This window comes from Nocardia sp. BSTN01 (assembly GCF_015354405.1).
GTDB lineage: Bacteria > Actinomycetota > Actinomycetes > Mycobacteriales > Mycobacteriaceae > Nocardia.
In genome coordinates this window covers 346,029-402,458 of record NZ_JADKYP010000001.1, presented here as the reverse complement: position 1 = coordinate 402,458, position 56,430 = coordinate 346,029, and the positions used below count along the sequence as shown (strand labels likewise).

Below are 56,430 nucleotides of genomic sequence, written 5' to 3'. Positions count from 1 at the left end.
TTTCGCAGCAGTTTTGCGGAGGTTTGCACGAAAAGTTCACGGTGACGGCTACCTGTCCCCCTCGGACGGATAGAAACCGGTCTCACCCGTACCGATTGCCGGGGCCGGGGTGTAGCGCCTGCGTTCACCTCCGCCGGCGACACCGCACAGCTCTTCGTCCTCTTCCAACGGCATCGCGTAGTACCGCATCCCGAAGTGAGCTTCGGTCTGATCGGCACCGACGGTCACCACCCGGCGAGTCGTCTCGATCTCGATCCCAGAAAATTCGGCAGGGAACCGGACCCCGACGAAGGTCGGAAAACCGTCGTCTTTGCCGACCCAGAAGCGAACACCCTCGTTCGGCTCTCTTCGGCCCCCGATGCCTCCAGAGAACACCCGGCCGGCCTCGCTGCGAGCTTCCACATAGGTCCAGTCCGGCTGGTCAGGGTGGCACCACACACGCCACGTGTAGCCACCGTCGGTCCGCTCTGCGGTTACCGGCGTCCAGCCTTCGTCTGCGAGCGATGTCACGAATTAATCCTCACACACGGATACCCCGGAATAGTGAGGTGTCCCAGCGGATCCCACCAACCCGCACACAGCTGGGTACCGTCCAGGAACCCGCCCGTCGGACCGTAGGAATCTCGGGCTACACCCGGCCGCAACGGACCCCCGAACACATGCTCGCTGTACTTCTTCTCAGCCTTCGCAGCGTTGCCACCCGGAGGCACGATCAGGTAGTACGCCTGAAGGTTCCCGCTGTAGCCGTGCGCCACGGCCAGCGTCGTAACCACTTTGTAGACAGTCAGCCCCTCCCCCGACACGTACAGCGTCACCGGGCCGTCCTGCCGTTCAGCGTCGGCATGAGCGGGGCCGGCGCCGACCGTGAGCGCCGGAATTATGCCGATGAGCGCCGCAGCGAGAGCGAGACTCCATCGCGTATTCATCTATCCCCCTGGGTATTTCGATTGTCACTTGCGGATTCGAGGGCGTCACGGAACCGCATGATCACCTCCACCGGCAACAGCTCCGCCTTCGTGCCGGTAACCAGTTCGCGGGCCATGTAGGTTCCCGGCTCGCGGCGTCGGCCGAGCTCCTCTCTCTTCACTGCTTTCGGGGCCAGAAGAGCACCGCCAAGAACGCCACCAACGGCACCGCGAACGCTACGAACAGCCCCATCAGGCGCCCTCCGCTTCGACGTCCGCCGAACCGAGCCGTTCGGCTTCGCATGGGCCGAACGTCCGAGCGCTGTTGCACGACTGCCGGTACTCCAGATACACACCGACACCCGGTTGGTCTCCGGGGTACGCCTGCACCTCCAACACTCCACCCGGAAAGGTGTAAAGCCTTGTGCACCGGTCTGGTTGGTCTCCGTGTCCACTCATCTCGACCCCTTTACGCGGTGGTGTCTCCGGCGCGGACCGATCGTCCGCTTGGTCAAGCACCCAGCACCGGAGAAGTCGGTTTCGATCCGGTGCCGGGGCTCGGTCGGAACGGTACGAACGCACTATCAGGCGGGTCCATGAGTTTGATAAAACTTGCTCATATTTAGCGACCAGCTATCTAATCGAGACGACTCGAGGGATCATGGAACTCGGTGCGGAAAGTCCGTGCATACAAGCAGATACGGAGCTGGACTATGCTCTTGCGTTTCCTTGGTAAGGGTGGTTCGGGAACCAACGATTGCCCGACCCTCTATGCCACTGACCAGGCCAGTTACGCGATTATCGGTTGGGTGACCGACCGGCCGGAGACGGTGGAGATTCCTCACCTGCTGCTCGGCTTCCTGGAACCCGACACCTTCGTCGGTACCACCTTGACCGACACCGGCCGAGGCACGTTCCTCGTGTCGGGTCACCCGATCACCGACCGTGAGACGCTGGACCAGATGATGATCGAGACCGACGAGACGGCTATCGAAGTCCCGAAGGCAGAAAGGACGTTCTACGGTGCAACTGCTTCACGGCGATCCGTGGCCTGATCTGTTCGGGCAGTGCCAGCGGGAAGCGTTCCACCTCGAGGTCAGGGACACCTATGCGGTACCCAACGAATCGGAACCGCTGCGGCGGTTCCTGAACGGTGAGCCGGACGACAACGCCTGGTTCGAATCGTGGGGGCAACTCGTCCGTGAGACGACCGGCAGGGGTGTGCGCGTGACCCGCGTCCGCGTCGTCACCGTTCCGCACGTAGATTACCAACGGTGGTCGCTCACGCTTACTGCGCTGAATACCGAAGCGGGTGAAGATATTCGGTACTTGCCCCGGCATCTCGCAGGAGCGGTGCCCGCAGATGACTTCTGGCTGCTGGATGACGAACGGGTGGTGTTCAACCTCGTCGACGAGAACGGCCGCGCGGCCGGGGCTTCGGCTCTAACCACCGACCCGTGGATTGTCGACCGATGCCGACAGGTGAAAACGCGCCTGTGGCAGCTCGCTACGCCGTACACCGAGTATGCGGTAGACCTTCGAAGGTGAGCAACGGCGTGCATGAGGCCCGGCAGGCGCTCGGGCAGCGGCTTCGTGAGATTCGGCGCAGATCGGGAATCTCGGGCCGTGAGCTTGCGCGCCTGTCCGGCTGGCACGAAACGAAGGTCTCCAAGCTCGAGTACGGCAGAGTCACGCCGTCCGACGCCGACATCCGCGCCTACTGCGCTCACACGGGCGCAGGTGATCAACTCGAAGACCTGCTGGCGACGGTCCACAACATAGATGCCGCGTATATGGAGTACCGGCGTCAGCACGCGGCGGGGCTGAAGCGGGGACAGCAGAAGTCGGCCAGGCTCGCTGAGCGCTCGAAGCTGATGAGGATCTATCAGCCGGTCGTTGTTCCCGGCATTCTTCAGACTGCCGAGTACGCCGAAGCCATCCTGAGGCATTCAGTCGCTTTCTATCGCCTTCCTGACGACGTGGACGAGGCGGTCTCCAAGCGGCTGGAACGTCAGCAGTACCTGTACAAAGGTGAACGGCGCTTTCACATCCTCATCGCTGAGCAAACTTTATATACCTCGGTTGGCACCGACGCCGTAATGGTTGGGCAGCTGGACCGGCTGATGGCGGTGATCGGCCTCTCCCGGGTTCGGCTCGGAATCGTTCCGGCGCAAGCAGGCCCGCCGATGCAGACAACGAACTTCGTCATGTTCGACTCACATATGGTCACGGTAGAAGGCATCACGGCGGAGCTGACGATTACGCAACCGCGAGAAATCGCGATCTACGCCCGCGCGTTCGATGTGCTGGCCGCTCAGTCCGCGACCGGTGAAGCCGCACGAGATTTAATCCGCAAGGCGCTCGACGCCCGTACGCCTTAATCGTGCCCTGAGCCGCGGAGTTGTTCGCTGTACAGACGATCCCCAGGCCGAATCGGCGGCGAACTCCCTCCGATGCGGACACGACATCAGCACCGCAGTTGATCAGGTTCAGCGGTACTGCACCGTGACCGGAGCGTGGTCCGACCAGCGCAGCGCGTACTCGGGGGCGCGTTCCACCACGGCCTGCTTCGCGCGACCGGCGATCGCGCCGCGCGCGAGGTGGTAGTCGATCCTCCACCCGGCGTCGTTGTCGTAGGCGCGGCCGCGATAGGACCACCAGCTGTAGGGGCCGGGCACGCCCGGGTGGAGTTGGCGGACCACGTCGACGTAGCCCGCTGCCAGCATCTCGTCGATCCAGGCTCGCTCGCCGGGCAGGAAGCCGGAGTTCTTGACGTTGCCCTTCCAGTTCTTGATGTCGAGTTCGGTGTGGGCGACGTTCCAGTCGCCGCAGATCACGAAGTCGCGGGTCTGCGCCTTCATATGCGCGCCCAGTTCGCCGAGGAAACGGTATTTCTCGTCCTGCATGGGAGTGTCGGCCTCGCCGGTGTGCACGTAGACGCTCGCGACGGTCACCTCATCGAAGTCGGCTTCCACGTAGCGGCCGACGCCGTCGAATTCGGTGCTGCCGAAGCCGATTCGCACGCGGGTGGGTTCGCGGCGCGACAGAATGCCGACCCCGGCGCGGCCCTTGGCTCCCGGCTCGGCGTGGGCGAGGAACCACCCGGCGTCGAGGACCGGCGCCAGCGCCTTGCGGGTCTGCTCATCGGTTGCCCGGGTCTCCTGCAGGCAGATGATGTCGGCCTCGGTCACTGCGAGCCATTCGAGCATTCCCTTCCCGGTCTTGCCGGTAGCTGCGCGTATGCCATTGACGTTGACGGAACTGATGATGCTGGCCACGTATCGACCGTACAATGCGGGAATCAACCCGTCCTCGCGGACATCGCGGCCACGCCGAGCAGGCCGCCGCCGATCCGGAAGGGGTGACGACGATGACGTCCGGCACCACCCAACCCGCCACCTCCCTTGCGCCGATGACAGCCCTGCACACCGGATCGGGTGATCCGCTGCTGCTGTTGCACGGTTTTTTGATGTCGCCGCACTGCTGGGAGGACGTCGCGTCCCGATTGTCCGCTACTTGCGAGGTGTTCGCTCCGGCCTTCGCCGGGCATTGGGGCGGCCCCGACCTCAGCGGCTGGTACATCGACGTGAATCTGCTCGCCGACCGGGTCGAGGAACAGCTCGACGAATTGGGCTGGCGCACCTGCCATATCGCGGGCAACTCGCTCGGCGGCTGGGTCGGCTTCGAATTGGCCCGCCGCGGCCGGGCGCGCACACTCACCGCCATCGCCCCCGCAGGTGGCTGGCACAATCCGTCGCTGGCCCAGTTGCGGGTGGGGCTCGAGTTCCTGTCGCTGGTGCCGATCGTGGAAATCGGCAAGCGCCTGCCCGCCTCGATCCGGTTCAGCGCGCCGGTCCGGCGTGCCACCGCCATGCTGCTGAGCAAGAATGTCGCCGCGGCGCCCCGGCGCGGCGTGGAGGCGGCGATCATGTCGGCAACCCACTGCGCGGCCATGCTGCCGTTGATCGCCAGTGGTTTGCGGATGGCCGTCCTCGACGATCTGTCCACGGTGCGGACGCCGGTTCGGCTGCTGATGTGCGAATACGACCGGATCATCCCGAATCGCATGTATGCCAAGCGTTTTCTGCGGGAACTGCCCGAGACGGCGGACCGCATCCTGGTGCACGGCGTGGGGCACGTCCCGATGCTGGAGGCTCCCGACCGCATCGCGACCCTCATCGCCGAGCACGTCTATGCCAGCCGCACGCGTCTGCGGGCGGTGTGAGAAAGGCCGGCGGATCGGTTCGAACCCCTCGGCGCCGATCCGCCGGCCGCCATCACGTGGCGATCACCGGCCCAGGAGCCCCTTCGCGATATGGGTCACCTGGATCTCGTTGCTGCCGGCGTAGATCATCAGCGACTTGGCATCGCGGGCGAGTTGTTCGACGCGATATTCCTGCATGTAGCCGTTGCCGCCGAACAACTGCACGGCCTCCATCGCGACCTCGGTGGCCGTCTCCGAGCAGTACAGTTTGATCGCCGAGGCCTCGGCCAGCGTGGGCGGTTTCCCCGCGCGGCCGCGTTCGAGGGTGTTGAAGACCATGTTCTGCACGTTGATGCGGGCGATCTCCATCTTCGCGAGCTTGAGCTGCACCAGCTGGAAGCGGCCGATCTCCTGACCCCACAGCGTGCGGGTCTTGGCGTATTCCACACAGAGCCGGTGACATTCGTTGATGATGCCCAGCGCCATGAAACCCACGCCGACCCGTTCGGCGACGAAACTCGTTCGCGCGCTTTCGCGTCCGTCGCCGCCCTGGTGGTCCTCGGTTTCGCCGAGCAACCGGTCCCTGCCCAATCGCACGTTGTCGAAGAACAATTCGCCGGTGGGCGAGGAGTGCAATCCCATCTTCTTGAACGGTTTACCCTGGGTGAAACCCTCCATGCCCTTGTCGAGGACGAAGGTGAGCACCTTGCGATCGCGCCTGTCGGTGCCGTCGCCCTCGTCGAGTTTGGCGTAGACGACCACCACATCGGCGTAGGGACCGTTGGTGATGAAGGTCTTCTGGCCGTTGAGGATGTAATCCTCGCCGTCGCGTTTGACCGAGGTCTTCATACCGCCGAAGGCATCGGAGCCCGAATCCGGTTCCGTGATGGCCCAGGCCGCCACCTTCTTCAAGGTCACGATATCGGCGAGCCAGCGTTCCTTCTGCGCGAGCGTGCCGCGCGACATGATCGTGGCCGCGCCGAGGCCGATCGAGACACCCATCGCCGCGACCAAACCCATACTCACTCCGGACAATTCACTGATCAGCACCGCCATCAACGACTGCTGCTCACCGAACGGGTCACCACCGGACCTGGGCTTCGTGTCACGCTGCCCGGCCTCCTCCGGCGCGGCCTCGGCGGCACGCTGCTTGGCGAGCATCTTCTCGATCGCCTCGCCCCCCATGACGTCGATGCCGAACTCGCCGAACAGTTTTCGCAGGATCGGATACGGCGGCATCTCACCGCTGTCGAGAGCGTCCAGATGCGGCCGGATCTCCTTGTCGATGAAGGCGCGCACGGCCCCGCGGATCATCTCGTCGGTCTCGGACCATTCGAACATCGTCTTTCTCCTCCCGCGTCAGGGCAGCCGGGCTGCGATGTCGTCGATCAGCCAGGGGCCGTCGGTTTCGATGGTCTTCACGTCATGCCAGCCGCCGAGCTCGGAGATGGCGCCGCCCTGGACGGCGAAGACCTTGCCGGTGACCGGGCATTTGTCGGTGGCCAGGTACGCGACCAGCGGCGAGATGTTGGCCGGGCTGAAGGCGTCGAATTCACCCTCGCCCACCTCGGCGGCGAAGATCGCCCCCATCCCGGGCGTGGCCAGGGTCAAGCGGGTGCGCGCCATCGGGGCGATGGCGTTGACCCGCACGCCGTAGCGTTCCAGTTCCTCCGCCGCGACCAGGGTCAACGCGGCGATACCGGCCTTGGCCGCGCCGTAGTTGGCCTGACCGGCGTTGGGCAGGGTGACGCCGGAGGCCGAGGCGGTGTTGACGACGGCGGCATTGGGCTGCTTACCGGCCTTCGACTGGTCCTTCCAATACGCCGCGGCGTGGCGCAGCACGTTGAAATGGCCCTTCAGGTGCACTGCGATGACGGCGTCCCACTGCGCTTCCTCCAGGCCGGCGATGAACCCGTCGCGCAGAATGCCGGCGTTGTTGATCACCACGTCCAGCGTGCCGAATTCCGAGATCGCCTGGTCCACCAGGTTTTTCGCACCGTCCCACTGCGCCACGTTGTCGGTGTTGGCCACCGCCTTCCCGCCCGCGGCGCGGATCTCGTCCACCACCTCCTGCGCCGGTCCGGCATCGGCGCCTTCCCCGGCGTTACTGCCGCCCAGGTCGTTCACCACGACCGAGGCGCCCTCCCGCGCGAACAACAGCGCGTGTTCGCGTCCGATGCCGCGGCCCGCGCCGGTGATGACGGCGACCCGCCCATCCAGAACACCCATGACAGTCTCCTCGACTACGAGTTGTCGGCGACGACCGCCAGGCCGTCGGTGAGAACGAGATCGGTTCCGCGTGCGGTGCGGAAGGCGTAGGTGGTGTCGGCGCCGGTCGAACCGGTCTTCCAGATCTGGGTCTCCAGATCGTCGCCGGGGAACACCATCTTCGAGAAGCGCACCGCGAACCGCTTCAACCGCCGCGCGTCGGAACCGGCGACCTCGGTGAGAACGGCCCACGACGACATCGCCATCGTGCACAGACCGTGCGCGATGATGCCGGGCAGCCCGGCGTCCTTGGCCACCTGCTCGTCCAGGTGCAGCGGCACCGGATCGCCGGAGGCGGGGGCATAACGGTAGGTCTGATCGTCGTCCACGTGCGCGGCGACCCGGGCCAGGGGCGGCCGCGCCTCCAGTCCGGGACCGAATTTGTGCGGCGGGGCGCTCTCACCGACCTGCTTGCCGACATCGATGTTGCGGAAGAAGGCGGTCAGGTACTGCTCGTTGACGAGCTCACCGTCGGAGTCCCGGCATTCGATGAGAATGGTGATGGTGGTGCCGTTCTCGCGGCCCTCGTAGCCGACCGCCTTGGCCCGCGAAACCAGCCGATCACCGGGCCGGATCGGGCGGTGAAAGTGAAAGTCCTGCTCGCCGTGCACGACTCGACCGAAGATGTCCATCGGGACGACGTCGATCACCGGCATCATCATCGCCTCGAAGACGGGGACGATGGCGAAGACGGGTGAGGCGATATCGCCGGACAGGTGAGCCGGAATGGGGTCGTTGGTGGCGGCGGCGTATTCGGCGATCCGCTCCCGGGTGACCTCGAACCGCTCCTCGCCGGACCAGACGTTCAGGCCCGCGTCGTCGAATTCCACGGGCCGGGGCCCTGTTTCGGTGGCCATATCGCTAGGCCGTCGCCAGGGCGTCGAGCTGTTCGAGGGTGGTGTCCAGCTGCTTGGCGCCGTCCTTCTCGACCGCCTTGCCCAGCGCGCCCTTGATGAGCGCACCCTCGAAATCACCGGAGACCGAGAATTTGCTGCCTGCCCCCTCGGGCGTGATGTCGAAGGAGAACTTCACCTTCACACCGGCCATCCCGGCGCCGCTGAGGACCAGATTGTTCGGCGAATTCACCTCTTCGACAACCCATTCCATCTTGTTCGCCATGCCGAGCATCATGATCTTGGCGACCAGCTTCGAACCCGTGGTCAGCGTGGCCGGTGGCTCCTCCATCCAGCGCTCGTGAATGGTGAACCATTTGTCCCAGGTCTGCGGATCCGAGACGACCGCCCACAGCGCGTCCGGGGTGGCGTTGAGGTTCTTGGTGGCTTCGATGTGACCCATGTTCGTACTCCTTTTCAGCGCTCAGCGCGCTGGTAAGCGGTGACGACCGCGGCTCCGCCGAGGCCGATGTTGTGCTGCAGTGCGGCGGTGACGCCCTCGACCTGACGTTTGTCGGCGTCACCGCGCAGCTGCCAGGTGAGCTCGCTGCACTGAGCCAGACCCGTCGCCCCCAGGGGGTGGCCTTTGGAGATGAGGCCGCCCGACGGGTTGACCACCCACGTGCCGCCGTAGGTCGTCTGATCGCCGTCGATGAGGCTGCCGGCCTCGCCCTCGCCGCACAGGCCCAGCGCCTCGTAGAGCAGCAGTTCGTTGGCGGAGAAGCAGTCGTGCAGTTCGATCACCTGGAAGTCCTGCGGGCCGAGCCCCGACTGCCGGTACACCTGCTGCGCGGCTTGCACGTTCATGTCGTAGCCGATGAGGTTCTTCGCGGTGCCGTCGAAGGTGGAGGCGAAATCGGTGGTCATCGCCTGGCCCACGATCTCCACCGCCCGCCCGGCCAGTCCGTGCCGGTCGACGAAATCCTCGGAGGCGAGGATCACCGCGCCCGAACCGTCCGAGGTCGGCGAGCACTGGAGTTTGGTGAGCGGGTCGTAGATCATCCGCGCGCCCAGAATGTCGTCGAGCGAATACTCGTCCTGGAACTGCGAATACGGGTTGTTCACCGAATGCTTGTGGTTCTTGTACCCGATCTTCGCGAAATGCTCCGCGGTGGTGCCGTACTGCTTCATATGTTCACGGCCCGCGGCGCCGAACATCCACGGCGCCGGCGGGAACAGCACCTCGGAGATCTCGGCCAGCGCCATCATGTGCTTGGCCATCGGCTGCTCGCGGTCGTCCCAGGTGGAACCGAGGGAACCGGGCTGCATCTTCTCGAAGCCCAGCGCCAGCGTGCAATCCGCCAGCCCGCCCCGAACCGCCTGCGCCGCGAGATAAAGCGCGGTGGAGCCGGTGGAACAGTTGTTGTTCACGTTGATCACCGGGATACCGGTCATCCCCAGTTCGTAGACCGCGCGCTGGCCGGAGGTGGACTCGCCGTAGACATAGCCGACGTAGGCCTGCCGCACCTCCCGGTAGTCGATCCCGGCGTCGGCCAGCGCCTTGGTGCCGGATTCCCGGGCCATATCCGGGTAGTCCCACGCGCGGGTCGTGCCGTCGGCCTCCTCGACCTGCCGCCGACCCGGTTTCTCGAACTTCGTCATTCCGATGCCGACGACGTAGACCTTGTTCGTCATCGAACCACCCTTCTCCCAGTCGGCCGCCCCTCGAGCGGCAGTGGTCGATCCGTTCCGATCGACTGGAAACAAACATACGGAGCTGTATGTAAGGGCGCAATAGGGTGTGCGCTTTCGCCGTCAGGTCGGGAGATATGCCCAGCTAGAACGTTTGTGTTGATACGTACAGATACATCTGTAGCTCGCTACAGCTCACGCGTCGACGACGGTGCACCGGCATGGCGGTACGGGGCGTCAGCCGCCGATTCCGAGGCCCGGGAGGGCGGATTCGGCGGCCCGGCGCAGATGCGCGGAAGCGCGCCGCCAGCGGCGGTGGGCACGCTCCGGATCCGGAGAGACGAAGTTGGAGACCAGAATTCCGCGCAGGGTATCCATCGCGGTATAGGCGAAGTCGCGGACTTCCTTGCGCCGCAACTCATCCGGGACCAGCTGCGATACCGCCATCAGGACGGCGTTGTTGACGAACGGTTCGACCTTCTCGGCCTCGGCGGCCAGCACCGGATCGGTGCGGCCGGCCACCCACAGCTCCATGGCCGCGATGAACAGCGGCCCTTGGTGCAGTTCCCACATCGCGTCCAGGGTGGCGCCGATCGGATCGTCACCGGCGCGCAACCGGCCCAACTCCTTCATCGCGGCCTCGGTGCGCCGCTGCGCCAGGTGGGAAATGGCGGCCACGACCAGATCGGTTTTGGAACCGAAGTGGTGCACCTGCGCGCCGCGGGTGACCCCGGCCCGCTCCGCGACGCGCGGCGTCGTGGTGCCCGCGTAGCCGTATTCGACCAGGCAATCGATGGTCGCGTCGAGCAATCGCACCCGCATCTCGCTGCTGCGCTGCTCCTGGGTACGACGCGGCGGCTTACCGACGACAGATCTGGCCATCCGGAAATCCTACACTTACATACACACGTGCATGAAACTCACTCGGGCTCGCGCGCCGCACGTCCGCGTCGTATCGCGGCCAGCAGCACCCGCACCCCGGCGCCGATGAGCGCCAGATCGGCCAGAATCTGCACGGTCACGATGACGCGCGCCACCTGCGAGGTCGCCGCGATATCGCCGAAACCGACCGTCCCCAGCACGGTCACCGTGAAATAGAGCGCGTCGATCCGGGTCAGCAGCACCGTGAAACTATCCGGCTCGGCCGCCGACATCAGGACGTACGTGGTGGCGAACAAGAGAATGAAGGCCACCGCGATCATGGTCAGCGCCTCGGCCCCACGCAGCCCGGGATAGGGCGCGGCCACGATGCGCGTGGCCTGCCGCACGATGAGTACGACCACCACCACCAGACCACCGCACAGCCCCAGAATCGGACCGAGCTCGTTCAAATGATGAAAGGGCAGGACGAAATACAGCACCACCAGCACGATCGTCGTCAGCGCGGTCCGCGCGGCGGCATACAGCACCGCCCGCCGCCGCGCATCGCCACCGCCGCTCCCCTGTATTTGCGGATCCATCCTGACCTCCCGGTCGAGTGCTGCCGCCTGCTCGGGATCACTCAACCACGCCGGAGAAGGGAACGAGCGGAGGTTGGGGCTGTATCCGAACCGGTCAGCTGCGGCCGAGGACGACCGCCTGGTGGTGCCGCACCGTGCGGCGGGCCGACCAGACGGTCACGGTGAACAGCACCACCCCCGCGACAGCCAGACCCGCACCCACGACGGCCGGCGCGGTGTATCCCAGCCCCGCCGCGATGACGAGGCCGCCCAGCCACGCTCCCGCCGCGTTCGCGATGTTCAAGGCGGCGTGGTTGAGGGCCGCGGCGAGGGTTTGGGCGTCGTGGGCGACGTCCATCAGGCGGGTCTGCAGGCCGGGGGCCAGGGCGGCTCCGGAGGCGCCGACCAGGAATGCGCCCGCGGCGGCGGTGAACGGGTTGTGGGCTGCCGCAACGAAACCCGCGAGAATGACGACCATCGCGAGGAGTGCGACGAACACCGAGCGGTCCACACCGCGGTCGGCGAGGACGCCGCCGCCGATATTGCCCGCGACCATGCCCAGGCCGAACAGCGCCAGCACGATCGGTACGAGGCCCTGTCCCATGCCGGCGACGTCGGTGAGGGTCGAGGTGATGTAGGTGTAGACCGCGAACATGCCGCCGAAGCCGACCGCGCCGACCAGCAGCGTCAGCAGCACCTGCGGACGGCGGAGGGCGGTGAGCTCGGTGCGGGGATCGGTCACTCGCACCCCGTGCAGATCGGGTACGAAGCGGCTGATCGCGAACACCGTGGCGAGCCCGATGACGGCCACGACCACATAGGCGTCGCGCCAGCCGAGGCCCTGCCCCAGCCAGGTGGCGGCGGGAACGCCCACCACATTGGCGGCGCTCAGGCCCAGCATCACCGCGGCGACCGCCTTGGCTCGCTGCCCCCCGGGAGCCAATGAGGCGGCCGCGAGCGAGGCCACGCCGAAATAGGCGCCGTGTGGCAGGCCCGCGACGAACCGGGCCGCGATCAGAGCGGGGAATGCCGGGGCCAGCACCGAGGCGATATTTCCGATGGTGAACGCGACCATCAAAGCGATCAGCAGGCGCTTGCGCGGCATCCGGGCGCACAGCGCCGCGATCACGGGCGCGCCGACCACCACACCCAGCGCGTACGCCGAGACGGCATGTCCGCCGGTGGGCTCCGAAACATGCAGGTCCGCGGCGATGTCGGGCAGCAGTCCCATGGTGACGAATTCGGTGGTGCCGATCCCGAAACCGCCGAGCGCCAGCGCGAGCATCGCCGGGATATGCCAACCGGTGCGAGTCTCCGGCGCCACCCCGGAGCCGAGCGCACGGGACGACGCGTCACTCGCGGGTGACTCCTGTGGGAAGTCGACGGGAGGTGCGGTGCGCACGGGAGCTGAGTCGGCCATGGGTGTGGCCAACACGCGCGGCCGCCACGGCGATACCGGCGGCCGGGGTGATTCGACTCACGCATCCGGCTCCCGCCGTCGACGCGCAAAGCAATTCGGGCACCCGCGGCCACCGGGATCGGTGGGGGCGGGTGCCCGGATATGTCTACCGGCCGCGCCGGATTCCGGCCGGTCGTGAGCGTTCAGCTCAGTTCGCGCGCCAGGTTCGCATCGAGCACGCCGAGGAACTCCTCGGTGGTCAGATAGCCCTGGTTGCCGCCGACCAGCAGCGCCAGATCCTTGGTCATCTGGCCGCTTTCGACGGTCTTGATGACGACGTCCTCGAGGGTCTGCGCGAAGCCGATGACCTCGGGAGTGTCGTCCAGTTTGCCGCGATGCGCCAGACCGCGCGTCCACGCGAAGATCGAGGCGATCGGGTTCGTGGAGGTGGGCTTGCCCTGCTGGTGCTGCCGGAAGTGGCGGGTCACCGTGCCGTGCGCCGCCTCGGCCTCACAGGTGCGGCCGTCCGGGGTGAGCAGCACCGAGGTCATCAGGCCCAGCGAGCCGAAGCCCTGCGCCACGGTGTCGGACTGCACGTCGCCGTCGTAGTTCTTGCAGGCCCAGACGTAGCCGCCCTCCCACTTCAGCGCGGAGGCGACCATATCGTCGATCAGCCGGTGCTCGTAGGTCAGTCCCGCGGCCGCGAACTCGTCCTTGAACTCGGTCTCGAAGATCTCCTGGAAGGTGTCCTTGAACATGCCGTCGTAGGCCTTCAGGATGGTGTTCTTCGTCGACATGTAGACGGGGTAGTTCTGCTGCAGACCGTAGTTCAGCGACGCCCGCGCGAAGTCCTCGATCGACTTCTTGAAGTTGTACATACCCATGACGACGCCGCCGTCCTCGGGCATCTTCACCACTTCGTGGACGATCGGCTCGGAGCCGTCCTCCGGGGTGAACTGAATCGTGACGGTGCCGGCCTGATGCACCTTGAAATCGGTGGCGCGGTACTGGTCACCGAAGGCGTGACGGCCGATGATGATCGGCTTGGTCCAGCCGGGCACCAGACGCGGAACATTGGAAATGATGATCGGCGCGCGGAAAATGGTGCCGCCGAGGATGTTACGAATCGTGCCGTTCGGCGAACGCCACATCTTCTTGAGGCCGAATTCTTCGACGCGTGCCTCGTCGGGGGTGATGGTGGCGCATTTGACGCCGACGCCGTGTTTCTTGATGGCGTTGGCCGCGTCGACGGTGACCTGGTCATCGGTCTTGTCGCGGGTTTCGATGCCGAGGTCGTAGTACTCGAGGTTCACATCGAGGTACGGATGGATCAGCTTGTCCTTGATGAACTGCCAGATGATCCGGGTCATCTCGTCGCCGTCGAGTTCGACGACGGTCCCTTCAACCTTGATCTTGGACATGGATCTTCGTGTCCTCCTAAGGAAGGTGTGCTCCCATTGCACGGCCAGGCGAGCACGCTTGTGAGCGGACCCCAGCTGTTCAACAGACAACGTATACGCCCCGCGTTGTCCACGAGACGCCTGGTGCTAAACAAGACAAGCGTACTGGTGCGCTGGGTCTCACTGACAGGGGCGGTCCCATTGAGAGCTATCCACGTCACACCGGCCCGATGCCGATCGGCGGGGAAACGGACATACGCCGCGAACGTCCGCCTCGAATCGGTCGAGCCCAACCCTCGCCCCCGTCGTGACCGATTGTTACCATCCACGGCAGGTCATGAGTGCCAGCGCCAAGCCCCGGCTCGCTGGCCGGCAACCCTCCAGTTGCGGTGGGGTGCTCCGGGTGATTGACCGGGCTCTCGAAAGCCGAGGGCAAGCGCGACTGTCAGGAGCAACAAGTGAGCGAGTCCACCGTGCCCATCGCCGGCAAGTCCGTGGAGGCGGCGGAGCGGCACAGCCGTATCGCTACCATCAGGGATGTGTGTGCCCCAGCCCTCCGTACCGCCTCGACCACGCGCGCGCTCTCGCCGTGCGCCGACCCGGCGGCCGCCGGCGCCGCATTCCGGCAGGTCCGCGGGCCGATGCGGGTGAGGGGAATCGGCGGCGCGGGGATCGATCGCGTGGCACGGCTCGACGTGGTGACGGCACGGTGACCGTGAGTATCGAATCGAGCACGTCACGCCCGGGCGCAACGACACTGCTACCCCCGCCGGACGGCACGGTCGGAATCATCGGCGTCGGCGATGTCCGCCTCGAGAACGGCGCTGTCGTCCCCGGTGTCGAACTGGCCGTGCAGCGCTGGGGTGAACTGGCCCCCGGCTTGGACAACGTGGTGCTGGTCGAACACGCGCTGACCGGCGATTCGCACGTCTGCGGGCAGCCCGACGAACTGCACGCCCTGCCCGGCTGGTGGGACGGGCTGGTCGGGCCCGGCGCGGCCCTGGACACCGACCGCTGGTGTGTGATCGCGACCAACGTTCTGGGTGGTTGCCAGGGCAGCACCGGCCCCTCGTCCCTCGCACCGGACGGAAAGCCTTGGGGTGCACGCTTTCCGGAGATTTCGATCCGCGACCAGGTGAGCGCCGAAGTGGCGCTGCTCGACCTGCTCGGGCTGACCCGTATCGCCGCGGTGGTCGGCGGTTCGATGGGTGGCATGCGGGTGCTGGAGTGGATGGTCGGATACCCCGATCGGGTCGACGCGGCCCTGGTGCTGGCGGTCGGCGCCCGCGCCACCGCGGATCAGATCGGCACCCAGACCACTCAGATCGCCGCGATCACCTCGGATCCGGACTGGCAGGACGGCGATTACCACGGCACCGGCCGTCGGCCGCTGGCCGGACTGGGCATCGCGCGCCGGATCGCGCATCTGACCTACCGCACCGAATTCGAACTCGACCACCGGTTCGCCAACACCGCTCAGGGCGACGAAAACCCTTGGGACGGCGGCCGTTACGCGGTGCAGAGTTATCTGGAGCATCAGGCCGACAAGCTGGTCGCGCGGTTCGACGCGGCCACCTACGTGCTGCTGACCGAGGCCATGAACCGGCACGACGTCGGCCGCGGGCGCGGCGGCATCGAGGCCGCGCTGGCCGCCACCCCGGTGCCGTGCGTGGTCGGCGGCGTGGACTCGGACCGGTTGTATCCGTTGCGGACCCAGCAGGAACTGGCCGATCTGCTACCCGGCTGCAAAGGTCTGGAAGTCGTGCACTCGCGCGACGGCCACGACGGTTTCCTCACCGAGATCGAGGCGATCGGCAAATTGCTGGAGCAGACGATGGAATTGGCGCGCGCCGCCCAGGACGCCCGCGAATCCTGAGTCCGTCCTGGAGAGTTCAGCCGACGCCGAGGCTGCTGATGGTGGCCGCCATGACGATGATCGCGCCGCCCAGCACGGTATAGGCGCCGATGTCGAACGGGCGGCTGCGCACCGCCAGCAGCCCGACCCTCGCCGACGGCAGGCACAACCGGAACACGGCCGCGAGCAGCGTCGCACCGCCGATGAAGAACGCACCGCGCCGCCACCGGTCCTGGGCCAGGAAAACCACCGCGACCAGCAGCACCACGACGACCAGCAGCATCGGCAGATGAACCTGGAAGAAGCGGCTCGCCGGGCTGGAATGCTGCGGGTGAGTGGTCGGCACGTCGGTCACGGCTGCGATTCTCGCATGTCCGGTCATGCCGCCACCGGGAGCGGGGGCGGCCCGGTCACGACGGCCACCGGATGCGGCCGCCGCGACCGAGCGGCTGTCAGACGCCGAAGGGAGCGGCGTAGTGGATACGGCCCGCCGGAAGCGGATGGGCCGCGTCGAGCGCCAGGGCCATCAGCGCGTCATCGGGGACATCGATGCTCAGATCGATGCCGTACCGGCTTGCCCGCCGGAAACCGAACCGCGGGTAGTACTCGGCGTGGCCGAGCACTGTGACGAAATGCTCCCCACGGTCGGCCGCGGCTCGCAAACCAGCGCGAATGGCCGCCGCCGTTGGAACGGATCGGCCGCAACGACACGGCCGCCGGTCACGGTAACAGAGGCCCGGCTCCGCCGCGTGCCATTTATCCGGGACGGGTACCGTCTCGGTGTGCTCAAGCTGGTGTTCTTCGAACCGCGTATCCCACCGAATACGGGCAATGCGATCCGTCTGGCGGCCGGCACGGGGTGCGAACTGCATCTGATCGAGCCGCTCGGATTCGATCTGTCGGAGCCGAAGCTGCGCCGCGCCGGACTGGACTACCACGATCTCGCGGTGGTCACCGTGCACGAAAACCTTTCCGCCGCATGGAAATCCCTGCGTCCCGAGCGCGTCTTCGCCTTCACCACCCATGCCACCACGCACAACACCGACATCGCCTACCGTGCCGGTGACGTCCTGCTGTTCGGTCCGGAACCGACCGGCCTCCCGGCCGATGTTCTGGCCGATCCGCACATCACCGACCAGCTGCGCATCCCCATGCTGCCGGGCCGCCGGTCGATGAACCTCTCCAATGCCGCGGCGGTCGCGGTGTACGAGGCATGGCGGCAGCTGGGGTTCCCGGGAGCCGTGTAGGCGGCAACGGCCTACCGCGTCGGGCGCCTCAGATGTCGATCGCGAAGCGTTTGAAGCGGGAGGTGGCGCCCGCGGTGAGGTGGACGGCCGACTTGGGCACACCGTAGTGCTCGGCGAGCAGTTCGATCGCGGCCTTGTTGGCCTTGCCCTCCACCGCGGGGGCGCGCACGTACAGCTGCAGGGTGCCGTCGTCGAGAGTTTCGACGAGTGGGCCCTTGCGGCTGTTGGGTTTGATGGTCGCGCGGACCACGGTCGGCACGTGCTGCTCCTCGATTTTCGGGCGATGCGATGTTCGGGCGGTGCGATGAGCGTAGCCGCGCCGGTTCAGCGGAAATCGCGCGACTTCGAGGCCATCCGCAGGTCCATGCGTTGCAGATGTTCCGCCACCACGCTCACCACGCCCTCGGCGTTCTGCACCCGGCCCCGGATCAGCAGCGCGGGGGCGCCCTGGGCGATGCGGCGGTAGCGGCGCCACAGGCCCACCGAGCACACCACGTTCACCATGCCGGTCTCGTCCTCCAGGTTGATGAAGGTGACTCCGGAGGCGGTGGCCGGCCGCTGCCGGTGCGTCACCGCGCCGCCGATCAGCACCTTCGACCCGTCGGGCACGGCGAGCAGCCGGTTCGCGGCGACCACGCCGAGTTCGTCCAGGCGCGGGCGCAGGAATTCGGTGGGATAGCGGCCGGGCGACACACCGGTCGCCCACACGTCGGCGGCCGCCATTTCCAGTTCGCTCATCCCGGGCAGCGCCGGTGCGTCGGTGACCGCCCCGGTCCCCGGCAGCCGATCCGCCCGCTCCCCCGCCGCCGCACCGGCCGCCCACAGCGCCTGCCGGCGGTCGAGCCCGCGGCCGGACGCGGATTCGATACTGCCGAGCGCACCCGCGGTGGCGAGGGCCTCGGCCTGCGGCACGGACAACTCGACCCGGCCGGTCAGATCCAGGAACGATCGATAGGGACCGGAGGACCGTGCCGCGACGATCTTCTCGGCCACGTCGTCACCGATGTGCCGGACCGTGGACAAGCCGAGCCGCACCTGGGTTCCGTTCTGCTCGAGCGTCGCCCCGGCCAGGCTGTGATTGATATCCGGTCCGTGCACCACCACCCCGTGCCGGCGGGCGTCGGCCACCAGCGACTGCGGAGAGTAGAAACCCATCGGCTGCGCGTTCAGCAGCCCCGCGCAGAACGCGGCGGGATGATGCAGTTTGAACCAGGCCGAATAGAACACCAGCGCGGCGAAACTCTGCGAATGACTTTCCGGGAAACCGAAATTCGCGAAGGCGTAGATCTTCTCGTAGATGCGATCGGCCAGCTCTCCGGTGATTCCGTGCAGATCGCGCATGCCCTGATAGAAGCGACCGCGCAGCCGCTCCATGCGCTGCGGTGACCGTTTCGATCCCATCGCGCGGCGCAACTGATCCGCCTCGGCGGGACTGAATCCCGCGATATCGATCGCCATCTGCATGAGCTGTTCCTGAAACAGCGGGATTCCGAGGGTGCGGGCCAGCGAACTCTCCAGCGCCGGATGGTCGAGCGTCACCTCCTCCCGGCCGTTGCGCCGGCGGATATAGGGATGCACCGAACCGCCCTGAATGGGACCGGGCCGGATCAGCGCGACCTCCACGACGAGATCGTAGAAAGCACGCGGGCGCAGCCGCGGCAGCGTCGCCATCTGGGCGCGCGACTCGACCTGGAACACTCCCACCGAATCCGCGCGCGCGAGCATCTCGTAGACGGCGGATTCGGTGAGATCGAGAGCGTGCAATTCGACGACCTCACCTTTGTGCTCGCGCACCAGATCGATCATGTAGTGCAGGGCCGACAGCATGCCCAGGCCGAGCAGATCGAATTTCACCAGACCCGCTGCGGCACAATCGTCCTTGTCCCACTGCAGGACGCTGCGACCGGGCATGCGCGCCCACTCGACCGGGCAGACGTCGGCGATCGGCCGATCACAGATCACCATGCCGCCGGAATGAATGCCGAGATGCCGGGGCAGGCCCTCGATCTCGCCCGCCAGTTCCAGGACCCGATCCGGAATATCGGTATGCGTTTCGGACGCCACTCCGGTCCACCGGCTCACCTGTTTGCTGAACGCATCCTGCTGTCCGGGTGAAAACCCCAGCGCGCGAGCGGCATCGCGCACCGCGGACTTACCGCGATAGGTGATCACATTGGCTACCTGGGCGGCGTATTCGCGACCGTACTTGCGGTAGACGTGCTGGATCGCCTCCTCCCGGCGATCGGATTCGATATCGAGATCGATATCGGGCGGGCCGTCGCGTTCGGGCGCCAGAAAGCGTTCGAACAGCAGATCGTTGGCGACCGGATCCACATTGGTGATGCCGATCGCGTAGCAGACCGCGGAATTGGCCGCCGACCCCCGGCCCTGGCACAGGATGTCGTTGCGCTTGCAGAAGTGGACGATGTCGTGCACGACCAGGAAATAGCCGGGAAAATTGAGTTCGGTGATGATCCGTAGTTCGTGTTCGATCTGCCGATACGCCTTGGGATTTCCCTCCGGCGGGCCGTAACGCTCGCGCGCCCCGGCGAGGGTGAGTTCTCGCAGCCAGGAATTCTCGTCGTGGTCGGGCGGCACGTCGAACGGCGGTAATTCGGGGGCGATCAAGCGCAGATCGAAGGCGCATTCGCGGGCCAGATCGACCGCCCCGGCCACCGCCCGCGGGCATTCGGCGAAGAGCCGGGCCATTTCCGCACCCGACCGCAGATGCCCGCCGCCGGTCGGCGGCAGCCAGCCGTCGATCTCGTCCAGACTGCGCCGGGCCCGGATCGCCGCCAGCGCCATCGCCCGGCGCCCCTGGGCGGGGGTCGCGAAATGCGCTGCCGTCGTGGCGATCACCGGCACGTCCAACCGGGTGGCGAGGGCGATCAGCCGCGCATTGCGTTCGTCGTCGTCGGGCACTCCGTGGTGGGTGAGTTCGACGCTCACCCGGTCGCGTCCGAACAGATCCATCAACCGGCGCAGCTCCGCCTCCGCCTCGGCATCACCACGTTCCAGCGCCCGGCGCACGTGACCTTTGCGGCAGCCGGTGAGAATATGCCAGTGGCCGTCCGCGGCGGCGGCGAGCCGATCCAGGTCGTACCGCAGAATTCCCTTCTCGCCGGCCACCATATGTGCCGCCGACATCTCCCGCGACAGCCGCCGATATCCTTCCTGCCCGCGCGCCAGCACCAGCAGATGTGGTCCGGACGGGTCCGGTTCTCCCGTGCGCGGCTGGGAATCGTCCATCGGCGCCGAACCGAATATCGTTGCCGCGTCGCGGGTTTGCCCCAGCGACAATTCGGCGCCGAACACCGTCGGCAGCCCCCATTCGGCGGCGGCCTCCGCGAAACGCACCACACCGTAGAAGCCGTTGTGATCGGTGAGCGCCAGGGCCTCGAGCCCCAGCCGCACCGCCTCCTCCACCATGTCCTCGGGTTGGCAGGCGCCGTCGAGAAAGCTGTAGGCCGAATGCGTGTGCAATTCCGCATACGGCACCAGCGGACCGCTCGCCTCCGGCCGCGTCCCCGCCCGGTATTCGCCGCGGGTATGCGACCACGCCGGGCTGTCCCCGCCGTCGCCCGGTGGGGTGTCCCCGCGCCCGGGCAGACCGGAGAGCACCCGCTCCATTTCCGCCCAGGTGGGCGGGCCGTTTCCCCAGCCCATAGCGGCACACACCTTCGTCGATTCGAACGTATATTCGATACCGATATCCATGGTAACTCGTGGGCGCAGGGGGCGGGAAGGCGGCCCCGCCGCGATATACGCCGCTGGAATCTCGCTGATTCGAAACCTGTTCGCGGATATCGACTCGCCCTAATGTCACTGCGCGAATCGACGGCGGGAAGGAAAGGGACCCCATGTCTGTACTGGAGTCCGCGCCGGCGAGTACGCGCGCCGGGGGGCAGCACGAGGAGCGCTCGGAACATCTCGGCGCCGTCGAAACTCGAACAGCGGTGGCGGCGAGCCTGATCGGCACCACGGTGGAGTGGTACGACTTCTTCCTCTATTCCACCGCCGCGGGCATCGTCTTCAACAAACTGTTCTTCCCGGATACGAGCGCGTTCGTCGGAACCATGCTGTCGTTCGCGACATTCGCGGTCGGTTTCGTGATGCGTCCGGTCGGCGGATTGGTTTTCGGCCATATCGGTGACCGCATCGGGCGCAAACGCACCCTCGCACTGACCATGGCGATCATGGGCGGATCGACCGCGCTGATGGGTGTCCTGCCGACCAGTGCCGCGATCGGGATCGCGGCGCCGATCCTGTTGCTGGCGTTGCGCATTCTGCAGGGTTTCGCGCTCGGCGGTGAATGGGCCGGGGCGGTATTGCTGGCCGTGGAACACAGTCCCCGCAAGAAGGTCGGCCGGTTCGGCAGCTATCCGCAGATCGGTTTGGCGCTCGGCCTCGCACTCGGCACCGGCGTCTTCGCCCTGCTGCGTTCGGTGCTGAGCGAACAGGCATTTCTCGACTACGGCTGGCGAATCGCCTTCGGCGCCAGCGTGGTTCTGGTGGTCATCGGCCTGGTGGTGCGGCTGAAAATCGACGAGACCCCCGCGTTCCGGGAAATCGACCGGCTCAATCGGATCTCGAAAGTGCCTGTGGTCGAACTGTTCCGGAACGCGCGCACCCGGCGCAACACCGTCCTCGGCCTGCTCTCACGATGGGGTGAAGGCGCGGCGTTCAACACCTGGGGTGTCTTCGCGATCAGTTTCGCGACCGGGCATCTCGGATTCGAACAGGTTCCGGTACTGCTCGCGGTGACCATTGCCGCCGTCGTCATGGCCGCCCTCATTCCGGTATCCGGAAATCTGACCGACAGGTTCGGGCCGCGCCGGGTCTATATCGCCGGTATCGCCGCGTACGGCGTGCTGGTGTATCCGGTCTTCGCGCTGTTCGAGGTCGGCAATATCGTCGTGTTCACCGTCGCGATCATCGCGGTGTTCGGTGTCGCCCACGCCCTGTTCTACGGTGCGCAGGGCACGCTGTACGCCGGGCTGTACCCGGCCGAGGTGCGCTACACCGGACTCTCGTTCGTCTATCAGGTCTCGGGGATCTACGCCTCGGGCATCACCCCCATGATCGTCACGGCGTTGATCGCGGCGGCCGGCAGAACCCCCTGGCTCGCCTGCGGCTATCTGGTGGCCACGGCGGTGATCAGCGTGGTCGCCACGCTGTTCATCAGCGAGGACGACCGGCTCACCGCCTGAGCCCGCTCATCCGCCGGCTCCGCCCGGCGATGTGCACCGGCCCCTTGGCAGTGGAACTTACTTTGGAGTAAGTTCGGGGGAAACGACCTGCAAGGGAGCAGCGATGTCGGATAACCACGCGGCCGAACAGGGCTATCTGTCCCGTCGGCGGGCACGCCGGGATCTCACCGGGAAACACGTCGTCATCACGGGCGCCTCCTCCGGGATCGGGCGGGCGGCCGCGACCGCCGTCGCCGCCAAGGGGGCCGTGGTGCTGCTGCTCGCGCGGCGCGACGAGGAACTGAACGCGGTGGTCGAGGAGATCACCGCCGCGGGCGGGCGGGCCTACGCCTATCAATGCGACGTCACCGATTCCGACTCGGTGGACCGGACCGTGAAGTCGATTCTCGACACCCACGGCCACGTCGACATGCTGGTCAACAATGCCGGCCGCTCGATCCGGCGCGCCGTACACCGATCCACCGACCGGCTCCATGATTTCGAACGGACCATGGCGGTCAACTACTTCGGCGCGGTGCGTATGACGCTGGCACTGCTGCCCCAGATGCGGGAGCGCAAATCCGGTCACATCGTCAACATCTCGAGCGCGGGTGTCCAGGTCGCCACGCCGCGGTTCGCCGCCTATCTGGCCAGCAAGGCCGCCCTGGACAAGTTCACGGAGGTCACTGCGGCCGAAATGCTCTCCGACAACATCACTTTCACGACCATTCACATGCCGCTGGTGCGGACGCCGATGATCGCGCCCAGCGGTAAACAGGGACCGTCGGAATCTCCCGAATGGGCGGCGGCCACCATCGTGCGCGCGCTGAGCGAGCGGCCGCGGCGCATCGACGTGCCGGTGGGAACCCTGGCCGAATACGGGACGCTGTTCGCGCCGGGGATCAAGGATCGCGTCATGCACCGGTACTACCGGGCGCTGCCGGACTCCCCCGCCGCCAAGGGTGAGCTGCCGGTCGAGGACGAACCGGAGTCGGAAGTGCCCGCGCTGCAGGCGAAACCGCAACGCACGTCGTCGACGGCGGGGCGGGTCACGCGCTCGACGTTGCGCCGCGCCGCGCGATTGGTGCCCGGCACCTACTGGTGAACGCGGCAGCAGACCGCAGGCAGGCGCTCGCACATCGGAATCCGGCGTCCTGCCCGACGGCGGCCGAGAGGGCGCGAAGATCAAGTGATAGCGCGGATTTCGTCCGCGACGATCGCCGACGCCGGTTTCGGGGCGGCACCGCAGCTCGCCTGGCGGGGCGGATAGCCGACGGTTCGCGTGGTGACCAGCCACTGGCGGCCGTCGGTGTGGGTCACCTCCGCGGCGCCGGCGAAGGTCGCCGGATCCGAGATCGGGGTGTCCGGCTCGACAACCGTCACCGTCAGCTGATCGAGGGCGGCCGGCACCCGTTCCCGCACCGCGATCTCCGCCACCTGCTCGACCGGAGAAAGGCCGCTTCGTCCACGAAACCCGATGAGCGACAACCGGTCACGCCGCACCTCCGCCACCGCCCGGACCGCGTCCTCACCATCGACGCGGCCGTAGGTCAACCCCTCGGGCAGGATCACCATCGCGGGCGCGAACCGGTGTCCACCGGTATGCGAGCACTCCCAGACCCGATCCGGATATGCGGCCGCCAGCCGGGCCGCGATCGGACGTCCCAGCCGGGCACAACACTGATCGCGCTTACCGTGGGCACACACCAGGGTCAGCGGATCAGTCACGCGTTCACCGATTCCCGGCGCGGGACCGTTGAGCATCTGCAGGTCGATATCGAGAAGCTGTTCCGGATCGGTGACGGTCAGACGTTCGCACCACGACCCCTGCGGCCGGGAGGTGGCGAGCAGAACCGTTCGCACACCGGTGAATTCGCCGCGGCCGGGACGCCGGATGAGAGTGGGACGGACTCGCGCGGCCTTGGTCCGTGCGGCCAGTTCGGCGGTGAGCTCGGCGCCGAGAACCGCATCGCCGATCACATCGCGGCCCCAGGCGCCGGGTTGTTCGATGCACAGCCAGCCGCTCACCCGAGTCGCGCTGCCCGGCAGGGGAATATCGGCCGCCGCCGCCGAACACGGCAGCCCGTCGAAACCGCTCGCGGGCGCCTGCGACGTGGGTGGTGCGGAACGGGAATCGGCCCCCACGTTCAGTGCTCCAGGAACGGCAGCACCACCGAAGCGAATTCCCGATACCGGTCGCGGTGGATGCTGTGCCCGCAGGTGAAAGCCTCGACCCGGCAGTCCGGCACGCTGGTGCGGAAGATCTCCAACTTCTCCGGATCGACCATGCCCCCGGGACCGCCGCGCAACATCACCGTGGCCGCGGTGATATCCGCCAGTCGCTCCCACCATTCCGGATGCGGTTTGCGGAACTGCTCGAGCGCCGGAGTGGTCATCGACCGGTCGAAGGCGAGGACCGCGCGCGGGTGGCGCAGCAGACTGGTGGTGGCATGCCACAGTTCCGGCACCGACGGCAGCCGCCGGGTGATAGTGAGTTGTTCGTCACCGGAACGCAGCGGCAGCGGCTGCTCCTCGAGTACCAGCCGCCGGACCAGCGCCGGTCGTTCGATGGCCACCCACGAGCAGGCGTATCCGCCCAGCGAATGGCCGACCAGATCGACGGTGGTCAGTTCCAGCCGATCGCAGAGGTTCAGCAGATCCGCGCCGAAGTCCTCGAACCGGTAGGAGGCGGTGTGCTCGCTGCGGCCGTGTCCGCGCAGATCGGGAACGATCACCCGGCGCCCGGACCGGATCAGCGCGGTGGCGAAGCGATCCCAGGTGTGGCCGTCGCCACCCATCCCGTGCACCAGCACCACCGGGATCTCCGAGAGCGGATGCGTGGTCGGCGCGCTGCCCGAATCCCGATAGGCGATCTGCACCCCCGCCAGGGGCACCCGGATGACGTTCGACTCCACGATGTGCCAGGGTACGTCGCCGCGGGCGCCGTCGCCGCAGCTTGTGGGGTGTTCCATAGTTGCGCGGACACTATTCGTAGAGCCCTTCCACGTGCCAGATGTGGTCGTAGCCGAGCAGCAGGAGGGCACGCTCCTCGGTGTCGAGCAGGATCTGCACGCGGACGGCGCTGCCGGAATCGCCGGGGGCCCACCAGCGTTCGTCCAGCAGCCAGGGCCCGGCCCAGCCCGCGACCCGCCACGACCTACTGCCCCAGTGCAGTTCGGCCGGTTCGGCGGTGAACTCGCCACGATCGGTGAGCCAGATCGGGCTGCCGTCACCGGACTCCAGCCGGACCTCGGGACGGTTGCCCAGCACCACCGCGGGAGCCGGTTGCGGCAGCCGGCCCGGCCACGGCAGGCCGGGGTCGGCGGCGGGGACCAATTCCTCACCGAAGGTGATCAGGGTGACGCGTTCGACGGGTCCGCGACCGCCGCTGAGGACACCGATCCGCACCGCCTCACCACCCAGCAGCCCCTGCACCCGGGTCAGGGCCCGGCGGGCGCGTTGATCCTCCTCGCCGACCCCACCCCAGAGTCCGAGTTGCAGCGCACCGGCCGCCACCACCTCGACCGGTTCCAGGCGCAGCAGGGTGATCGGAGCGGACGGCGGCGGTTCGGCATCACCCGTCCGCCCGCGTTTCCCGGTGTTCCGGGCGCGATGGGTCAGCCAGCCGTCCAGCTGCCAGCGCACCCGGTCCGCGGTGGTTTCCGGGGTGAGCGGCTGGGCGCAACGCCAGATTCTCGACAGGGCTTCCCCGGCCGCGGTTTCGGCGTGGACCGCGAGCCGGGTGCAGGCCACCGAGGCCGCCGCCAGTCGTTCGTGCAGCCGGGTGGCGAGCATGCGACCGGCGAAGGCGGCGGCATCGACCCGCTCGATCGGCGGATCGCACCGGTACTCCACCACCAGATCCGGGGCGGGCGGGGCCGCCGAGGGCGGGCGCTCCGGTTCGGCGCGGGCACACCGGTGCGCCCGGATCGCGTCGGCACCGAAACGGGAGGCGACCTCGGCGGGCGTGAGGGCCGCGAAATCGCCGATCCGGCGTAAACCCAAGCGATGCAACAGATCCACCAATTCGGCACGTTCCGGTGGAGCCAGACTCGGCTCGACGGCCAGCTCGCCCACCGGCAGCGGCGCCAGGAAATTCGCGGCGGCGCCGGGCGCGACGATCTGCGCCCGGCGCGCGGCGATGACCGCGGCCGACAGTTCGTCGGCGATCCCGATGCGGCATTCCACACCGAGTGCGGCGACCGCGTCGACCAGGCGTTCGGCGGCCTCCTCCTCGGAACCGAAGTAGCGGGCGGCGCCGCGGGCCGCGAGTACCAGCAGGCCGGGCCGCAAGACCTCCACCCCCGGCACCGTCGCGTCCACGGCCGTCGCCACCGGTTCGAACAGACGCGCGTCGCGGTCCGGATCCGCCTGCGCCACATAGAGATCCGGGCATCGCGCCTGCGCCTCGCGCCTGGTCAGACCGCGCCGCACGCCCGCGTCGCGAGCCACCGCCGAACAGGCCACCACCCGATTCGCGTGCAGCACCACCACCGGCCGCAGCGGTGAGAGATCGGCCACGGCGGCGGCCGCGGCGGCCGGCCAGTCCGGACACCACACCGCCAGTACGCGAAAGCCGGGGCGTTTCATCGCGCTTCCCTGCCGCGTGTCATCACGCGCCCACTGCCGACAGTGTCGTCGGCGGCGAATCCGATTCCGGGACAATCCATTCGACCCGGCCGTCGCGCGGACACAGATCGAGGGTGCCGGTGCGTTCCGGTGCGGACCGGCCGCGCACGCAGACGTCCAGGCGCACCGACCGCAGCCGGCCGCGGCCACGCCCCAGGCCCGAATAGCCCGCGACCCGAGTGTCGATCCGCAGCATCGGGCCGCTCCACGCGCCGCCGGTCACGACGAGCGTGGACCCTTTACTGCGGGCGCGGGCGGCGAGAATTCGAGTTCGGCTGGGCGGCACCGACATACCGGCCAGGCCGACCACCACCAGATCCAAACCATCCAGCAACACCGCGGCGACCTCCACCGGATCCGGACCGGGCTCGGTCACCACGGCCAGCCTGCCCAGATCGGCGCCCATCTCCGCGGCGGCGAGCAACCCGAGCCGCGGCAAACCGATCGCCGCGGCGTAACCACCACCACCGGTCACCGCGGCCAGCAGGCCGGTCAGCAGCGATCCCGCGCCCGAGTAGGCCACCACCGATCCCTTCGGCACCCCGCCCTCGGGCAGGAGCCCGGCCAGGGCGGGCGGTACGGGAAGCAGCTCTTTACGCAGTTCAGCGGCGGTCGGCGGGCGTTCCACGACCTCGACCCCACGGGCCGGAACCGCGGCCATCCGCCGCCGCAGCTCCGCCAGCTGCACGGCTCGCGCATCACCAGCCGAACCCATCTCGCCGACCACCTATCTCTCACCGAACGGACTCCACCGCACTCGATGCACCGCACCGCCGCGTCGGCTACATTCCGCTCCTCCTCCGCCTCGCCCGCCGCGCCGGAGCCCGCCTCCCGCGACAGCGACCGGAAGCATCGCCGAGAGGTGCAGCACCGATTCAGCTATCGCTCTTAATCGAATATACGTTCGATCCGGTGACAGTAGAACCTTCCGACCGGTCTGCGTCAAGCCGCACCGGCCCACGTGTCACATCAGCCTCAGTGCGACTGTTCCGTCACCGGTCGCGGCTGTTGTCCACGCCACCCGTCAGCGGCAGTCGACGGCCTGCCCGCCGGGCTGTGACCGCCGCCAACCCCGGTCCGAAGCAGGCCGGTCGCCCTGGTTTTCGGCTATCCTCGCGCCGTGACCGAACGCGCCCGCCCCATCGTCGGCCCCGACTATCTCGTCGCCGGCCGTTACCGCCTGCAGTCCAAACTCGGAGGCGGCGGTATGGGTGCGGTATGGCTCGCCACCGACCGGCTGCTCAATCGCGAAGTCGCCATCAAACAGGTGCTCACCACCGCGGGACTCAGCGAGGCCGAGGCGACCGAGGTGCGCAATCGGATCGTGCACGAGGGCCGCGTCGCGGCCAAGCTCTCGCACGAGCACGCCATCGCCGTCTACGACGTGGTGCTCGAGGCGGGCGAACCGTGGCTGGTGATGGAGTATCTGCCCTCGCGCAGCGTCGCCAAGGCGCTCGCGCTGGCCGACACCCTCTCCCCCATCGAGGTCGCGCAGATCGGTGCGCAGGTGGCCGATGCGCTGGCCACCGCCCACGCCGCCGGGATCGTGCATCGCGATATCAAACCGGGCAACATCCTCGTCGCCGATCGAGGCTCCGACGTGGGCAAGGCCAAACTCAGCGACTTCGGTATCTCCAGTGCCGGTGAGGCTTTCGACGAACCGGAGGACGTGATCACCGGCACCCCGTCCTATCTGCCGCCGGAAGTGGCGCGCGGTGCTCAGCCGGGCCCGGCCAGCGACGTATTCTCCCTCGGCGCAACGCTGTACACCGCGATCGAGGGCCATCCGCCGTACGGATTCGACGACGACAACGACGTCATCGTCACACGCGCGGCGATGGCGCAGATCATTCCGCCCACTCGCAGCGGGCCGCTCACCCAGGTGCTGCTGCACATGATGGAACCGGCGCCGCAGCGTCGCCCCACCATGGCCGAGGCGCGCGAGGAAATCCTCACCGCCGCATTCGGTCCCGGTACCGGGCCCTATATTCTCGGCGCTCCGATCCGCACCGACGACGGCACGATTCCGGCCTGGGCCGCCCGCAATTCGGCGGCCGGACTGCGCAGTCCGCATTCCGCGCCGCTGCCCCGCCCGCCGCGGGTCGCCGCGACCGGTGCCGTTGCGCAGCAACCGAAATTGGGGAAATCGAAGCTCGTCGACATCGACTTCACGAAGTTCGGGCCCAATGCGGCGCCGCTCGCGATCGCGGTGGGCCTGCTGATCGGACTGCTCATCCTGATCGTGGTCCTCGTCGCCGCGATGTAGGCGCGACTCAGTCGATGCGCCGGCGGTGCGCCCAGCGAGTCAGCGCATTGCGGTTGGACTGCTGGGTTTTTCGCAATACGTTGGAGGCGTGGGTTTCCACGGTCTTCACCGAGATGAACAGGGTTTCGGCGATTTCGCGATAGGTGTAGCCGCGGGCCAGCAGGCGCAGCACCTCCAGTTCGCGCGGGGTCAGCGAATCCAGTTCCGGATCCAGCGGAGGTTCGGGAGCCGGTGAGCGCCCGGTGAACGAATCCAGCACGAAACCGGCCAGCCGCGGACTGAACACCGCGTCGCCGCCCGCGACGCGCCGAATGCCCTCGGCCAGTTCGGAACCGGAGATGGTCTTGGTGACGTAACCGCGCGCGCCCGCACGGATCACCGCGATCACATCCTCGGCGGCGTCGGAGACGCTCAGCGCCAGGCATACCGGGCCGTTACCCGACGCCGAACCGTTGGGGCGATCGTCGATGCCCTGCAGTACCGCCACGCCCCCGCCGTCGGGCATGTGCACATCCAGCAGCACCACATCGGGTCGCGCGGCGTCGATCCCGGCCACGGCCTCGGCGACGGTACCCGCCTCTCCGACGACATCCATATCGGCTTCGCGGCTCAACTCCGCCCGCACCCCCGACCGGAACACGGCGTGGTCGTCGACCAGAAAAACCCGGATCGTCACTGTTCTCCTCACCTCGAGCCGGCCCGCTGCCGGGCGCGGCGGCGCCAACTCATCGGTACCACATCGGTGGTCGAGGTGCTCGGCACCGGCATCGAGGACGGCGGCCTCACCGTCCGTCCGAATTCTGTCCACTCCGCGGGTGCGTTCGCTAGTGCGACCGGCGGGGGCCGGACTCCGCGGTCTCCCCTCGCGATCCCCCGGTCTCGGCCTGCTGTGTCTCGGCCTGTTGCGTCTCGGCCTGCTGTGCCCGGCCCTGCGCATCGCCGTCCCGGTCCGCGCCACCGGATGCCGGCATCTCGGTCTCGGCGCCGTCGAACCCACCGGATTCGCCCTGGCCTTCGGAATCCTTGCGGGGCATCATGATTCGCACCTCGGTGCCGCGGCCGGGTGCGGTCTGCACCTCCACGGTGCCGCCGCGGCGTTCGATCCGGGCGTGAATGGATTTCGCCAGGCCCTGCCGGTCCGCCGGAACCGCGGCCGGATCGAAACCGGTGCCGCGATCGCGCACGAAGATACTGACCTGATGCGGTTCCACCTCGGCGAAGACGTCGATGGTCGGCACACCGGCATGTTTGGCGGCGTTGACCAGCGCCTCGCGGGTGGCGCCGAGAAGGGCGGTGAAATGTTCCTTCGGCAGGCCGAATCCGGTGTCGCCGACATCCATCGAGACGTCGCCGACGGTCACCGGAGTGACCTGGACCCCGTGCTGGTCCTCCACCTCACCGGCGATCGTGCGCAGGGCGGCGGCCAGGCTCGACTGCGCGGGCATGGAATCCTCGAACAACCACTTCCGCAGTTCCCGCTCCTGGCTGCGGGCCAGCCGGGCGACCTCCTGCGGGTCGTCGGCCTGCCGCTGGATCAGCGCCAGGGTCTGCAGTACCGAATCGTGCAGATGTGAGGCGATCTCCTCGCGTTCCTCGTTGCGGATGCGGGCCGCGCGTTCGGCATTGAGGGCGCGCATCATGCGCAGCCACAGCGGCACCGTCAGCAGCCCGACGCCGATCAGGGTGACCGCGACCGCGATCAGTGCCGAACCCAGCGAACTCAGGTTGATGCGGGCCAGCACCACCACCCCCAGCCCGACCACGATCAGCGTCGCCCCGGCCAGGATGCGCGTCCAGGTGAGCACGGTCGGCCGGGCGGGCAGACCCAGGATGGAACGTGGCCCCTCGGCATCGAATTCGCGCCACACCAGCGCCGCACCGACGGCGACCACGATGATCGGCGCCACCACCCGCGCCGCGGTCCCGTTGAACAACCACGCCATCGAGACCGACAGCGCCAGCCCGAGCAGCACCAGCCCGACGGCCTGCCGCCGCTCGGACGCGGTGGGCGGCGGCCCGTCCGCACCGGAGGAGGTGAAGATCCACAGCAGCCCATAGGCCACGATCCCCGCCCCCATCAAGGCCGACAGCAGGACGAACGCCATCCGCACCTTGAAGACGTCGACACCGAGATGGTCGGCGATACCCCCGGCGACGCCGCCGACGACCCGCCCACCGGATCGCCGCAGCAACCGCGGCTGCTCGAGGACCGGTTCGGCGCCCCGGCCGTCCGGCCCGAGACCGTCCACACCGGCGCGAGGTTCGAACCCCACGCGACCGTCGAACCCCGAACGCGCGTCGAATGCGGGCATGGACGGGTACATGCCTTCGATCCTGGCACGTCCCCCCGACAATCGACCATCGGGAAATACCCGGATTCCCGATCTCGGGGTTGTCCGGTCCGGAACAGTCCCGTGCCCGGACCGGAGTTTCGGGCCGGCGTCGATCACCAGCGCATATCGCGTGCTGCCCGATATTTTCGCGGGTGTGCTCACCGGCCGGATTCCTACCGTCGATTGCGGCGCTCGCTGACGGCGGGCGGCTCAGGTCCCGGTAGTCGTTTCGCCGCGGACAGCTGATCTCGCCGGTTCGCCCGGCGTGTACGGGGAGGAATCCGCATGTCCATCACATCTGTCTATGCCGCCGCCACCACGGCTCTCGCGCTGGCGCTGCTGCCGGCCACCGCCGCTTCGGCCGCGGGGCCGGGCGGTCACGAGAACACCTATCTGGCACCGAACGGGTACAGCTTCACCGTGGGCCACCTCGATTACGCGGCCCATCCGGTGACCGCGTTGAACGGTATGCCCACCAATCGAGAAGTGTTCCTGGACAACACCTCCTACGCGCGGATTCCGAGCGGCACCGGCACTTTGAAGGCGGGTTATTTCGTCGCGTGCGCGGTCGATATCGACCTCGGTTTCAGCGCCGACGCCTCGGCCTCGCTGAGCGCCGGAGCCACGATCAGCCCGGATCTGGTGGATCCGAGTGCGAGTGTGACGATCGGCCCGAGCGTCTCCGCCGGCATCGGGGTGAACGTGTCGGTCACGCCCGGGAAGATCACCGATGTCGAGGTGGGTCAGAAACACCTCGGCCCCGGGGAGACCGACTATCTCGTCAGCCGGGACTTCCATCTCATGGTGCAGGGATGCGGCGGTCCGCTGACCATCCGCGCCTACAGCAGGATCGAGGTCTCCGCGGCAGAGGTCGACGGGAACGGCGCCGTTTTCGCGGATCCGACCGTGCTCTGAGTGGCGTATCCGCGGACCGTGCCGCCGCTACCGCGGCCGGTCCCCGCCGCGCGCGGGACACAGCAGACTCCCAGCACCTTGCCAGTGACACTGGAGGTCGAGTCGCGACGATCTTGGTGAAATATCGCGGCGGACCGCGGTCCGCGCGCGGATCGCGCATGCTCGCGTCGAGGCTGCCGATCCGGGGAGTACATGTGCGCAAGTGGGTAATGGTCGCGGTGACGATCGGGGGCTGCACCGTCGCCGCCGCGCCGGCGACGGGCGCGTCCGCCGCGCACGAGCGCACGTACTCGGTGCCGGAATCACCTATACGGTGGGCAATTCCGATCAGCGGGCCGATCCGATCCCGCCGCTGAACGGAATGCCCACCAACCGTGAGGTACTGGTCGACGGCACCTTCTACGGGCGGGTCGCGGCACCGGCGACCGGCAAACTCCACGCCGGATATCTGGTGGCGTGCGCCGCCGAAATGGACGCCTCGCTGGCGATCCAGGCCGGACTGTCCGGATTCTCCGAACTCTCGGGCAATCTGTACGTCGCTCCGAGTCAGGTCAGCCCCGGCCTGTACTGGGATGTGGTCGACGGGACCGTCTCGGGTTCGGCCACCGTCAACACCACCCTGAAACCCGGGAAGGTGACCGATGTGAAGGTCGCCGACAAGGATCTGAAGGCCGATACCACCGGCACCCTGTACAGCCGCGATTTCCGCATCGAGGTCGACAACTGCGTCGGGCCGCTCACCGTCCAGCCCTACACCTCGATCAATGCCGACACTCCCGGTGACAGCGGGACCGGCATGATCCTGGGCGATCCCATCCAGATGTAGTTCAGGTTCGTTTTCAGGGTGAACCCCGATGCCATTCGATACTGCTCACGGCCACCATTGAGCTATGACCACAGCGAGCGGCGGGACCGGCGGCACGAGCCGGACGGGATTCAGCGAACAGCTCCAGCACCTGTGGCGGACGCGTCCGACACGGCTGCCGGGACAGAGCCCGGTCGCCGGCGTGGCGTCCGGATTCGGCCGTCGTTACGGCGTGGACCCGGTACTGATCCGGGTCGCGTTCGTGGTGTCGACGATCTTCGGTGGTGCGGGCATCGTGTTGTATCTGGCGGCATGGTTGCTGCTACCCCCGGCAGGTGATGCCGTATCACCCGCGGAGGGCCTGATCAGCCGCGGACGCAGTTCGCAATCGTCCACCAAGACCATCGTCCTGATCGTCGCCCTGGCGATCGCGGTCACCACCATGGGCCCGGTGGGAGTCGGACTCGGCGGCTCGGGAGTGATCAGTTTCGCCCTGATGGTGGCCGGTTGGTGGTTGCTCTACATGCGGCAGCCGGAACCACCGTTCGACGGCTCGTATCCGCTGCCCGCCGAGGGCGGTATCGCGGCGACGGGATATCCGGGTGCGAGTTTCCCGGGTGGGTCACCGTGGAGCGGAAGTCAGTACGGACCTTTCACCAGACTCCCCGACCACTACGAACCGGATCCGAACATCTTTGCGGGCGGCCAGGTTCCGACCGCGCCGACACAGGCTTCGAACGACAATGCTTCGACGGCGGACAACGCTTCGACGGCAACCGAACCGATCGGCGCAGCGGCCGCCACTGCCCCGCTGCGGATCGATCCAGCCGCGGTGACGCCGGACAGCGATCCCAGCGACGCCGGCGCCGCATCGCCGGACAGCACGATTTCGGCACACGGAGCGACCGAAAGTGCGGCGACCGAAAACATTGCCGCAGAAGGTGTTCCGACGGAAGGTGCATCCGGACGGCCGGCCGGCCCGGACGCCGCGACCGATTCCGGCACCCCGGAACACGCTGCCGCCGAGGCGGACTCGCTCGCCGACGGGGCAACCGCCGACGAGATGCCGGCCGACGATCGCCCCACGGTCGCGATGACCCGGCCGCTCACCGTCGAATCCGCAGCGGCGGCAGCCTCCGACGAGCGCACGGCCGAGGACGAGTCCGATCCGGACGATTCGTCGGGCCCCGGCGGGAGCGCCCGTCCCATCCCGACACCTCCCCCCGGCCCGCGCCCGAGCGGCACCCGCCCGATCCCGGACCCGGCGCACATCGGCCCCACTCCGGCAGGCTGGGATCCGCTCGGCGTCGCGCCGATGGCCTGGGATCTGCCCACTCCCACGCAGGAACGCCCCGTCGCCGTCGTCCCCGCACAGCGGCCGCGGTCCCGGCTCACCCCGGTGGTGATCGGCCTGGCCGTCCTGGCGGCAGCGGCCGCGGGCGCGGTGGCCGCGGCCGGGGCGGACTGGATGACACCCGCGCGAATCGGCGCGGTCGCCCTGGCGGTGGTCGGCCTCGGCCTGATCGTCGGAGCCTTCCTGCGCCGCGGTTACGGCTTGATGGTGGTGCTCGCGCCGCTGGCCGGATTCGTCATCCTCGCCTCGATGGTCGGCCCGGTCGAATTCGATCGCGGGGCCATGGGCGACCATGTCTGGACCCCGGCCACCGCCGCCGATCTGGCTTCGGAATACAAGATCACCATGGGCTCGGGCACCCTCGACCTGCGCCAACTGCCCCTGACCGAGAATCGCACGGTCCACGTGAATGTGCAGATGGGCGACTTCCGGGTGCTGGTGCCGGAATCGATGCGCCTGCACGCCACCTGCAACGCCAGCATGGGCGATGTGTCCTGTCCACAGGGTCCCACCGGACCGGCCGACGGGCCGATTCTCACTCTCGACATCGATGTCCACGCCGGAAACGCGGAGGTGAAACGTGGCTGACAACGAAACGGCCGACACTCGGACCGACACTCGGCGCGGGCCGTCGTTCTCGCTGCTGCTGGCCGGAATACTCGCCCTGCTGGTCAGCGTCTGGGCCTTCATCGGCCCCACATCCTGGCCCTTCCACAGTGCGGTCCCGGTGGGCTGGATCGTGGTGGGCGTCGCGGTGGTCGTGGGCATCGCCCTGGTGATCTCGCCGCGAAGGAAGAAATAGCGCCAGGCGCACGACAGAAAGGAAGGGGCCTTCCAGCCGACGCTGGAAGGCCCCTTCTCCGCTATCCGTCGAGACAGCCGCTCATTCCCATTCGATGGTGCCCGGCGGCTTGCTCGTCACATCGAGCACGACGCGGTTGACCTCGGCCACTTCGTTGGTGATGCGGGTGGAGATGCGTTCGAGCACGTCGAACGGCAGGCGCGTCCAGTCGGCGGTCATGGCGTCCTCACTCGACACCGGCCGCAGCACGATCGGATGACCGTAGGTGCGCCCGTCGCCCTGCACGCCGACACTGCGCACATCGGCCAGCAGGACCACCGGGCACTGCCAGATCTGGGCGTCCAGACCGGCGGCGGTCAGCTCCTCACGCGCGATCGCGTCGGCCTGCCGCAGCGTTTCCAGCCGGTCCGGAGTGACCTCACCGATGATCCGGATCGCCAAGCCCGGCCCCGGGAAGGGCTGGCGCGCAACGATGTCCTCGGGCAGCCCGACCTCGCGGCCGACCGCGCGCACCTCGTCCTTGAACAGCAGTCGCAGCGGCTCGACCAGTTCGAATTCCAGATCCTCGGGCAGGCCGCCGACATTGTGGTGGCTCTTGATGTTCGCGGTGCCGGAACCGCCGCCGGACTCCACCACATCCGGATACAGGGTGCCCTGCACCAGATATTCGACCGCGGGCCCGTGACCCTCGTCCTCGCCGGTGGACTTCACGACCTCGGCGACCGCATCCTCGAACGAGCGGATGAACTCCCGGCCGATGATCTTGCGCTTCTCCTCCGGATCGGTGACGCCCTTCAGCTCACCGAGGAACTTCTCCACCGCGTCGACGGTCACCAGTTTGGCCCCGGTCGCGGCGACGAAGTCGCGCTGCACCTGCTCGCGCTCGCCGGCCCGCAGCAGGCCGTGGTCGACGAACACACAGGTCAGCCGGTCGCCGATGGCCCGCTGGACCAGCGCGGCCGCCACCGCGGAATCCACTCCGCCGGACAGGCCGCAGATCGCGTGCCCGTCGCCGATCTGCTCGCGCACCTGCTCGACCAGCGCGTCGGCGATATTGGCCGGGGTCCAGGCCGCCGGAATCCCGGCGAGTTCGTGCAGGAACCGGCTCAGCACCTGCTGGCCGTGCGGCGAATGCAGCACCTCGGGGTGGTACTGCACACCGGCCAGCCGCCGGGCGCGATCTTCGAAGGCAGCGACCGGCGCACCCGCCGTCGTCCCCGTGACCTCGAAACCGGCCGGGGCATCGGTGACCGCGTCGCCGTGGCTCATCCACACCGGTTGCACCGTCGGCAGTCCGCCGTGCAGTACGCCGCCGTCGATGTTCAGTTCGGTGCGGCCGTACTCGCGAGTGCCGGTGTGGGCGACCGTGCCGCCGAGCGCCTGCGCCATCGCCTGGAATCCGTAGCAGATGCCGAAGACAGGGACGTCGAGGTCGAACAGCCGCGGATCGAGCTGCGGCGCGCCCTCGGCGTACACGCTGGACGGGCCGCCGGACAGGATCACCGCCAGCGGCTGCCGATCGGCGATCTCCTCCACGGTCGCGGTATGCGGTACCACTTCCGAGTAGACACTGGATTCGCGCACGCGCCGCGCGATCAACTGCGCGTACTGCGCCCCGAAGTCGACGACGAGGACTGGTCGCTGGGTTTCTGCCACCCGCACAGTTTAGTGAGGGCATCGGCGCACCTCGAGGGCGGGCGAGGCTGCCGCTCACGGCCGTGACCGCCCCCACTTACGCCGGTTCGACGCCGGTCGTATCGACCGGTGCCGACCGGCGCCCGAAACGGCCTATCCGCCAACGCATATCCATGCTCGCCGGCCCCCGCGACGATCGCGAAGGCGGAGCAGCAGTAGTCGGCGACCGCTATCCTCGTGCTCGTGCCATTCGCCCGCGCGATCGATGCCGAAATCCATTACGAGGATTCCGGTGGTAGTGGTCCCGTGGTGCTACTGGGGCACGAATTCTTCATGGACCGAACGATGTTCGCCTCGCAGGCGGCCGCGCTGTCACCGGAGTTCCGCATCGTCACCTGGGATGCGCGCGGACACGGACGCACCCGCGACGAGGGACTGCCCTTCACCTATTGGACCGCGGCCCGCGACGCCCTGACCGTACTGGATCAGCTCGGCGTCGAACGCGCGGTGGTCGGCGGCACCTCACAGGGCGGGTTCAGCGCCATGCGCACCGCGCTGCTCGCTCCCGAACGGGTGGCCGCGCTGATCCTGATCTCCACCGAGGCGCACAGCCCCACTCCGCAGGAACTCGCGACCTCGCGCCGCTTCCTGGACCGCTGGCGGGAGCCGAATATCCGGCATGCCCTCGCGGAGCACATGGCGCACTGGCTGATCGGAGACGACGCCTGGTACCGGTCGGTATGGACCAAACGATGGCTGGCGCGCGACCCACACGAACTCGAGGCCGCGGCCGGATGCCTGCTGGCCCGCGACTCGATCCTGCATCGGCTGGCCGAAATCACCTGTCCCGCATTGGTCATCCATCCCACGCGAGCCGGTATCCCGCGCGCGCACGCGCTCGAAATGGCGCGCCGACTGGCCGGATCCCGGTTCTGCGAAATCGAGGATGCCCGTCAGGCGGTCAACATGACCCACCCCGCGCAGGTCAATGCCGCGATTCGCGACTTCCTGCGCGGGGACGTGCTGACCCGGCTCAACTGATCCGGGTCACGGCGCGAGATTCAGGCCCGCACGCTGAGGCCGACCCGCTGGAATTCCTTCAGATCGCAGTAACCGGCCTTGGCCATCGAACGACGCAGGCCGCCAACGAGATTAACCGACCCCCACGGATCGCTGGACGGACCGTACAGCACCTTCTCCAGGGTGGGCTGCTCGTCCGGCTCGGCGAACTGCAGCAGCGCGCCCCGCGGCACCGACGGATGCGCGGCCGCCGAGGGCCAGTACCAGCCGCGGCCGGGCGCGTCCTGCGCCAGGGCCAGCGGCACACCCAGCATCGCCGCATCCGCACCGCAGGCGATGGCCTTGGCCAGCTGGCCGGAGGAGACGATGTCACCGTCGGCGATCACGTGGACGTAGCGACCGCCGGTCTCGTCGAGGTAGTCGCGGCGAGCGGCGGCGGCATCGGCGATCGCGGTCGCCATCGGGACGCCGATACCGAGCACCTCACCGGTGGTGGTGGCGCCGGGCATCGACCCGTAACCGACGATCACGCCGGCGGCGCCGGTGCGCATCAGATGCAGGGCGGTGCGGTGATCGCTGACGCCGCCGGCCACCACCGGCACGTCCAGTTCGGCGATGAAGGTCTTGAGGTTCAGCGGTTCCACCGACGAGCCGGAGTCTTCGGCCGGCACCGCGTTCGCGCCGCCGACGTGCTCGGCGGAGATGATGGTGCCGTGGACGACCAGCAGGTCGATGCCGGCCTGCACCAGGCTCGGGGTCAGAGCGCGCGCGTTCTGCGGGCTCACCCGCACCGCGACCGTCACCCCGGCGGCGCGCACCTGCGCGACCGCGGCGGCCAGCAGATCGGGCTGCATCGGCGCGGCGTGCAGTTCCTGCAGCAGTTCGACCGCGGCCTCGGGCCCCTTGTGCTCGGCCACCTCGACCAGTTGCTCGATGCGCGCGCTCACATCGGCGTGCCGGGCCCAGAGTCCCTCGCCGTTGATGACGCCCAGTCCGCCGAGGCGCCCCAGTTCGATCGCGAATTCCGGCGACACCAGCGCATCGGTCGGATGCGCGACCACGGGGATGTCGAATCGGTAGGCATCCAGCTGCCATGCCAGCGACACCTGCTTCGACGACCGGGTGCGCCGCGAGGGGACGATGTCGACATCGTCCAGCTCATAGGTACGCCGGGCGGTCCGACCCATCCCGATCTCGACCATGTCCCGCACTGATGTCTCTCCTTAGTGTGTGCTGCCACGCCCGTGTGTGCGACGAACTCGCGCGCGTCGGCGTCACGACATCGCGGCGATCTCACGCCGACGCGCGTCCATCCTCCCAGTTCCCGGCGTACGCCATACGCCGGGGGCGGTCGTGTCGGACGGCAGGCATGGGGACCGGCCGGGCGTTCCTACTTGCCGCGGCCGGTGTAGTTCGGGGCCTCGACCGTCATGGTGATGTCGTGCGGGTGGCTCTCCTTGAGACCCGCCGCCGTGATCTGCACGAACTGCGCCTGCTGCAGATCGGGGATCGACTGCGAACCGGTGTAGCCCATGGCCGCGCGCAGACCACCCACCAGCTGATGGATGACCTGGTTCACGGGACCGCGGAAGGGCACCCGCCCCTCGATGCCCTCGGGCACCAGCTTGTCCTCGGCCAGCACGTCGTCCTGGAAGTAGCGGTCCTTGGAGTAGGACTTGCCCTGTCCGCGTCCCTGCATGGCACCCAGCGAACCCATGCCGCGATAGCTCTTGAACTGCTTGCCGCCCACCAGGATCAGTTCACCCGGGGATTCGGCGGTACCGGCGAGCAGCGAACCGAGCATGACCGTCGACGCACCGGCGGCGATGGCCTTGGCGACATCGCCGGAGAACTGGATGCCGCCGTCGGCGATCACCGGCACGTCGGCGGCGCGGCATGCGGCCACGGCCTCGAGAATCGCGGTGATCTGCGGGGCACCGACGCCGGCGACCACGCGGGTGGTGCAGATCGAGCCGGGTCCGACACCCACCTTGACCGCGTCGGCGCCGGCCTCGACCAGTGCCGCCGCACCCTCACGGGTGGCGATATTGCCGCCGACGACCTGGATCCGGTCGCCGACCTCGTTCTTGACCTTGGCGACCATCTGCAGCACCTGGGCCTGATGGCCGTGCGCGGTATCGACGATCAGCACGTCGACCCCGGCGTCGGCCAGGCTCATCGCGCGCGACCAGGAATCCTCACCGACGCCCACCGCCGCACCGACCAGCAGACGGCCGTCGCGGTCCTTGGTGGCGTTCGGGTACTGGTCGGTCTTGACGAAGTCCTTGACGGTGATCAGCCCGCGCAGCCGGCCGTTGCCGTCGACGATCGGAAGCTTCTCGATCTTGTGCCGGCGCAGCAGGCCGAGGGCGGCCTCGGCGGTGACACCCTCCTGGGCGGTGATCAGCGGCGCCTTGGTCATCACATCGGCGACCCGGCGGTTCTGATCGACCTCGAAACGCATGTCGCGGTTGGTGATGATGCCGACCAGCGCACCGGTCTCGTCCACCACGGGCAGACCCGAGATGCGGAACCGCGCACACATCGCGTCGACCTCGGCGAGGGTGTCGGACGGGCGGCAGGTGACCGGATCGGTGACCATTCCGGCCTCGGACCGCTTCACGGTCTCCACCTGGGCGGCCTGATCGGCGGCCGACAGATTGCGGTGCAACACGCCCATACCGCCGGCGCGGGCCATGGCAATGGCCATCCGCGCCTCGGTGACGGTATCCATCGCCGAACTCACCAGCGGGGTGCGCAGCGTGATCTCACGGGTCAGCCGGCTGGAGGTCTCGACCGAGCTGGGGATCAGATCGGAAGCGGCCGGCAGCAACAGCACGTCGTCGAACGTGAGGCCGAGCATGGCGATCTTGTTCGGATCGTCACCACCCGTATGCGGGCGGACGGCTCGTTCGCCCATCACGGGACTACTCATCTGATCGACCCCTCCTGGACCTCGAAAGCACCGATACGGCACTCCGGCCCCGTCTTCCGGCGACCTCGGTACCGATCGAGAACAGCTGATGGATGGTGGAGCCGAAGCGTGCTACCCGGCGCCTGTGTATCCATGGTATCGGCCGCCTGCGGGGGCGACCTCGTCGCCTCCGACACAGTGGTGGACGAGGGTGACAGCCCCGCAACAAGCGCGTCAAAATGCCTTCAGCGCTGGCGCGGAGGGGGTGGTTCTGCGTACCGTGGGATTGTGCGTGACCATCTACCACCTGGCCTGCCGCCGGACCCCTTCGCCGGAGATCCCTCCGACCCGTCGGCCGCGCTCGATGCCATTGAGCCTGGGGAGCCGCTGGACCCCCATGAGCGCCTAGCGGTCGAAGAGGATCTCGCCGATCTCGCGGTGTACGAGGCGCTGCTGTCCCATCGGGGCATCCGCGGTCTCGTGGTGAGCTGTGAGGATTGCCGGCAGGACCACTACCACGATTGGGACATGCTGCGCGCCAACCTGCTGCAACTGCTGGTCGACGGCACGGTCCGCCCGCACGAGCCCGCCTACGATCCGACGCCGGAGGCCTACGTGACGTGGGACTACTGCCGCGGATACGCGGATGCCTCGATGAACGAAGCCCTGCACGGCGACGGATTCGACGGCTTCGACGCCTGACCCGTCCGCAACAGCCGCGTAGTGCTCGCGCCGGCGTAGCCGCGCGCACGTCCGGCCTGTGACTTTCCACACTTCTGCCGAATATCTCGGCGCGCACATCTACCCCGGAAAACACGAATCCGACCGCCGGAATCGGCGATCGGTTCTCGTATCGGATATGTCGTCCAGCCGGATATATCGCTCTAGCCGATGCCGGTGTGCAATCCCCCACCGGCCGGCGGCACCACCACCGTCGGCGCCGAGGGCACCGACGGGCGGACCGGAGCGACGGTCTGCTGCTGCTGCGGCTGCGGCTGCGTCGGCGGGACCACCGCCCCTCCGCCGATGGTGGTCGGCGAATTGGCGGTGGGCTGATTCGCCGGCGGCTGTTCCTGAGTGGGCGGCTGCTCATGCGTCGGCGGCTGCTGCTGGGTCGGCGGCTGCTCGTGCGTCGGCGGCTCGGCAGTCGTCGGCGGTTGCTGCTGCTGTTGCGTCGGCGGCTTGGCGCCACTCCCCGGCTCGGTGCCCGGCGTGCCCGGTACCGAACCGTTCGCTCCGGTTTCGGGCGCGGTCTGGCTGCGCATGATCTCCGGTCCCGGAGTGCTCTGCTTGGAACCGCTGCTCTCGTGCTGGCCCGGGTTGGTGGACTGTCCCGGCGTCGTCGGCGCGACCACGGTCGGAGTGGTCGGCGTCGTATTGGCCTTCGGCTCCAGCGACTCCAGCGCGGCGGCCACCTCTGGTGCGGTGGTCTTCAGCTGATCCAGTAGATGCTGCCAGCGCAGCTGCAGATCCTGCTTGCGCGAATTGTCGTCGACCTGGGTCGTGTTGGTGGAAGCGCTCTCCAACAGTGCCTTGGCCTGTTCCGGATGTCCCTGGTCGATCAGCGTCTGCGCCTTGGTCATATCGTCGTCGGCGCGCTGGGCGATCGTGGTCTGCGCCTGCTGGCTGAACACGACCTCCTTCACCCGCCACAACGGATCACCCGGCTGCGCACCGTAGGAGAACGCCGTCGTCCCGCCCGCGATCACCGCGACCGCGGCCGCGGCGCCCATCAACGGACGTACCAGTCGCAATTTGCCGCGGCGATGGGCGTTGACCCTCGCCTCCCGCGCTCCGATCTCCTGGTTGACGGCCGCGACCACGGCGTCCAGATCGGGACCGGCCGGCATCGGAGTCTCGACGATATCGGCCCGCCAATTCGCGAGCAGGCTCGCGAGCTGATACTCCTCGGCACTGTCGGTCGCGACGGGACCGTCGCCGGCGATGGCGTCGATCAGCGCATCATCGCGGCGTACCGCTGCGATATCCACCGGCCCGGAATCACCGGACTCCCCGGATGCCTCGGCATAGGGACCGCTGTTCGGCGATCCAAGCCGCGCCTTCCAGTCGCCCCGACCGCGCTCGCCATCCCTAGCCATACATTTCACCTGCCCTCGCCACTTGTGACTTGAGTTTCGCGAGCGCCCGATGCTGAGCCACTCGTATAGCTCCCGCCGTACTGCCCACGGCGACAGCAGTTTCTTCTGCTGACAAACCCATGACCAAACGCAGGATCAGGATCTCTCGATGCTTCTCCGGTAGCGTGGCCAGCAGACTGTTCATCTGCCGGCTCGTTTCGGATTCGAGAGCGCGCTGCTCCGGCCCCTGGTCGGTGGATATGACATCTGGTACTTCGGCCATCGCGTCCGCCTTGTTACGGGCGGCGTTGCGATGAGCGTCGGCGACCTTGTGCGAGGCGATTCCGTACACGAAAGCCATGAACGGCCGCCCCTGGTCCTGGTAACGCGGCAGGGCGGTCATCACAGCCAAGCAGACCTCCTGCGCCACGTCGTCCGCGGAGAGCTGCCCACGCTCCGCGGAACCGATCCGCGCACGGCAATAGCGAACTACCAGCGGGCGGATGATTTCCAGTACCTGGGCTAAAGCGGAACGGTCGCCCTGAGCTGCAGCAGCTACGGCGGCGTCCAACTCCTCGCCCGAGTGCGTCATCGTCAGAGATATTCCTGGCGTTACAAGTGGCACGGCCGGATTTCGACCGGTGCTTCCACCGGTCGGTGGAACGGAACCAACAATAGCGGCTCAGCTATGTGAGTCGGACAACATGGGGGATCACTGCTCACCCGATTTCCGGAGCGAGCCGCATCCGACCGCCCCGACCAGCCAGGATCTGCGCGTACGCACCCGATTCCGCGGCCGCGCGCCGGGCCGCGTGCGGCTCGCACACCCCCGCCCGCAACATCGCGGCGGCCCAGCGCAGCGGCAGCAATCCGTGTGTGGCGCAGTCGGAATCGACCAGATCGGCCATGGTGCGACTGCGATCGATGTCACCGTCGCCCGCCGCCGCGGCGGCCACCAGCAGCCGCGACTTCACTTGATGCCGAACCGATCCCATCCGCTCGGCCGTGTCCACCGCCGCCTCGGCGTGAGCCAGGGCAGGCTCGGCGACCAGTCCCATACCGGGTGCGGCGAGGGCGGTTTCGGCGCTGACCCAATGCCAGCGCACCAGCGTTCGCAGATCCCCGGGCGCGCGATCGACTTCGTCGCGACAGCGCCGCAGCAAGCGCGCGGACATCTGCGGCTGCCCGGTCCCGAGCGCGTCCGCGGCCAATCCGGTGAGTGCGTCGCAGATCGCCGCGGCGCGCATCGGATCGGCCGCCCTGTCCACCGGCAGGTTCACGACCAGCGCCGCCGCCCGCCCGTCCAGGATCGCCGCGCGCGCATGCCAGCCGAGTTGGCGCAGCAGCGACGCCTCGGTGGAGGCCACGAGCGAGCCGAGTACCGGATTCCTGGTCAGCCGGGCGGCCCGGAGCAATTCGGTGCGTGCCGCCGCATATCGCCCTTGACCACCGAGGACGACCGCCCGCAGCCAGGTTCCGGCGGGATCGGTGGCGGCGGGAAGATCCGCGGGCGCGATCCCGGGGCGGCCGCCGAACGCCGCGTCGACCAGTACGGGGGCGCTCCCGGAGTCCAGCAACCCGCCGACTCGCGGGGACAAATCCAACACCAGCGCACCTTATCCGGAGGGGTGCGGCCCCCCACACCGCGCACGGGCTATTTCTCAGCGAAAAATCGGCGGCACCGTGTTTCCATCACGTAAATCTGCAACGAGCTAACCACCGGCGCACCGGAGTGAAATTCGCATGCTTTTCGGATTATTAACCTGCCCGCCCCGACTCGGCCATCCGGACTTCTTCCGCACCACCGGAGCCAGTGTGCCACATCACATATCACACTCCCCAGCGTTGGTAAGTACAACAGGTCATTTCTTCCGCTAAGCACGGCGTGAACTGGGAAAATGCGAGAATCTACAGGCACGTCGCAATACTCGCGAAAGAAGTCAACCGGTCAGTATCGCTTTCCCGGTCCAGAAAGTAAACAGCGTGCAGGTTAAATCTGAGATCTGCCGGAATTGCGATCACTGTCGACGTATCTATTGACGTGATTTCACTGTGCGACCTAACGTACTTCATCGCCGTCGTCGGCGCCGTGCGAAATTGCGGCGACCACGTACTGCGATCGCCGGAGATCGGCGATACGGTCCGAGCCCGATCTCGGCGAGGTCACTGTCGCCCCCGCCCAGGGTCCGGACAGACCGCTGCTGCCAAGCACCGCTCGACAACGCCGACGAGCTCGCACCATGAGGAGTTCACCATGCCCATGCCCACCCACCTCCCCGGTCCCAACGCCGACATCTGGGATTGGCAGATGCGCGGCTCGTGCCGCGGTGTGGACTCCTCCGTCTTCTTCCATCCCGACGGCGAGCGCGGACGCGCGCGCACTCAGCGGGAGTTGCGCGCCAAGGAGATCTGCCGGACCTGCCCGGTGCTCATGCAGTGCCGCAGCCACGCCCTGAAGGTCAGCGAGCCGTACGGCATCTGGGGCGGCATGTCGGAGACCGAACGCGAGCTCCACGCCCGGCGCAATCGCCGCCGGATGGCCGTCTGACCGGCGCACGCGAAATTCGGTCGCAGCGGACCGATCCGAACCAGCTGGGGCGCCGAATACCTAGCAAACAACCGGCCACTGAACGTGGCCGGCGACAACGGTACAGGCGCAGGTTCTCGGCCACCGCCGATCCGCCTGCCGCATGTTGACCAGCAGCCGCACCCAAGCCTCAGCGTTTCGTGAAAGTCATCGGCGTGTCACGGCGTGTCTCCATACACTCCTCGGCGTGTCGTTTTATGCGCGAAATCCGCTGGGCCCCAGGTGCGTTGCCCGACGCACCCCACCTGGAAGGAGGTCATAGCGGCGCGCTACGGTAGTGGCCGATGACACAGAATGGAGCGTTGTGACAACGCGGCCGCCGGCCGCAGAGGGCGACTCGTTCCAAGGATCCATCGGGGACGGTCGGGTGGCCACACCGAGTGTGGACTCTGCGATCACGGCACGCGCAAGCGAAAGTTTCGAGCTGGCGGCACTTCTGGAGCGCTGCGGCCGGTCCGATCGGCAAGCATTCGCCGAGCTGTACGACCGCACGAGCGCCCGGGTATTCGGATTGGTGCTGCGTGTCCTCCACGATTCCGGTTACGCGGAGGAGACGACCCAGGAGGTCTACCTCCAGATCTGGCGCACCGCAGCCAATTTCGACCCGGCCAAGGGTTCAGCGGTGACCTGGCTGATGACGCTCGCACATCGGCGCGCCGTCGACCGCGTCCGTGCCGAACAGGCGCACGCCCAGCGTGAGGTCACCTACGGCGCCGCGACCCTCGGCAACGAATTCGACGAGGTCACCGAGGAAGTCGGCCGCCGACTCGAACAACAGGCCGTACGCGAGAGCCTTGCCACCCTCACCGAAACTCAGCGCGAGGCGATCTCGCTGGCGTATTTCGGCGGCCGGACATATGCCGAGGTGGCTACTTACCTCGGAGTAGGGTTACCGACCGTCAAGTCCCGGATTCGGGACGGATTGACACGACTGAAAAAGAGTTTGGGAGTGACGTGAGATGAACGAGAGCCAGATCGATCTCGCGCATACGGTCGCGCTCGGATCGATCGGCGACGAGGACCAGCGCGCGGTGCGGGAGCTGTTCGACTCCGGCGATCCGGTACTGCGCGCGGACTTCGACACGGAAGTGCAACTGACCAGAGAAGCTCTTACCCTGTTCGCCTCGGCGTCGGCCGTCCAGCCACCCGCCACCCTCCGCACCCGGCTCCTGGCCGCGATCGCCGACGATCAGGCCCCCGCCGCACGACACATTCGCCCCCCGGCTCACCGCAACGGTGAGGAAGCCGGCCCCACCTCCCTCAACTGAGCCCCGGCGACGGCTGAGCCCCGGCCCAGACGTCACGCTCCAGCGAGTATCCACTCGCGGTCTCATCACAAAAACCAACGGCCCGTTCACGTTTCGAACGTGAACGGGCCGTTGCGGTTACACATACTCCGTCACCGAGACTTCGGCCCGACCCAACCCCCACGGGTTGCGGCCCGGCTCGTCGATCGGTGCCCGTTGCGTACGCGACGAAGGAGCAAGCAACGGGTGCCGATCGACGAGCCCTAGGGGGCCGCAACCCCGCCGGAGCGGAGCGGAGGCCGAAAATACAGAGGCCGATAACTCAGTGCGCGTGACCGTGGTGGTCGGCGGCCTCTTCCTCGGCCGGCTTGTCGACCACGGCGCTCTCGGTGGTGAGCACCATCCGCGCCACGGAGGTGGCGTTGAGGACCGCGGAACGGGTGACCTTGACCGGGTCGACGACGCCGTCGGTGATCAGGTCGCCGTAGGTCAGGGTGGCGGCGTTGAAGCCGTCCTTGCCCTCGCTGACCTTGCTGACCACGACCGCACCGTCGATACCGGCGTTGGTGGCGATCCAGTACAGCGGTGCCCGCAGCGCCTGCCGCACGACCTCGACGCCGATGGCCTGGTCACCGGTCAGCGAGTCGCGCAGTTCGACCAGTTTCGTGGCCGCCTGCACCAGCGCGGTTCCACCACCGGAGACGATGCCCTCCTCGACCGCGGCCTTGGCCGCGCTGACCGCGTCCTCGACCCGGTACTTGCGCTCCTTGAGCGCGGTTTCGGTGGCCGCACCGACCTTGATGACCGCGACGCCGCCGGACAGCTTGGCCAGCCGCTCCTCCAGCTTCTCGCGGTCCCAGTCGGAGTCGGTGGCCTCGATCTCGCCGCGCAGCTGCGCGACGCGGGCGTCGATGGCCTCTTGGGTGCCGGCGCCGTCGACGATGGTGGTCTCGTCCTTGGTGACGACCACGCGGCGGGCGTGGCCGAGCAGGTCCAGACCGGCCTCGCGCAGGCTGATGCCCAGGTCGGGGTTGATCACGGTGCCACCGGTGACGACGGCCAGGTCGTCGAGGAACGCCTTGCGGCGGTCACCGAAGAACGGCGCCTTGACCGCGACGACCTTGAGGGTCTTGCGGATGGCGTTGACGACCAGGGTGGACAGCGCCTCGCCCTCGACGTCCTCGGCGATGATCAGCACCGGCTTGCCGGATTCGGCGATCTTCTCGAGCAGCGGCAGGAAGTCGGGCAGCGAGCTGATCTTCTCCCGGTGCAGCAGTACCTGGACGTCCTCGAGGACGGCTTCCTGCTTGTCGGGGTCGGTGACGAAGTAGCCCGACAGGTAGCCCTTGTCGAACTGCACGCCCTCGGTGATCTCCAGGTCGGTGCTGACCGTGGAGGACTCCTCCACGGTGACGACGCCGTCCTTGCCGACGGTGGTCAGTGCCTTGCCGACCATCTCGCCGATTTCCTCGTCGCGCGAGGAGACGGTGGCGACCTGGGCGATGGCCTTCTCACCGGAGACCGGCTTGGCGGCGGCCAGCAGCGCCTCCGACACGACGTCGGCGGCCTTGCTCATACCGACGCCGAGGCCGATCGGGTTGGCGCCGGCGGCGAGGTTCTTGAGACCGCCCTTGATGAGGGCCTGGGCCAGCACGGTGGCGGTGGTGGTGCCGTCGCCGGCGACGTCGTTGGTCTTGGTGGCGACGCTCTTGACCAGCTGCGCGCCGAGGTTCTCGAAGGGATCCTCGAGGTCGATGTCGCGCGCGATGGTGACGCCGTCGTTGGTGACGGTGGGGCCGCCGAACGCCTTGGCCAGCACCACGTGCCGGCCGCGCGGGCCGAGGGTGACCTTGACGGCGTCGGCCAGCTTGTCGACGCCGCGTTCCATTGCCCGACGAGCCTTCTCGTCGAACTCGATCTGCTTTGCCATGGTTGAGATGTCCTTGGGGTGGGAGTGGTGGACGGGCCTGCGACGACCCGCGGCCGGGAAGCAGGAGTCACAACGATCACTGCCCCGGCGCCCATGCGTGGGGCACCGGGGCAGTGATCGTTACGGTGCGATCCGAATCGCGACGGCCGCGAGGGTCATCGGTCGGTCATCACTTGTTGACGACGGCCAGCAGGTCGCGGGCCGACAGGATCAGGTACTCCTCGCCGTTGTACTTGATCTCGGTGCCGCCGTACTTGCTGTAGATGACGACGTCGCCTTCCTTGACATCCAGCGGAATGCGCTTCTCGCCGTCCTCGTCCCACCGGCCGGGTCCTACGGCGACGACGGTGCCCTCCTGGGGCTTCTCCTTCGCCGTGTCGGGGATGACCAGGCCGGAGGCGGTCGTCGTCTCGGCCTCGTTGGCCTGGACGAGGATCTTGTCCTCGAGCGGCTTGATGTTCACGCTCGCCACGTTGAGCCCTCCACTTTCAGGGGATTCGGTCGTCCGGGGCTGTTCCCCGGACTCACGGTTTGGTCACGGTGTTGATGCGGCGTTCGTGGAGCCTTACCACTACCGCCGTGCCGACCCTGCGCACAGCCCCGTCGTCGCGGGTGCCGGGACCCTTGCCCAAAGTCGAGCTGGCACCTGAGCACAACCAGTGCCGACTAGCACTCTATACACGAGAGTGCCAGCGCTCAAGGGTGGGCAGTGCTGACATCGCGACACACCCGGGGGGCGTGGCAATTGATCCGAAAAATCTGTAACGTTCGGATAACGGATTGTGACAGTATGTAAGACGGTTCCGTGATCGGTCATGTCGTACGACAGCTGTGTCGTTACGGCGTGCCCATCGGCCGTAGCCGTCACGCGATCCTCTAGTACAACCGCTTCACCCATCGCGCGACAACCTCGCGCACACCTGAGACGAGAACAAGACCGCACGTGATCGACGGCCGGTCCCGACCCTGAAAACGGATCGCACCTGATGGGACCGACAGCCTGACGGTATGGCGCCTCACCGGACCGCCCCCCGACGGAGGAAGACCCGCCCCGATCCGCGCGCGGAGCATTCGCCGCACAGCGGATGCCCCTGATGTCCGTTCGAGATGGTCGGTACCACCATGGCCGTCCGCTCGACCAGCTCGAGAAGGGAGGTGAACATGCGAACATCCCTCGGTATCTCCGCCGGGAACGAGGTCGTCTGCTCGGCCGTCGTCACCACCGCGCCCAACGGTGCCCAGAGTTTCGACTACCGCGTCGTGTCGGCGGATGTGGCACATTCCGATCCGGGTGATCTGGTCGCCTCGTCGATCGAACTGATGACCACGCAGATGCCCCGCGACTATCTGCACCGCGTCGGCACGCACTCGCCCGGCGCCTCGGCGCCGCAGACCCAGCCCGTCACGGCCGGCGCCATCGCGGTCGCCTACCGTGATCGCGAGCAGGCGATGGCGATTCGCGCCGCGATCGGCCGGCAGCGCCGGGATGTGCAGCTCATCCCCGAAAGTACTGCGGCACTGACCTATTTGCGCGATACCGGCCTGCTCGACCGCTACGAGACGGTCGCCGTGATCGACCTCGGCGCCTCCGGTACGACGGTCACCGTGGCCGATCTGGCCGACGACACCGTGCTGCGTTCCGAGCGCACGGAGGCGATCAGTGGCTCGGCGGTGGACGAGCTGATCTACCACCACCTGCTGGACTGCCATTTCGCCCGCCGCGGCACCCGGCCGAACCGGAACATGCTGATCAATCGCAGCCGGGCGGCCAAGGAGCATCTGTCCATCGCCCCGGCGGTGACCATCGACCACGTCGCCGGGCAGCCGCTGAAGCTGACCCGGGCCGATTTCGCCGAACTGATCGCCGATCTGCTGCACGAGGCGGCCGACTACGCCCGCGCGGTCTTCGCACGCGCGCCGAAAGTCCCGGAGGCGGTGGCGATCATCGGCGGCGGCGCCAATATCGCCTCCTTGGTCGAGGGACTCGACGCACTGCTCGACATCCCGGTGGTCTCGGTTCCGGAGCCGGAGGCGGTGACCGCGAAAGGTGCGGCGCTGGTGGCCGATTCGGCCCAGCCCTCCCCCTTCTCCCCGATCGCGCTGGGAAGCGACGGATCGGCCGGAACCTTCACCAAAGTGATCGGCACCCTCGTCGGTGCGGTCGTGGTGGTCGGTCTCGTGGTCGGTTACGGCGTCAAGGAACTCGTGCCGACCGCCCATCAGGATGTGACCCCGGCGGGCACGACCGACACTCCGCTGACCACCCCACCCCCGTCGACCCCGATGCCCGCGGGCACACCGACGGATGGCACCGGGCAGAGCCGGACCGAACATCCGCCGGCGAGCAGCACCCAGCCGGGCAGTTCGGCACCCGGAACATCGCCGGGCAGTTCGCTGCCGACGACCAACGCCGATCAGGTCCCGCCGGTCACGCCGACCACCAGTGCGCCGGTACTGCGGCCGGATCCGAATCTGCCGCAGATTCCGCTGCCGCCCAACCTGCCGCATCTGCTCGGTCCGCTGCTGGGAACCACCACACCGCAACCGGTTACGCCCGGCACGAGCACTCCGGACACTCCGACGCCTGGGGCCGCGCCGACCAAGCCGGGCAGCACCCGGGTTCCGGTGCTTCCGCATTCGAGTTCCGGGTCCGCGGATTCGGACCAGGCCCAGCCCACCGAGCCGGGTGATCCCGTTCCGTCCGGGCGGTCGGCAGCACCCGGCACGACGACCGTGCAGCCCCAGGACTGAGTCGAAGGAAGCCTTTTCGGGACGGCGTCAGCGAATCTGGCTGGTGGACACCGAAAGTCCCGGGTCGGTCGCGACCGTCAACGGGGACGGTTCGGCGCCGCCCGCGATCACGTGGGCGCCCAGGGTGGCGATCATGACGCCGTTGTCGGTACACAGGCGCGGCTTGGGGACTCGCAGGGTCAAACCGGCGGCCGCGCATCGCTCCTCGGCCATCGATCGGATCCGGGAGTTGGCGGTCGCGCCGCCACCGAGCACGAGCGTGTCCACACCGACATCCTGCGCCGCGCGCACGGCCTTCATGGTCAGCACATCGGCCACGGCCTCCTGGAACGAGGCCGCGATATCGGGGATCGGCAATTCGGTCCCATTGCGCTGGGCCGCCTCGACATAGCGGGCGACGGCGGTCTTGAGACCGGAGAAGGAGAAGTCGTAGCGCGGATCGCGCGGCCCGGTCATCCCGCGCGGGAAGGCGATCGCGACCGGATCACCGTGGGCCGCAGCGGCATCCAGCGCCGGGCCGCCCGGGAAGCCGAGGTCCAGCAGTCGCGCCACCTTGTCGAACGCCTCGCCGGCGGCATCGTCGACGGTGCTGCCCATTTCGACGATCGGCTCGGCGAGATCGGTCACGTGCAGCAGATGGGTGTGCCCGCCGGAGACCAGCAGAGCCACGCACGGCGGCATCGGACCGTGTTCGAGGGTGTCGACGGCCACGTGCCCGCCGAGATGGTTCAAGGCGAACAGCGGGATATCCCAGGCCGCCGCATAGGCTTTCGCGGCCGCCACGCCCACCAGCAGGGCACCGGCCAGGCCCGGTCCGATGGTGACGGCCAGCGCATCCGGCTTGGCGATCCCCGCGGTCGACAGGGCGCGCCGCATGGCGGGCACGATGGCCTCGAGATGGGCGCGCGAGGCGATCTCGGGAACCACCCCGCCGAACCGCGCGTGCTGGTCGACGCTGGAGGCGACCTCGTCGGCGAGGAGTTCGCAGGTGCCGTCCGGATGGCGGCGCACGATGCCGACACCGGTTTCGTCACAGGAACTTTCGACACCCAGGACGATCATGACAGGACCTCGGAGTCGTGGGCGCGCTCGGCGCCCGGGTGCGGGAATCCGGTCATCGCCGGGCGGCGCATGGTGAACGCGTCGGCGCCGCTGGGCTGGTAGTAGCTCTTACGCAGGCCGATGATGTGGAAGCCGTGCTTCTCGTAGAGCGCGATGGCCGGCGCATTGTCGGTCCGCACCTCGAGGAAGACCGGCCCACCGCGCCGCCCGGCCTCGGCCAGCAACGCGCGCAACAGGACGGTCCCGATCCCCCCGCGGTGCACGTCCGGATCGACACCGATGGTGTGGATCTCGGCCTCGGGATGGTCGGCTGTGCCCAGCAGCGCGATGCCCGCGTAGCCGAGCATGCGCCCGGCATCGTCTCGCGCCACCAGATAGCGATTGTGCGAGCCGGCCAGCTCCGAGCGGAAGGCCACGTCCTGCCAGGGGTCGTCCTCCGGGAACAGCAGCAGTTCCAGTTCGACGCAGCGCGCGATATCGGCCGGGCCCATCGGTTCGATATGGACCACCGGCGAGGATTCGGTACTCATCGCACCGCCTGATAGCTGCGTTCGACCGCATCGGGCCGGCGCAGATACAGCGGGACCAGCGGCTCCGGCGTCGCGCGCGCGAGAATGTCGTGAGCGGCGCATCGCACCAGTCCCGCGGGCGACGGAGTCTCCACCGGCAGCACCGGAAGATCGAAAAAGTCCACGTGCGAGGGCGATCCGGCGATCGCGGTCGCGTCCCCGGAATCCAGATCGACAGGTTTGCACACGCCCGGGCCGTCGACGCGCCCGCTGCGGCGATACCGCGCCCAGTACACCTCGCGGCGGCGGGCGTCGGTCACCACGAGTAGTTCGGCGCCGGAACTCTCGTCCTGCCCGCCCGGCACGTCGGCCCACGCCTCCGCGGCGATGGCGTCGAGACTGCAGACGCCGTGTACCGGCAGGCCCAGGGCGTCGCCGAAGGCGGCGGCGGTCGCCATACCGACTCGCAGGCCGGTGAACGGGCCGGGGCCGATACCCACCACGACCGCCCCGATATCGGTGCGCGTGCGGTCGGCCTCCTCGAGGCAGGCCAGGATCTGCGGGGTGAGCACCTCGTTGTGGGCGCGCGCGTCCACGGTCACCCGGGAGGCGAGAGTGCGGACCTGCGGCTGTGTGGCGGCCTGCTCCAGTTCCACCAGTCCTGCTGTAACGGCAGGCGTCGCGGTGTCGACAGCAAGTACAAGCATGATTGCCTCAACGATACCGGTTGGTCACCTCCCGTATGCCATCAGCGCCGTCGGCGTATCCGCATGTCGCAACCGCGGGGCAAATCGCTGCGCGCCGGATGTGCGCATGTCCTGACGAGGTACCCGCGCGGGGCTCGTCAACGACCAAGTGCCGCAACAACTGCCGGGGCGCCGATGCGGCGCTGCGCGGCCGGGTGGGCCGGATTGCGCGCTGCCGCGGATTCGCCCGAGGGGCATCGGTGGCGAGCATCACAACCGATCAGTACTGGCCGACCCACTCCCAGGTGGCGGTGCGTGTCTCCGATTCCGCTTCCCGGTGCAGCCGCACCCGCAGATGACGGTCCGCGAGATGTTCGACCACCCCGAGACCCCATTCCACCACCACGACCGACTCGTGCAGATCGGCATCGAGATCCAGGGCGTCCAGTTCGTCGAGATCACCGCCCAGCCGGTAGGCGTCGACGTGCACCAGCGGTATCGACCCCGGCGCCGCGCCGGCGCGATGCTGCCGCGCGATGATGAAGGTCGGTGAGCTGACCCGCCCCTCGACCCCGAGCCCGGCCGCGATCCCCCGGGTCAGCGCCGTCTTCCCCGCACCGAGCGGACCGTCGAGCACCACCAGATCTCCGGGCCGCAGCCCGGCCGCCAGCTCCCGGCCCAGCGCCTCGGTATCGGCGACCGTGGGCAGTTCCCGGCGCTCGGCCTCACCCTGATCGTCCGGGGCTTGCTCGCGATGCTCAGCCATTGCTCGCCTCCCGGTCCACGCCGTATTCGACGGATGAGCCGCCGAATACGCCCGCGCGCAACAGCAATCGGTGCAACGCGGCGTTGATCAACTCGGGATACTGCAGATGCACCATATGCGCCGCGTCGGTGACCCGGATCAGATCGGCGTCCGGCAGCCGGGCGGCGAGTTCACGCGAATTGCGGAACGGGATGATCAGGTCGTGGTCGCCGCCGACGACCAGCGCCGGCCGCGGCGCGAGCACCGGCAGTGCCGCCGATTCGTCGTGCACCTGCAGGGCTTCGAGAAATTTCACGATGGTCTCGACCGGTGTCCGATCGATCATCGAGGTGGTGAATCGCGACAGGGTGGGACTGACGTCGCCGTGGAACGAACTGACATGCAGTACCGGGGTGATCAGCTGGCGTGCCGTGACCCGTCCGGCCTGCACCAGTGCCGGGGAGGTGTGGACGAGTACCCGGAACCCGTCGATCGCCGGACTGCGCAACAGCTGTGCCGCACCGGCCCGGGTCACCCCGGCCGCGGTGGTGGACAGCAGCGCGGAGGCCGGCACGCGGCGCTCGAACAATTCGGGCTCCCGGGCGGCCGCCGCGAGAATCGCCATCCCGCCCATGGAATGCCCCACGAGCACCAGCGGCCCGTCGGGGGCGCACTCCTCGATCACCCGCAGCAGGTCGCTTCCCAGCTGCGCGACCGTGCAGCTCGCACTGCTCGGCGTGCCGGAGCTGCCGTGCCCGCGCAGATCGAAGAACACCATGCGGACCTGCTCGCCCCACTGCCGCGCCAGATCGCGGCGCTGAAAGTGGAACGAGTGCATACTGTTACAGAACCCGTGCACGAACACGACCGTGGCGGAGGGATTCTCGGCGCCGACGACGCGGGCGGCCAGCGGCACGCCGTCGTCGGCCACCACGCGGCGCACGGGGTCGTGGTCCAGCAGCGTGAAATCCTCGTCGCGCAGATCGTCACCGCGGGCCGGCCAGGCGACGGCGGCGCCCATTCGCCGCAGGGCCTGCGCACCGGCCAGTGCGCCCAGCACACTCGCGGATGCCACCCCGCCCCGCAGCAGTGTGGACCGTACCCGCCGCGCGTTCCGAAGCCGATGTGCCCGTTCGGGTTCCATCACACCACCCCTGCCTGTCCGGTATAGCCTCGCACGACACGGCCACGGGGGGAACACACGATCTCGTAGTGGATGGTGTTCATCAGTTCCGCCCACCGCTGCGCGTGCGGATCGCCGGGAGCCCCGCCGAACAGCACCGCGCGATCGCCCTCCTGCACTCCCTGCCGGTTCTCGCCGAGATCCACGACCAGCTGGTCCATGCACACCCGGCCGACGTTCGGATACTCCGCGTCTCCGATCCGCAGTGCGATCCGGCCGCCCAGACCGCGCGGCACACCGTCGGCATAGCCCGCCGGAATCAGCGCCACGGTGGTGTCGTGCGGCGCGATCCACTCGTGCCCATAGGACACGCCCTCCCCCTGCGCCACCCGCTTGACCAGGGCGACCCGGGCCCGGAAGGTCATGGCCGGACGCAGGCCGAAGTCGGAGATCTCCGGAATCGGGCTGAGGCCGTAGACGGCGATACCGGGCCGCACCATGTCGAACGCCAGATCGGGCCGGGTCAGGGTGGCCGCGGAGTTGGCCAGGTGGACCACCTCGGGCTGCAGCCCGTAATCCTTGGCGACCGCGATGGCCTCGACGAATCT

The 56,430-nt window shown here is 68.0% G+C and carries 56 protein-coding genes and 1 riboswitch (1 of these 57 cut by a window edge); of the genes, 20 read left to right on the top strand and 36 right to left on the bottom strand.

Annotated features, from left to right (window positions below; all coding sequences use genetic code 11):
- Positions 1 to 48: 48 nt before the first annotated feature.
- Positions 49 to 510, bottom strand: a complete 462-nt coding sequence (locus tag IRT45_RS01635; RefSeq protein ID WP_194804065.1) for a hypothetical protein — start codon at positions 508 to 510, stop codon at positions 49 to 51.
- Positions 507 to 926, bottom strand: a complete 420-nt coding sequence (locus IRT45_RS01630; protein ID WP_194804064.1) for a hypothetical protein — start codon at positions 924 to 926, stop codon at positions 507 to 509. Before IRT45_RS01630 ends, IRT45_RS01635 begins: the two co-directional genes overlap by 4 nt.
- Positions 927 to 1,618: 692 nt before the next feature.
- On the opposite strand from IRT45_RS01630, the gene IRT45_RS01625 reads away from it, so the two are divergent.
- Genes IRT45_RS01625 through IRT45_RS01615 form a run of 3 tightly spaced genes read left to right on the top strand, consistent with a single transcriptional unit; the run spans position 1,619 to position 3,286 of the window.
- On the top strand, positions 1,619 to 1,960 hold the full coding sequence (locus IRT45_RS01625; RefSeq protein WP_039776654.1) for a hypothetical protein: 342 nt from the start codon (positions 1,619 to 1,621) through the stop codon (positions 1,958 to 1,960).
- Entirely contained in the window at positions 1,929 to 2,453 is a 525-nt protein-coding gene (locus IRT45_RS01620; RefSeq protein ID WP_194804063.1) for a DUF6879 family protein, read from the top strand. The genes IRT45_RS01625 and IRT45_RS01620 overlap by 32 nt, the downstream gene beginning before the upstream one ends.
- Positions 2,450 to 3,286, top strand: a complete 837-nt coding sequence (locus tag IRT45_RS01615; protein WP_194804062.1) for a helix-turn-helix transcriptional regulator — start codon at positions 2,450 to 2,452, stop codon at positions 3,284 to 3,286. The genes IRT45_RS01620 and IRT45_RS01615 overlap by 4 nt, the downstream gene beginning before the upstream one ends.
- A 108-nt stretch (positions 3,287 to 3,394) precedes the next feature.
- Here IRT45_RS01615 and IRT45_RS01610 read toward each other — a convergent pair whose 3' ends face one another.
- Positions 3,395 to 4,183: an exodeoxyribonuclease III gene (locus tag IRT45_RS01610; RefSeq protein WP_194804061.1), complete on the bottom strand. Its 789-nt coding sequence runs from the start codon at positions 4,181 to 4,183 to the stop codon at positions 3,395 to 3,397.
- Between the two features lie 14 nt (positions 4,184 to 4,197).
- Here IRT45_RS01610 and IRT45_RS01605 point away from each other — a divergent pair, with 14 nt between their 5' ends.
- On the top strand, positions 4,198 to 5,130 hold the full coding sequence (locus IRT45_RS01605) for an alpha/beta fold hydrolase (protein WP_223273386.1): 933 nt from the start codon (positions 4,198 to 4,200) through the stop codon (positions 5,128 to 5,130).
- Positions 5,131 to 5,193: 63 nt separating this feature from the next.
- Here the strand turns inward: IRT45_RS01605 and IRT45_RS01600 are convergent, their stop codons facing one another.
- The 9 genes from IRT45_RS01600 to IRT45_RS01560 all read right to left on the bottom strand — a co-directional run bounded on the left by IRT45_RS01600 (position 5,194) and on the right by IRT45_RS01560 (position 14,161).
- Positions 5,194 to 6,450, bottom strand: coding sequence for an acyl-CoA dehydrogenase family protein (locus tag IRT45_RS01600; protein ID WP_194804060.1), 1,257 nt, complete (start codon positions 6,448 to 6,450; stop codon positions 5,194 to 5,196).
- 18 nt (positions 6,451 to 6,468) lie between these two features.
- Positions 6,469 to 7,338: an SDR family oxidoreductase gene (locus IRT45_RS01595; RefSeq protein WP_194804059.1), complete on the bottom strand. Its 870-nt coding sequence runs from the start codon at positions 7,336 to 7,338 to the stop codon at positions 6,469 to 6,471.
- A 14-nt stretch (positions 7,339 to 7,352) separates the two neighbouring features.
- Entirely contained in the window at positions 7,353 to 8,234 is an 882-nt protein-coding gene (locus IRT45_RS01590) for a MaoC/PaaZ C-terminal domain-containing protein (protein WP_194804058.1), read from the bottom strand.
- Between the two features lie 4 nt (positions 8,235 to 8,238).
- A complete protein-coding gene (locus IRT45_RS01585) occupies positions 8,239 to 8,673 on the bottom strand; it encodes an SRPBCC family protein (RefSeq protein WP_194804057.1) in 435 nt (144 codons plus the stop codon).
- Positions 8,674 to 8,687: 14 nt separating this feature from the next.
- The gene (locus IRT45_RS01580; RefSeq protein WP_194804056.1) at positions 8,688 to 9,905 is read right to left on the bottom strand and encodes a lipid-transfer protein; all 1,218 of its coding nucleotides are present in this window, start codon (positions 9,903 to 9,905) and stop codon (positions 8,688 to 8,690) included.
- Positions 9,906 to 10,139: 234 nt separating this feature from the next.
- On the bottom strand, positions 10,140 to 10,784 hold the full coding sequence (locus tag IRT45_RS01575) for a TetR/AcrR family transcriptional regulator (RefSeq protein WP_104380025.1): 645 nt from the start codon (positions 10,782 to 10,784) through the stop codon (positions 10,140 to 10,142).
- A gap of 38 nt (positions 10,785 to 10,822) precedes the next feature.
- Complete coding sequence (locus tag IRT45_RS01570; RefSeq protein WP_194804055.1) at positions 10,823 to 11,362, bottom strand: potassium channel family protein; 540 nt, start codon at positions 11,360 to 11,362, stop codon at positions 10,823 to 10,825.
- Positions 11,363 to 11,456: 94 nt separating this feature from the next.
- Positions 11,457 to 12,761 (bottom strand): MFS transporter, encoded by a 1,305-nt coding sequence (locus IRT45_RS01565; protein ID WP_228533245.1) that lies wholly within the window; start codon positions 12,759 to 12,761, stop codon positions 11,457 to 11,459.
- A 182-nt stretch (positions 12,762 to 12,943) separates the two neighbouring features.
- Entirely contained in the window at positions 12,944 to 14,161 is a 1,218-nt protein-coding gene (locus IRT45_RS01560) for an NADP-dependent isocitrate dehydrogenase (protein WP_194804054.1), read from the bottom strand.
- Between the two features lie 312 nt (positions 14,162 to 14,473).
- A riboswitch (SAM riboswitch) is annotated at positions 14,474 to 14,585 on the top strand.
- A 13-nt stretch (positions 14,586 to 14,598) separates the two neighbouring features.
- Here IRT45_RS01560 and IRT45_RS01555 point away from each other — a divergent pair.
- Together IRT45_RS01555 and IRT45_RS01550 are read left to right on the top strand one after the other, a co-directional pair.
- A complete protein-coding gene (locus IRT45_RS01555; protein WP_194804053.1) occupies positions 14,599 to 14,853 on the top strand; it encodes a hypothetical protein in 255 nt (84 codons plus the stop codon).
- Positions 14,854 to 14,897: 44 nt separating this feature from the next.
- The gene (locus tag IRT45_RS01550; protein ID WP_228533334.1) at positions 14,898 to 16,016 is read left to right on the top strand and encodes a homoserine O-acetyltransferase; all 1,119 of its coding nucleotides are present in this window, start codon (positions 14,898 to 14,900) and stop codon (positions 16,014 to 16,016) included.
- Positions 16,017 to 16,032: 16 nt separating this feature from the next.
- Here IRT45_RS01550 and IRT45_RS01545 read toward each other — a convergent pair whose 3' ends face one another.
- Together IRT45_RS01545 and IRT45_RS01540 are read right to left on the bottom strand one after the other, a co-directional pair.
- Complete coding sequence (locus IRT45_RS01545; RefSeq protein ID WP_062994252.1) at positions 16,033 to 16,278, bottom strand: DUF3017 domain-containing protein; 246 nt, start codon at positions 16,276 to 16,278, stop codon at positions 16,033 to 16,035.
- A 169-nt stretch (positions 16,279 to 16,447) separates the two neighbouring features.
- A complete protein-coding gene (locus IRT45_RS01540) occupies positions 16,448 to 16,657 on the bottom strand; it encodes a hypothetical protein (protein ID WP_309240751.1) in 210 nt (69 codons plus the stop codon).
- A 120-nt stretch (positions 16,658 to 16,777) separates the two neighbouring features.
- On the opposite strand from IRT45_RS01540, the gene IRT45_RS01535 reads away from it, so the two are divergent.
- The gene (locus IRT45_RS01535; RefSeq protein WP_062994166.1) at positions 16,778 to 17,242 is read left to right on the top strand and encodes a tRNA (cytidine(34)-2'-O)-methyltransferase; all 465 of its coding nucleotides are present in this window, start codon (positions 16,778 to 16,780) and stop codon (positions 17,240 to 17,242) included.
- Positions 17,243 to 17,270: 28 nt separating this feature from the next.
- On the opposite strand, the gene IRT45_RS01530 is transcribed toward IRT45_RS01535, so the two are convergent.
- Both IRT45_RS01530 and IRT45_RS01525 read right to left on the bottom strand, forming a co-directional pair.
- Complete coding sequence (locus IRT45_RS01530) at positions 17,271 to 17,501, bottom strand: DUF167 domain-containing protein (RefSeq protein ID WP_039776639.1); 231 nt, start codon at positions 17,499 to 17,501, stop codon at positions 17,271 to 17,273.
- A 65-nt stretch (positions 17,502 to 17,566) separates the two neighbouring features.
- Positions 17,567 to 20,908: an error-prone DNA polymerase gene (locus IRT45_RS01525; protein ID WP_194804100.1), complete on the bottom strand. Its 3,342-nt coding sequence runs from the start codon at positions 20,906 to 20,908 to the stop codon at positions 17,567 to 17,569.
- A 194-nt stretch (positions 20,909 to 21,102) separates the two neighbouring features.
- On the opposite strand from IRT45_RS01525, the gene IRT45_RS01520 reads away from it, so the two are divergent.
- Together IRT45_RS01520 and IRT45_RS01515 are read left to right on the top strand one after the other, a co-directional pair.
- The gene (locus tag IRT45_RS01520; protein ID WP_194804050.1) at positions 21,103 to 22,452 is read left to right on the top strand and encodes an MFS transporter; all 1,350 of its coding nucleotides are present in this window, start codon (positions 21,103 to 21,105) and stop codon (positions 22,450 to 22,452) included.
- 103 nt (positions 22,453 to 22,555) lie between these two features.
- Positions 22,556 to 23,536: an SDR family NAD(P)-dependent oxidoreductase gene (locus IRT45_RS01515; RefSeq protein ID WP_194804049.1), complete on the top strand. Its 981-nt coding sequence runs from the start codon at positions 22,556 to 22,558 to the stop codon at positions 23,534 to 23,536.
- Positions 23,537 to 23,616: 80 nt separating this feature from the next.
- Here IRT45_RS01515 and IRT45_RS01510 read toward each other — a convergent pair whose 3' ends face one another.
- From IRT45_RS01510 to IRT45_RS01495, 4 genes are all read right to left on the bottom strand, one after another.
- Complete coding sequence (locus IRT45_RS01510) at positions 23,617 to 24,513, bottom strand: sucrase ferredoxin (RefSeq protein WP_194804099.1); 897 nt, start codon at positions 24,511 to 24,513, stop codon at positions 23,617 to 23,619.
- A 65-nt stretch (positions 24,514 to 24,578) separates the two neighbouring features.
- The gene (locus tag IRT45_RS01505) at positions 24,579 to 25,403 is read right to left on the bottom strand and encodes an alpha/beta fold hydrolase (RefSeq protein ID WP_194804048.1); all 825 of its coding nucleotides are present in this window, start codon (positions 25,401 to 25,403) and stop codon (positions 24,579 to 24,581) included.
- A 13-nt stretch (positions 25,404 to 25,416) separates the two neighbouring features.
- On the bottom strand, positions 25,417 to 27,021 hold the full coding sequence (locus IRT45_RS01500; protein ID WP_194804047.1) for a DNA polymerase Y family protein: 1,605 nt from the start codon (positions 27,019 to 27,021) through the stop codon (positions 25,417 to 25,419).
- Between the two features lie 22 nt (positions 27,022 to 27,043).
- The gene (locus IRT45_RS01495) at positions 27,044 to 27,775 is read right to left on the bottom strand and encodes a hypothetical protein (protein WP_194804046.1); all 732 of its coding nucleotides are present in this window, start codon (positions 27,773 to 27,775) and stop codon (positions 27,044 to 27,046) included.
- 405 nt (positions 27,776 to 28,180) lie between these two features.
- On the opposite strand from IRT45_RS01495, the gene IRT45_RS01490 reads away from it, so the two are divergent.
- A complete protein-coding gene (locus tag IRT45_RS01490; RefSeq protein ID WP_194804045.1) occupies positions 28,181 to 29,326 on the top strand; it encodes a serine/threonine-protein kinase in 1,146 nt (381 codons plus the stop codon).
- 7 nt (positions 29,327 to 29,333) lie between these two features.
- Here IRT45_RS01490 and IRT45_RS01485 read toward each other — a convergent pair whose 3' ends face one another.
- Together IRT45_RS01485 and IRT45_RS01480 are read right to left on the bottom strand one after the other, a co-directional pair.
- A complete protein-coding gene (locus IRT45_RS01485) occupies positions 29,334 to 29,996 on the bottom strand; it encodes a response regulator transcription factor (protein ID WP_036498325.1) in 663 nt (220 codons plus the stop codon).
- A 154-nt stretch (positions 29,997 to 30,150) separates the two neighbouring features.
- Positions 30,151 to 31,650, bottom strand: a complete 1,500-nt coding sequence (locus IRT45_RS01480; protein WP_194804044.1) for an ATP-binding protein — start codon at positions 31,648 to 31,650, stop codon at positions 30,151 to 30,153.
- Positions 31,651 to 31,944: 294 nt separating this feature from the next.
- On the opposite strand from IRT45_RS01480, the gene IRT45_RS01475 reads away from it, so the two are divergent.
- The 4 genes from IRT45_RS01475 (at position 31,945) to IRT45_RS01460 (ending at position 35,535) form a co-directional block, all read left to right on the top strand.
- On the top strand, positions 31,945 to 32,574 hold the full coding sequence (locus IRT45_RS01475) for an MspA family porin (protein ID WP_194804043.1): 630 nt from the start codon (positions 31,945 to 31,947) through the stop codon (positions 32,572 to 32,574).
- A 202-nt stretch (positions 32,575 to 32,776) separates the two neighbouring features.
- Positions 32,777 to 33,400, top strand: coding sequence for an MspA family porin (locus IRT45_RS01470; RefSeq protein WP_194804042.1), 624 nt, complete (start codon positions 32,777 to 32,779; stop codon positions 33,398 to 33,400).
- 64 nt (positions 33,401 to 33,464) lie between these two features.
- On the top strand, positions 33,465 to 35,321 hold the full coding sequence (locus IRT45_RS01465; RefSeq protein WP_194804041.1) for a PspC domain-containing protein: 1,857 nt from the start codon (positions 33,465 to 33,467) through the stop codon (positions 35,319 to 35,321).
- The gene (locus IRT45_RS01460; RefSeq protein WP_039776628.1) at positions 35,314 to 35,535 is read left to right on the top strand and encodes a hypothetical protein; all 222 of its coding nucleotides are present in this window, start codon (positions 35,314 to 35,316) and stop codon (positions 35,533 to 35,535) included. The genes IRT45_RS01465 and IRT45_RS01460 overlap by 8 nt, the downstream gene beginning before the upstream one ends.
- A gap of 81 nt (positions 35,536 to 35,616) precedes the next feature.
- Here the strand turns inward: IRT45_RS01460 and guaA are convergent, their stop codons facing one another.
- On the bottom strand, positions 35,617 to 37,197 hold the full coding sequence (guaA, locus tag IRT45_RS01455) for a glutamine-hydrolyzing GMP synthase (protein WP_375540047.1): 1,581 nt from the start codon (positions 37,195 to 37,197) through the stop codon (positions 35,617 to 35,619).
- A 216-nt stretch (positions 37,198 to 37,413) separates the two neighbouring features.
- Between guaA and IRT45_RS01450 the strand changes: the two genes are divergently transcribed.
- Positions 37,414 to 38,211 (top strand): alpha/beta fold hydrolase, encoded by a 798-nt coding sequence (locus tag IRT45_RS01450; RefSeq protein ID WP_194804039.1) that lies wholly within the window; start codon positions 37,414 to 37,416, stop codon positions 38,209 to 38,211.
- A 20-nt stretch (positions 38,212 to 38,231) separates the two neighbouring features.
- Here the strand turns inward: IRT45_RS01450 and IRT45_RS01445 are convergent, their stop codons facing one another.
- Together IRT45_RS01445 and guaB are read right to left on the bottom strand one after the other, a co-directional pair.
- Complete coding sequence (locus IRT45_RS01445; protein ID WP_194804038.1) at positions 38,232 to 39,401, bottom strand: GuaB3 family IMP dehydrogenase-related protein; 1,170 nt, start codon at positions 39,399 to 39,401, stop codon at positions 38,232 to 38,234.
- 179 nt (positions 39,402 to 39,580) lie between these two features.
- A complete protein-coding gene (gene guaB, locus IRT45_RS01440) occupies positions 39,581 to 41,125 on the bottom strand; it encodes an IMP dehydrogenase (RefSeq protein WP_228533243.1) in 1,545 nt (514 codons plus the stop codon).
- A 267-nt stretch (positions 41,126 to 41,392) separates the two neighbouring features.
- On the opposite strand from guaB, the gene IRT45_RS01435 reads away from it, so the two are divergent.
- Entirely contained in the window at positions 41,393 to 41,806 is a 414-nt protein-coding gene (locus tag IRT45_RS01435) for a DUF5319 domain-containing protein (RefSeq protein WP_025347353.1), read from the top strand.
- Positions 41,807 to 41,988: 182 nt separating this feature from the next.
- On the opposite strand, the gene IRT45_RS01430 is transcribed toward IRT45_RS01435, so the two are convergent.
- The 3 genes from IRT45_RS01430 to IRT45_RS01420 all read right to left on the bottom strand — a co-directional run bounded on the left by IRT45_RS01430 (position 41,989) and on the right by IRT45_RS01420 (position 44,789).
- Positions 41,989 to 43,203 carry an anti-sigma-D factor RsdA gene (locus tag IRT45_RS01430; RefSeq protein ID WP_194804037.1) on the bottom strand — a complete coding sequence of 405 codons (1,215 nt, stop codon included), beginning with the start codon at positions 43,201 to 43,203 and terminating at the stop codon, positions 41,989 to 41,991.
- Positions 43,196 to 43,774 carry a sigma-70 family RNA polymerase sigma factor gene (locus tag IRT45_RS01425; protein WP_030513512.1) on the bottom strand — a complete coding sequence of 193 codons (579 nt, stop codon included), beginning with the start codon at positions 43,772 to 43,774 and terminating at the stop codon, positions 43,196 to 43,198. The genes IRT45_RS01430 and IRT45_RS01425 overlap by 8 nt, the downstream gene beginning before the upstream one ends.
- Positions 43,775 to 43,901: 127 nt before the next feature.
- Entirely contained in the window at positions 43,902 to 44,789 is an 888-nt protein-coding gene (locus IRT45_RS01420; protein WP_309240750.1) for a hypothetical protein, read from the bottom strand.
- Positions 44,790 to 45,436: 647 nt separating this feature from the next.
- On the opposite strand from IRT45_RS01420, the gene IRT45_RS01415 reads away from it, so the two are divergent.
- The 3 genes from IRT45_RS01415 to IRT45_RS01405 all read left to right on the top strand — a co-directional run bounded on the left by IRT45_RS01415 (position 45,437) and on the right by IRT45_RS01405 (position 47,037).
- The gene (locus IRT45_RS01415) at positions 45,437 to 45,730 is read left to right on the top strand and encodes a WhiB family transcriptional regulator (RefSeq protein WP_030513510.1); all 294 of its coding nucleotides are present in this window, start codon (positions 45,437 to 45,439) and stop codon (positions 45,728 to 45,730) included.
- A gap of 421 nt (positions 45,731 to 46,151) precedes the next feature.
- Positions 46,152 to 46,727, top strand: a complete 576-nt coding sequence (locus IRT45_RS01410) for a sigma-70 family RNA polymerase sigma factor (protein ID WP_194804096.1) — start codon at positions 46,152 to 46,154, stop codon at positions 46,725 to 46,727.
- Between the two features lies 1 nt (position 46,728).
- Positions 46,729 to 47,037, top strand: a complete 309-nt coding sequence (locus IRT45_RS01405; protein WP_228533241.1) for a hypothetical protein — start codon at positions 46,729 to 46,731, stop codon at positions 47,035 to 47,037.
- A gap of 301 nt (positions 47,038 to 47,338) precedes the next feature.
- On the opposite strand, the gene groL is transcribed toward IRT45_RS01405, so the two are convergent.
- Both groL and groES read right to left on the bottom strand, forming a co-directional pair.
- Positions 47,339 to 48,946 carry a chaperonin GroEL gene (gene groL, locus IRT45_RS01400; RefSeq protein ID WP_194804036.1) on the bottom strand — a complete coding sequence of 536 codons (1,608 nt, stop codon included), beginning with the start codon at positions 48,944 to 48,946 and terminating at the stop codon, positions 47,339 to 47,341.
- 169 nt (positions 48,947 to 49,115) lie between these two features.
- Entirely contained in the window at positions 49,116 to 49,418 is a 303-nt protein-coding gene (gene groES, locus IRT45_RS01395; RefSeq protein WP_025347345.1) for a co-chaperone GroES, read from the bottom strand.
- A 689-nt stretch (positions 49,419 to 50,107) separates the two neighbouring features.
- Between groES and IRT45_RS01390 the strand changes: the two genes are divergently transcribed.
- The gene (locus IRT45_RS01390; protein WP_194804035.1) at positions 50,108 to 51,697 is read left to right on the top strand and encodes an Hsp70 family protein; all 1,590 of its coding nucleotides are present in this window, start codon (positions 50,108 to 50,110) and stop codon (positions 51,695 to 51,697) included.
- Positions 51,698 to 51,724: 27 nt separating this feature from the next.
- On the opposite strand, the gene tsaD is transcribed toward IRT45_RS01390, so the two are convergent.
- The 6 genes from tsaD to alr form a co-directional block, all read right to left on the bottom strand.
- A complete protein-coding gene (gene tsaD / locus IRT45_RS01385) occupies positions 51,725 to 52,759 on the bottom strand; it encodes a tRNA (adenosine(37)-N6)-threonylcarbamoyltransferase complex transferase subunit TsaD (RefSeq protein ID WP_194804034.1) in 1,035 nt (344 codons plus the stop codon).
- Complete coding sequence (gene rimI, locus IRT45_RS01380) at positions 52,756 to 53,289, bottom strand: ribosomal protein S18-alanine N-acetyltransferase (protein ID WP_039776618.1); 534 nt, start codon at positions 53,287 to 53,289, stop codon at positions 52,756 to 52,758. Before rimI ends, tsaD begins: the two co-directional genes overlap by 4 nt.
- Positions 53,286 to 53,975 carry a tRNA (adenosine(37)-N6)-threonylcarbamoyltransferase complex dimerization subunit type 1 TsaB gene (gene tsaB / locus IRT45_RS01375; protein ID WP_194804033.1) on the bottom strand — a complete coding sequence of 230 codons (690 nt, stop codon included), beginning with the start codon at positions 53,973 to 53,975 and terminating at the stop codon, positions 53,286 to 53,288. The genes rimI and tsaB overlap by 4 nt, the downstream gene beginning before the upstream one ends.
- 259 nt (positions 53,976 to 54,234) lie before the next feature.
- A complete protein-coding gene (tsaE, locus tag IRT45_RS01370) occupies positions 54,235 to 54,720 on the bottom strand; it encodes a tRNA (adenosine(37)-N6)-threonylcarbamoyltransferase complex ATPase subunit type 1 TsaE (protein WP_194804032.1) in 486 nt (161 codons plus the stop codon).
- Positions 54,713 to 55,843: an alpha/beta fold hydrolase gene (locus IRT45_RS01365; protein ID WP_194804031.1), complete on the bottom strand. Its 1,131-nt coding sequence runs from the start codon at positions 55,841 to 55,843 to the stop codon at positions 54,713 to 54,715. Before IRT45_RS01365 ends, tsaE begins: the two co-directional genes overlap by 8 nt.
- Positions 55,843 to 56,430, bottom strand: the 3' portion of a protein-coding gene (gene alr, locus IRT45_RS01360; protein ID WP_375540049.1) for an alanine racemase. 573 nt of this gene lie beyond the right edge of the window; 588 of the gene's 1,161 nt are visible here — the last part of the coding sequence; its start codon lies beyond the right edge, outside the window; its stop codon occupies positions 55,843 to 55,845. Before alr ends, IRT45_RS01365 begins: the two co-directional genes overlap by 1 nt.

Coding starts and splice junctions, on each gene's coding strand:
- IRT45_RS01630 (WP_194804064.1), bottom strand. CDS start 926: ATGAATACGCGATGGAGTCTCGCTCTCGCTGCGGCGCTCATCGGCATA.
- IRT45_RS01625 (WP_039776654.1), top strand. CDS start 1,619: ATGCTCTTGCGTTTCCTTGGTAAGGGTGGTTCGGGAACCAACGATTGC.
- IRT45_RS01605 (WP_223273386.1), top strand. CDS start 4,198: ATGCGGGAATCAACCCGTCCTCGCGGACATCGCGGCCACGCCGAGCAG.
- IRT45_RS01600 (WP_194804060.1), bottom strand. CDS start 6,450: ATGTTCGAATGGTCCGAGACCGACGAGATGATCCGCGGGGCCGTGCGC.
- IRT45_RS01595 (WP_194804059.1), bottom strand. CDS start 7,338: ATGGGTGTTCTGGATGGGCGGGTCGCCGTCATCACCGGCGCGGGCCGC.
- IRT45_RS01590 (WP_194804058.1), bottom strand. CDS start 8,234: ATGGCCACCGAAACAGGGCCCCGGCCCGTGGAATTCGACGACGCGGGC.
- IRT45_RS01585 (WP_194804057.1), bottom strand. CDS start 8,673: ATGGGTCACATCGAAGCCACCAAGAACCTCAACGCCACCCCGGACGCG.
- IRT45_RS01580 (WP_194804056.1), bottom strand. CDS start 9,905: ATGACGAACAAGGTCTACGTCGTCGGCATCGGAATGACGAAGTTCGAG.
- IRT45_RS01575 (WP_104380025.1), bottom strand. CDS start 10,784: ATGGCCAGATCTGTCGTCGGTAAGCCGCCGCGTCGTACCCAGGAGCAG.
- IRT45_RS01570 (WP_194804055.1), bottom strand. CDS start 11,362: ATGGATCCGCAAATACAGGGGAGCGGCGGTGGCGATGCGCGGCGGCGG.
- IRT45_RS01565 (WP_228533245.1), bottom strand. CDS start 12,761: ATGGCCGACTCAGCTCCCGTGCGCACCGCACCTCCCGTCGACTTCCCA.
- IRT45_RS01560 (WP_194804054.1), bottom strand. CDS start 14,161: ATGTCCAAGATCAAGGTTGAAGGGACCGTCGTCGAACTCGACGGCGAC.
- IRT45_RS01545 (WP_062994252.1), bottom strand. CDS start 16,278: ATGCTGCTGGTCGTCGTGGTGCTGCTGGTCGCGGTGGTTTTCCTGGCC.
- IRT45_RS01525 (WP_194804100.1), bottom strand. CDS start 20,908: ATGGGCTGGGGAAACGGCCCGCCCACCTGGGCGGAAATGGAGCGGGTG.
- IRT45_RS01520 (WP_194804050.1), top strand. CDS start 21,103: ATGTCTGTACTGGAGTCCGCGCCGGCGAGTACGCGCGCCGGGGGGCAG.
- IRT45_RS01515 (WP_194804049.1), top strand. CDS start 22,556: ATGTCGGATAACCACGCGGCCGAACAGGGCTATCTGTCCCGTCGGCGG.
- IRT45_RS01505 (WP_194804048.1), bottom strand. CDS start 25,403: ATGGAACACCCCACAAGCTGCGGCGACGGCGCCCGCGGCGACGTACCC.
- IRT45_RS01500 (WP_194804047.1), bottom strand. CDS start 27,021: ATGAAACGCCCCGGCTTTCGCGTACTGGCGGTGTGGTGTCCGGACTGG.
- IRT45_RS01495 (WP_194804046.1), bottom strand. CDS start 27,775: ATGGGTTCGGCTGGTGATGCGCGAGCCGTGCAGCTGGCGGAGCTGCGG.
- IRT45_RS01480 (WP_194804044.1), bottom strand. CDS start 31,650: ATGTACCCGTCCATGCCCGCATTCGACGCGCGTTCGGGGTTCGACGGT.
- IRT45_RS01475 (WP_194804043.1), top strand. CDS start 31,945: ATGTCCATCACATCTGTCTATGCCGCCGCCACCACGGCTCTCGCGCTG.
- IRT45_RS01465 (WP_194804041.1), top strand. CDS start 33,465: ATGACCACAGCGAGCGGCGGGACCGGCGGCACGAGCCGGACGGGATTC.
- guaB (WP_228533243.1), bottom strand. CDS start 41,125: ATGAGTAGTCCCGTGATGGGCGAACGAGCCGTCCGCCCGCATACGGGT.
- IRT45_RS01430 (WP_194804037.1), bottom strand. CDS start 43,203: ATGGCTAGGGATGGCGAGCGCGGTCGGGGCGACTGGAAGGCGCGGCTT.
- IRT45_RS01425 (WP_030513512.1), bottom strand. CDS start 43,774: ATGACGCACTCGGGCGAGGAGTTGGACGCCGCCGTAGCTGCTGCAGCT.
- IRT45_RS01415 (WP_030513510.1), top strand. CDS start 45,437: ATGCCCATGCCCACCCACCTCCCCGGTCCCAACGCCGACATCTGGGAT.
- IRT45_RS01405 (WP_228533241.1), top strand. CDS start 46,729: ATGAACGAGAGCCAGATCGATCTCGCGCATACGGTCGCGCTCGGATCG.
- groL (WP_194804036.1), bottom strand. CDS start 48,946: ATGGCAAAGCAGATCGAGTTCGACGAGAAGGCTCGTCGGGCAATGGAA.
- IRT45_RS01390 (WP_194804035.1), top strand. CDS start 50,108: ATGCGAACATCCCTCGGTATCTCCGCCGGGAACGAGGTCGTCTGCTCG.
- tsaD (WP_194804034.1), bottom strand. CDS start 52,759: ATGATCGTCCTGGGTGTCGAAAGTTCCTGTGACGAAACCGGTGTCGGC.
- rimI (WP_039776618.1), bottom strand. CDS start 53,289: ATGAGTACCGAATCCTCGCCGGTGGTCCATATCGAACCGATGGGCCCG.
- tsaB (WP_194804033.1), bottom strand. CDS start 53,975: ATGCTTGTACTTGCTGTCGACACCGCGACGCCTGCCGTTACAGCAGGA.
- tsaE (WP_194804032.1), bottom strand. CDS start 54,720: ATGGCTGAGCATCGCGAGCAAGCCCCGGACGATCAGGGTGAGGCCGAG.
- IRT45_RS01365 (WP_194804031.1), bottom strand. CDS start 55,843: ATGGAACCCGAACGGGCACATCGGCTTCGGAACGCGCGGCGGGTACGG.